This window comes from Holophagales bacterium (assembly GCA_016719485.1).
In the GTDB taxonomy this organism is placed as follows: domain Bacteria; phylum Acidobacteriota; class Thermoanaerobaculia; order UBA5066; family UBA5066; genus UBA5066.
Genome location: JADJZB010000030.1, coordinates 1 through 57,671, shown reverse-complemented (window position 1 = coordinate 57,671; position 57,671 = coordinate 1). Strand labels below are relative to the sequence as shown.

At 71.6% G+C, this 57,671-nt stretch carries 42 protein-coding genes and 4 pseudogenes (1 of these 46 running past the window's edge); 27 read left to right on the top strand and 19 right to left on the bottom strand.

Annotation, left to right across the window (positions count from 1 at the left end; genetic code table 11):
• The 4 genes in view from IPN03_21910 to IPN03_21895 are tightly spaced (at most 54 nt apart) and all read left to right on the top strand, a layout consistent with a single transcriptional unit that may run on beyond the window.
• A protein-coding gene (locus IPN03_21910; GenBank protein ID MBK9376303.1) for a TIGR03663 family protein crosses the window boundary here: on the top strand, window positions 1-1,295 show its 3' portion. It extends 301 nt beyond the left edge of the window; 1,295 of the gene's 1,596 nt are visible here — the last part of the coding sequence; its start codon lies beyond the left edge, outside the window; the stop codon is at window positions 1,293-1,295.
• A complete protein-coding gene (locus IPN03_21905; protein ID MBK9376302.1) occupies window positions 1,292-2,248 on the top strand; it encodes a glycosyltransferase family 2 protein in 957 nt (318 codons plus the stop codon). Before IPN03_21910 ends, IPN03_21905 begins: the two co-directional genes overlap by 4 nt.
• A 54-nt stretch (window positions 2,249-2,302) precedes the next feature.
• Window positions 2,303-3,229 carry a hypothetical protein gene (locus tag IPN03_21900; GenBank protein ID MBK9376301.1) on the top strand — a complete coding sequence of 309 codons (927 nt, stop codon included), beginning with the start codon at window positions 2,303-2,305 and terminating at the stop codon, window positions 3,227-3,229.
• Window positions 3,230-3,251: 22 nt separating this feature from the next.
• Complete coding sequence (locus IPN03_21895) at window positions 3,252-4,613, top strand: sigma-54-dependent Fis family transcriptional regulator (protein MBK9376300.1); 1,362 nt, start codon at window positions 3,252-3,254, stop codon at window positions 4,611-4,613.
• Between the two features lie 7 nt (window positions 4,614-4,620).
• Here the strand turns inward: IPN03_21895 and selA are convergent, their stop codons facing one another.
• Window positions 4,621-6,000 carry an L-seryl-tRNA(Sec) selenium transferase gene (selA, locus tag IPN03_21890; GenBank protein MBK9376299.1) on the bottom strand — a complete coding sequence of 460 codons (1,380 nt, stop codon included), beginning with the start codon at window positions 5,998-6,000 and terminating at the stop codon, window positions 4,621-4,623.
• A 23-nt stretch (window positions 6,001-6,023) separates the two neighbouring features.
• On the opposite strand from selA, the gene IPN03_21885 reads away from it, so the two are divergent.
• Together IPN03_21885 and IPN03_21880 are read left to right on the top strand one after the other, a co-directional pair.
• Entirely contained in the window at window positions 6,024-6,743 is a 720-nt protein-coding gene (locus IPN03_21885) for a hypothetical protein (protein MBK9376298.1), read from the top strand.
• A gap of 2 nt (window positions 6,744-6,745) precedes the next feature.
• Window positions 6,746-7,747, top strand: a complete 1,002-nt coding sequence (locus tag IPN03_21880; GenBank protein MBK9376297.1) for a tetratricopeptide repeat protein — start codon at window positions 6,746-6,748, stop codon at window positions 7,745-7,747.
• Between the two features lie 12 nt (window positions 7,748-7,759).
• Here the strand turns inward: IPN03_21880 and IPN03_21875 are convergent, their stop codons facing one another.
• Both IPN03_21875 and IPN03_21870 read right to left on the bottom strand, forming a co-directional pair.
• The gene (locus tag IPN03_21875; protein ID MBK9376296.1) at window positions 7,760-9,100 is read right to left on the bottom strand and encodes a TldD/PmbA family protein; all 1,341 of its coding nucleotides are present in this window, start codon (window positions 9,098-9,100) and stop codon (window positions 7,760-7,762) included.
• Window positions 9,097-10,455, bottom strand: a complete 1,359-nt coding sequence (locus IPN03_21870) for a TldD/PmbA family protein (GenBank protein MBK9376295.1) — start codon at window positions 10,453-10,455, stop codon at window positions 9,097-9,099. The genes IPN03_21875 and IPN03_21870 overlap by 4 nt, the downstream gene beginning before the upstream one ends.
• A 65-nt stretch (window positions 10,456-10,520) precedes the next feature.
• Between IPN03_21870 and IPN03_21865 the strand changes: the two genes are divergently transcribed.
• The 5 genes from IPN03_21865 to IPN03_21845 all read left to right on the top strand — a co-directional run bounded on the left by IPN03_21865 (window position 10,521) and on the right by IPN03_21845 (window position 15,804).
• On the top strand, window positions 10,521-10,799 hold the full coding sequence (locus tag IPN03_21865) for a DUF507 family protein (GenBank protein ID MBK9376294.1): 279 nt from the start codon (window positions 10,521-10,523) through the stop codon (window positions 10,797-10,799).
• A gap of 16 nt (window positions 10,800-10,815) precedes the next feature.
• Complete coding sequence (locus tag IPN03_21860) at window positions 10,816-12,375, top strand: acyl-CoA carboxylase subunit beta (protein ID MBK9376293.1); 1,560 nt, start codon at window positions 10,816-10,818, stop codon at window positions 12,373-12,375.
• A 43-nt stretch (window positions 12,376-12,418) separates the two neighbouring features.
• Window positions 12,419-13,912, top strand: coding sequence for an acetyl-CoA carboxylase biotin carboxylase subunit (locus tag IPN03_21855; GenBank protein MBK9376292.1), 1,494 nt, complete (start codon window positions 12,419-12,421; stop codon window positions 13,910-13,912).
• Window positions 13,909-14,436 (top strand): hypothetical protein, encoded by a 528-nt coding sequence (locus IPN03_21850; GenBank protein MBK9376291.1) that lies wholly within the window; start codon window positions 13,909-13,911, stop codon window positions 14,434-14,436. Before IPN03_21855 ends, IPN03_21850 begins: the two co-directional genes overlap by 4 nt.
• 108 nt (window positions 14,437-14,544) lie before the next feature.
• Window positions 14,545-15,804 (top strand): DsbA family protein, encoded by a 1,260-nt coding sequence (locus IPN03_21845; protein ID MBK9376290.1) that lies wholly within the window; start codon window positions 14,545-14,547, stop codon window positions 15,802-15,804.
• Between the two features lie 96 nt (window positions 15,805-15,900).
• Here the strand turns inward: IPN03_21845 and IPN03_21840 are convergent, their stop codons facing one another.
• Genes IPN03_21840 through ruvX form a run of 3 tightly spaced genes read right to left on the bottom strand, consistent with a single transcriptional unit; the run spans window position 15,901 to window position 19,294 of the window.
• A complete protein-coding gene (locus IPN03_21840; GenBank protein MBK9376289.1) occupies window positions 15,901-17,778 on the bottom strand; it encodes a TonB family protein in 1,878 nt (625 codons plus the stop codon).
• Between the two features lie 44 nt (window positions 17,779-17,822).
• The gene (mltG, locus tag IPN03_21835) at window positions 17,823-18,878 is read right to left on the bottom strand and encodes an endolytic transglycosylase MltG (GenBank protein ID MBK9376288.1); all 1,056 of its coding nucleotides are present in this window, start codon (window positions 18,876-18,878) and stop codon (window positions 17,823-17,825) included.
• Window positions 18,875-19,294, bottom strand: a complete 420-nt coding sequence (gene ruvX / locus IPN03_21830) for a Holliday junction resolvase RuvX (protein MBK9376287.1) — start codon at window positions 19,292-19,294, stop codon at window positions 18,875-18,877. The genes mltG and ruvX overlap by 4 nt, the downstream gene beginning before the upstream one ends.
• 150 nt (window positions 19,295-19,444) lie before the next feature.
• On the opposite strand from ruvX, the gene IPN03_21825 reads away from it, so the two are divergent.
• Genes IPN03_21825 through IPN03_21800 form a run of 6 tightly spaced genes read left to right on the top strand, consistent with a single transcriptional unit; the run spans window position 19,445 to window position 26,473 of the window.
• On the top strand, window positions 19,445-20,629 hold the full coding sequence (locus tag IPN03_21825) for a thiolase family protein (protein MBK9376286.1): 1,185 nt from the start codon (window positions 19,445-19,447) through the stop codon (window positions 20,627-20,629).
• Window positions 20,630-20,640: 11 nt separating this feature from the next.
• Complete coding sequence (locus tag IPN03_21820) at window positions 20,641-21,339, top strand: CoA transferase subunit A (protein MBK9376285.1); 699 nt, start codon at window positions 20,641-20,643, stop codon at window positions 21,337-21,339.
• 10 nt (window positions 21,340-21,349) lie between these two features.
• Complete coding sequence (locus IPN03_21815; protein MBK9376284.1) at window positions 21,350-22,015, top strand: CoA transferase subunit B; 666 nt, start codon at window positions 21,350-21,352, stop codon at window positions 22,013-22,015.
• 59 nt (window positions 22,016-22,074) lie between these two features.
• Entirely contained in the window at window positions 22,075-24,231 is a 2,157-nt protein-coding gene (locus tag IPN03_21810; protein MBK9376283.1) for an LPS-assembly protein LptD, read from the top strand.
• Between the two features lie 53 nt (window positions 24,232-24,284).
• The gene (rfbD, locus tag IPN03_21805) at window positions 24,285-25,151 is read left to right on the top strand and encodes a dTDP-4-dehydrorhamnose reductase (protein MBK9376282.1); all 867 of its coding nucleotides are present in this window, start codon (window positions 24,285-24,287) and stop codon (window positions 25,149-25,151) included.
• Window positions 25,148-26,473: a DUF92 domain-containing protein gene (locus IPN03_21800; GenBank protein MBK9376281.1), complete on the top strand. Its 1,326-nt coding sequence runs from the start codon at window positions 25,148-25,150 to the stop codon at window positions 26,471-26,473. The genes rfbD and IPN03_21800 overlap by 4 nt, the downstream gene beginning before the upstream one ends.
• Window positions 26,474-27,348: 875 nt before the next feature.
• On the opposite strand, the gene IPN03_21795 is transcribed toward IPN03_21800, so the two are convergent.
• From IPN03_21795 to IPN03_21765, 7 genes are all read right to left on the bottom strand, one after another.
• Window positions 27,349-28,083, bottom strand: coding sequence for a cobalamin-dependent protein (locus IPN03_21795; GenBank protein MBK9376280.1), 735 nt, complete (start codon window positions 28,081-28,083; stop codon window positions 27,349-27,351).
• A 7-nt stretch (window positions 28,084-28,090) separates the two neighbouring features.
• On the bottom strand, window positions 28,091-29,644 hold the full coding sequence (locus IPN03_21790; protein MBK9376279.1) for a lysine 5,6-aminomutase subunit alpha: 1,554 nt from the start codon (window positions 29,642-29,644) through the stop codon (window positions 28,091-28,093).
• A 14-nt stretch (window positions 29,645-29,658) separates the two neighbouring features.
• Window positions 29,659-31,269, bottom strand: a complete 1,611-nt coding sequence (locus IPN03_21785; protein MBK9376278.1) for a hypothetical protein — start codon at window positions 31,267-31,269, stop codon at window positions 29,659-29,661.
• On the bottom strand, window positions 31,266-32,120 hold the full coding sequence (locus IPN03_21780; protein ID MBK9376277.1) for a hypothetical protein: 855 nt from the start codon (window positions 32,118-32,120) through the stop codon (window positions 31,266-31,268). Before IPN03_21780 ends, IPN03_21785 begins: the two co-directional genes overlap by 4 nt.
• Before the next feature lie 7 nt (window positions 32,121-32,127).
• Window positions 32,128-33,396, bottom strand: a complete 1,269-nt coding sequence (ablA, locus tag IPN03_21775; protein ID MBK9376276.1) for a lysine 2,3-aminomutase — start codon at window positions 33,394-33,396, stop codon at window positions 32,128-32,130.
• A gap of 7 nt (window positions 33,397-33,403) precedes the next feature.
• On the bottom strand, window positions 33,404-34,228 hold the full coding sequence (locus tag IPN03_21770; protein ID MBK9376275.1) for a 3-keto-5-aminohexanoate cleavage protein: 825 nt from the start codon (window positions 34,226-34,228) through the stop codon (window positions 33,404-33,406).
• 81 nt (window positions 34,229-34,309) lie between these two features.
• A complete protein-coding gene (locus IPN03_21765; GenBank protein ID MBK9376274.1) occupies window positions 34,310-35,341 on the bottom strand; it encodes an L-erythro-3,5-diaminohexanoate dehydrogenase in 1,032 nt (343 codons plus the stop codon).
• A gap of 142 nt (window positions 35,342-35,483) precedes the next feature.
• On the opposite strand from IPN03_21765, the gene IPN03_21760 reads away from it, so the two are divergent.
• Together IPN03_21760 and IPN03_21755 are read left to right on the top strand one after the other, a co-directional pair.
• Window positions 35,484-36,467, top strand: a complete 984-nt coding sequence (locus IPN03_21760; GenBank protein ID MBK9376273.1) for a UbiA family prenyltransferase — start codon at window positions 35,484-35,486, stop codon at window positions 36,465-36,467.
• Window positions 36,468-36,505: 38 nt separating this feature from the next.
• Window positions 36,506-37,045 carry a hypothetical protein gene (locus IPN03_21755; protein MBK9376272.1) on the top strand — a complete coding sequence of 180 codons (540 nt, stop codon included), beginning with the start codon at window positions 36,506-36,508 and terminating at the stop codon, window positions 37,043-37,045.
• Window positions 37,046-37,160: 115 nt separating this feature from the next.
• Here IPN03_21755 and IPN03_21750 read toward each other — a convergent pair whose 3' ends face one another.
• Genes IPN03_21750 through IPN03_21740 form a run of 3 tightly spaced genes read right to left on the bottom strand, consistent with a single transcriptional unit; the run spans window position 37,161 to window position 39,323 of the window.
• Entirely contained in the window at window positions 37,161-37,757 is a 597-nt protein-coding gene (locus tag IPN03_21750; protein MBK9376271.1) for a hypothetical protein, read from the bottom strand.
• 58 nt (window positions 37,758-37,815) lie between these two features.
• Entirely contained in the window at window positions 37,816-38,409 is a 594-nt protein-coding gene (locus IPN03_21745; GenBank protein ID MBK9376270.1) for a TlpA family protein disulfide reductase, read from the bottom strand.
• The gene (locus tag IPN03_21740) at window positions 38,406-39,323 is read right to left on the bottom strand and encodes a TIGR02757 family protein (protein MBK9376269.1); all 918 of its coding nucleotides are present in this window, start codon (window positions 39,321-39,323) and stop codon (window positions 38,406-38,408) included. The genes IPN03_21745 and IPN03_21740 overlap by 4 nt, the downstream gene beginning before the upstream one ends.
• A gap of 73 nt (window positions 39,324-39,396) precedes the next feature.
• Between IPN03_21740 and hflX the strand changes: the two genes are divergently transcribed.
• Window positions 39,397-40,545: a GTPase HflX gene (gene hflX, locus IPN03_21735; protein MBK9376268.1), complete on the top strand. Its 1,149-nt coding sequence runs from the start codon at window positions 39,397-39,399 to the stop codon at window positions 40,543-40,545.
• A complete protein-coding gene (locus IPN03_21730) occupies window positions 40,542-45,845 on the top strand; it encodes a sigma 54-interacting transcriptional regulator (GenBank protein MBK9376267.1) in 5,304 nt (1,767 codons plus the stop codon). The genes hflX and IPN03_21730 overlap by 4 nt, the downstream gene beginning before the upstream one ends.
• Window positions 45,846-45,930: 85 nt before the next feature.
• On the opposite strand, the gene IPN03_21725 is transcribed toward IPN03_21730, so the two are convergent.
• From IPN03_21725 to IPN03_21715, 3 genes are all read right to left on the bottom strand, one after another.
• Entirely contained in the window at window positions 45,931-48,987 is a 3,057-nt protein-coding gene (locus IPN03_21725; protein MBK9376266.1) for an efflux RND transporter permease subunit, read from the bottom strand.
• Between the two features lie 103 nt (window positions 48,988-49,090).
• A complete protein-coding gene (locus IPN03_21720) occupies window positions 49,091-50,356 on the bottom strand; it encodes an efflux RND transporter periplasmic adaptor subunit (GenBank protein ID MBK9376265.1) in 1,266 nt (421 codons plus the stop codon).
• Window positions 50,353-51,513, bottom strand: a complete 1,161-nt coding sequence (locus IPN03_21715) for a TolC family protein (protein ID MBK9376264.1) — start codon at window positions 51,511-51,513, stop codon at window positions 50,353-50,355. Before IPN03_21715 ends, IPN03_21720 begins: the two co-directional genes overlap by 4 nt.
• A gap of 250 nt (window positions 51,514-51,763) precedes the next feature.
• On the opposite strand from IPN03_21715, the pseudogene tal reads away from it, so the two are divergent.
• The 6 genes and pseudogenes from tal to IPN03_21685 all read left to right on the top strand — a co-directional run bounded on the left by tal (window position 51,764) and on the right by IPN03_21685 (window position 57,639).
• Window positions 51,764-52,876, top strand: a pseudogene (tal, locus tag IPN03_21710) (transaldolase).
• A gap of 70 nt (window positions 52,877-52,946) precedes the next feature.
• Window positions 52,947-54,284 (top strand): annotated as a pseudogene (locus tag IPN03_21705) (glucose-6-phosphate dehydrogenase (NADP(+))).
• A gap of 108 nt (window positions 54,285-54,392) precedes the next feature.
• Window positions 54,393-55,631 (top strand): glucokinase, encoded by a 1,239-nt coding sequence (locus IPN03_21700; protein ID MBK9376263.1) that lies wholly within the window; start codon window positions 54,393-54,395, stop codon window positions 55,629-55,631.
• Between the two features lie 27 nt (window positions 55,632-55,658).
• A pseudogene (locus IPN03_21695) lies at window positions 55,659-55,970 on the top strand (glucokinase).
• Window positions 55,971-56,030: 60 nt separating this feature from the next.
• Complete coding sequence (locus IPN03_21690) at window positions 56,031-57,131, top strand: fructose-1,6-bisphosphatase (protein MBK9376262.1); 1,101 nt, start codon at window positions 56,031-56,033, stop codon at window positions 57,129-57,131.
• Window positions 57,132-57,370: 239 nt separating this feature from the next.
• Window positions 57,371-57,639: pseudogene (locus IPN03_21685) on the top strand (FKBP-type peptidyl-prolyl cis-trans isomerase).
• Window positions 57,640-57,671 lie beyond the last annotated feature (32 nt).

The window sequence follows — 57,671 nt, the reverse complement described above, 5'->3', positions numbered from 1 at the left end:
TGCTCCTCAGGGCGCGGTTCGGGCGGGGGGCCGCCTTCGCGTCCGGCGTCCTCCTCGCGATCTCGCCGAACCTCCTCTACTTCACGCGCTTCTGTCGCGAGGACGTCTGGAGCCTCCTCGGAACGTTCGGGCTCTTCCTCTGGCTGGATCGCTGGTGGCGGACCCGGCGCGTCGCCGACCTCGGTCTGGCCGCGATCTGGGCTGCCGTCGCGTTCGCCTCGAAGGAGAACTTCTACGTTCTCGCGGCGCTGATGGCGCCGTCGGTCCTGGCGGCGGTCTGGGAGCCGGGAAAGGGCTTTCCGGCCTTCGCGAAGATCCGTTCGCTCCTCGACGTCCTCGAGCGTCACGGGGTGGCGATCCTGGGCGCCGCCTTCCTCTTCTTCACGCTCTCCGAGGTGGCGTACACGTTCTTTCTCGTTCACCCCGACTCCGGGAACCCGGCCTTCATCGCGATCTCGTACTGGTGGGGCCAGCACAAGGTCGAGAGGGTCGGCGGGCCGAAGACGTACTACCTGCCGCGGATCCTCCAGTACGAGTTCGCGATCGTTCTCCCCGCGCTCGTCTGGATCGGCATGAGGTGGAGGCGCTTCTCTCCCGCCGAGCGGTTCGTCGCGGCGCTCGCCCTCTCCTCGGTCCTCATGTACGCGTACCTCGGGGAGAAGACGCCCTGGCTCATCGTCCACCAGATCCTGCCGTTCGTCCCGCTCGCGGGCTCCGCCTGGGCGGCGCTCTGCGCCTCGCGCGTCCGGACGGCCTCGATCGCCCTCCCGGTGGGCGTCGCGACCGTCCTGGCGACGCTTTCGCTCTCCTTCTGGAACCCGCTGCTCTCGCCGTCCCACCCGCGGGCCGAAACGGTCGTCTTCACCCAGACGAGCCCGGAGCTGATGCCGGTCGTGGCCGACGTCGTGAAGGTCGCCGCCACCGGTGCGGATCCCGTGGCGGCGGTCTTCGGAGAGGCCGTGTGGCCGCTCTCCTGGTACTTCCGCAACCTTCCGGTCTACTGGGCCATGCCGAACGCGGGCAGCCGGCCGCCCTTCGTCATCGTCGACGACACGAAGGCCGAAGAAGCGCAGAAGCTCCTGGGCGGCGACTACGTGGCCCGGCAGATCCCGCTGCGCGCCTGGTGGATTCCCGAGGTCTCCCGCTCTCCGCTGCGCCCGACGCCGCGCGAGCTTCTGACCTACCTCTTCACGCGCCGGCCCTGGAGCAACGACGGCTCGGCGACGAATCCGGTCGGCTCGCAGAACGTCGTCGTCCTGACGCGGCCCGACCTCGAGAGGAGCCCGGAAAGATGAGCGTGCCCGAGGTTTCCGTCGTCCTTCCGTGCTTCAACGAGCTTCCGAACCTGCCGGAGCTGCGCCGCCGGCTCGTCGCGGTCCTCGAGGCGACGGGGCGGACGTTCGAGATCCTCTTCGTCGACGACGGAAGCCGTGACGGCTCGTTCGAGGCGATGGCCGCGCTCGCAGCGGAGGACCCGCGCCTCAGGGCCCTGCGTCTCTCGCGGAACTTCGGCCACCAGATGGCGCTCACCGCCGGCGTCGACCGGGCCCGCGGACGTCTCGTGGCGGTGATGGACGCCGACCTGCAGGACCCGCCCGAGCTCCTCGCCGAGATGCTCGCGAAGTCCGACGAAGGGTACGAGGTCATTTACGCGCAGCGGACGGCACGGGAAGGGGAGAGCGCCTTCAAGAGGGCGACGGCGCACCTCTTCTACCGCCTCATGCGCCGCTGGACGAACGTCGACATCCCGGTCGACACGGGCGACTTCCGCCTCCTCGGGCCGAAAGCGGTCGCCGCCTTCCGCTCCCTGCGCGAGCGCCACCGTTTCATCCGGGGGATGACCGCCTGGGTCGGCTTCCGGGCGACGGCGGTGCACTACGTCCGCCCCGCGCGGCTGCACGGCGAGACGAAGTACCCGCTGCGCAAGATGGTCCGGTTCGCCCTCGACGCCCTCACGTCGTTCAGCCACGTTCCGCTCCAGCTCGGCACCTGGCTCGGGTTCCTGGTCTCGTCCTTCGCGTTCCTCTACATCGCCGTCGTCGTCGTCCTGAAGGTCCTCGGGATCAACGAGCGGGGCTGGACGACGCTGATGGGGTGGATCCTCCTCCTCGGCGGCGTCCAGCTGATGCTCATCGGCGTCCTGGGGGAGTACCTCGGGCGGATCTACGACGAGGTGAAGGGGCGACCCCTCTACCTCGTCTCGGACGAGGTCGGCGGCGAACCGGGTGCCGCGGGAGAGCCGCGCTGACCGCCGAGTCACCCCGACTCCGCGGTGCTATGCTTTCCTGACCGGAGGTGTCCCATGCGCCGCGCTTCATCGCTGCTCGTGCTCGGGCTCATCAGCCTCACAGCTGGGCCGCTCGCGGCCGACAGGGTCGTCCTCAAGGACGGCCGGACCCTCGAAACGAAGAAACCGCTGGTGATTCGCGGGAGTCAGGCGGTTCTCGTGCTCACGGACGGCAAGCTCGTCTCGATTCCTGCTTCCGAGATCGACACCGCAAAGACGGCGGCCGCCGCCGCGCGGGCGGCGGAGATGGCGAAAGTCCCTGCCGCCGCTCCCACGGCCGTGCGGGCCCCGAGCCTCGTCGACGCGGCCAACGCCACGCGCGATGGAAGAAAGGCCTCGGTCGTCCTGACGGATCAGGACGTCGCGGGCGGATACCTCGAGCCGGGCGAGGAGAAGAAGGCGGCCGGTGCGGGACGCGTCATCGTCAGCAACGTGTCGGCGAGGAAGGCCGCGAACGGAACGGTCGTGACGGGCTCGGTCCAGAACGCCGGCGAAAGCCCCGTCGAAGGCGTCGCGATCACGGTCGAGGCCGTGGGGGACCAGGGCCAGACCGTCTCGAGCGCCTTCGGGCAGCTCTCTGCGGACGCCCTCGCCCCTGGCGAGAAGGCCACGTTCACCGCCCAGCTCGACAGCGAGGTGGCGGTCCGCAACGTGAGGGCCTCGCCGCGTTGGCGCGCTTCGAAGCGGGAAGTGACCGTGGCGGGTGGATCCTCCTCCGCCGGAGCGTCCGCCACGTCATCGGGCGGGGCCGCTCCCGTCGAGCCGACTCCGGCACCGACCGCGGCTCCGACCCCGGCGCCGACTCCAGCGCCCGTGCTCCGCTCGCCCGACATGCCGGCCCCCGCGCCGAACGCCCCGGTGGGCGCGCCGGAGAAGCCGGGCGGTAGCTACGTTCCCCAGCCTTCGTCCAACCAGCCGAAGCCTCCGGGCGGCGGCGTCTGAGCCGGGGGCGCCTCGGGCCGGGATGGCCGCCGAGATCCTCCTCGTAGAGGACCGGGAATCGCTCCGGTCGATGCTGGCCGAGACGCTGGCCCGCGAGGGGTACGGCGTCGAAGCGGTCGCGACCGGCGACGAGGCGGTTCGGCGGCTCTCCGAGGGGCGGCGCTACGCCCTCGTCCTCACCGACCTCAAGCTTCCCGGGGCCGACGGCCTCGCCGTCCTGGACGCGGCGCTCGCGAGCGACGCATCGCTACCGGTCATCCTGCTCACGGGTTTCGGCACGGTCGAGACCGCCGTCGTCGCGATGAAGAAGGGGGCGGCCGATTTCCTCGGCAAGCCGGTCGACGTCGATCTCCTCCTCCTGCTCGTCCGCAGGCACGTCGACGCCCGGCGCAGCGCCGTGGCCCGGACGCTCCTCGCCGAGGAGGCCGGGCTCGCCGGGATGCCGCGCATCCTCGGCCACGCTCCGGCGCTGGCGGACGCCCTCGACCGGCTCCGCCGGGCCGCCGCGAGCGACGTGACGGTCCTTTTGACCGGCGAATCGGGGACGGGGAAAGAGCTCTTCGCGCGGGCCGTCCACGCCCTCTCTCCCCGCCGGGCGGGACCGTTCGTCGCCGTGAACGTCGCGGCCCTTCCCGAGGGGCTCGTCGAGAACGAGCTCTTCGGCCACGAGCGGGGCGCCTACACGGGCGCTTCCGAGCGGCGGGCCGGCCGCTTCGAGCTGGCCGACGGCGGGACGCTCTTTCTCGACGAGATCGGCGAGCTGCCGCTCGGGGCGCAGACGAAGCTCCTGCGCGTCGTCGAGGAGAGGACCTTCCTGCGTGTCGGCGGAACGATCCCCCTCACGGTGGACGTTCGCCTGGTGGCCGCCACGAACTGCGACCTTGGGGCCCGGGTGAAGTCGGGAGCCTTCCGCGAGGATCTCTTCTACCGGCTCGACGTCTTTCCGGTCCGCCTCCCGCCGCTGCGCGCCCGCAAGGAGGACGTCCCCGTGCTGGCCAGGGAGTTCGCGAGGACCTGCGGCGAGAGCGCGCGGGGCCGGGCGTTCGAGCTCAGCCCGGCAGCGGTCGAGAAGCTCGTGGCGTGGGACTGGCCGGGAAACGTGCGGGAGCTCAGGAACGTGATCGAACGGGCCGTACTCCTCTCGTCCGGCCCGCAGATCCGGACGGCCGACGTCGTCCTCGGCGCTCCGGGTGAGGAAGCGGTGGGGACGCCCTCGCTGGCGGGGACGCTCGAGGAGACGGTGGAGCGGTGGAAGCTGGCCGGCGAGTCGGCGCGGATCCGCCGTGCGCTCGAGGAGGCCGCCGGGGAGCGGTCGACGGCCGCCGAGGCCCTCGGCATCCCGCTCAAGAGGCTCGTCCAGAGGATCCGCGAGCTGAAGATGTAACGGCCCGTCAGGGCCGCGTGCAGGCGTCCCCGAGCGCTCTCAGGATCTCGTCGTCCTCCTCCGGGGTGACCGAGCGGAGATCGACGACGAGCCTTCCCTCCGAGATGCGGACGAGGACGGGCAGCTCTCGCGAGCGGAGCCGGGCCGCCGCCTCGGTCTCGCCGAGGGACGGGTGGCGCAGGAGAAGACCGAACGAGGGGAGCGTCGATTCCGTTCCCGTTCCGCCGCCGGCGATGGCGACCAGGGGGGCCGCCTCGGCCTCCCATCCGAACGCCGCTGCCGCCGCCGCGAGCCGGCGCGCCCGCTCCGCCAGGCGCGCCACGGGTACCGCCAGCATCGCGTAGAAGGGGATCTCGGAGGCCCTCCCCGAAAGGTGCAGGTCGAGAGTCGCCGCGAGCGCGGCCAGGACGAGCTTGTCGGGGCGCAGGGCGCGCGCGAGCGGGTTCCTCGCACAGGCGCCGACGAGAGCGGAGGCTCCGAGCAGGATCCCCGCCTGCGGCCCGCCGAGCGTCTTGTCCCCCGAGAAGCAGACGAGGTCGGCTCCCTGGGCGAGCGCCTCGGCGGGGACCGGCTCGTCGAAGAGGCCGGACTCTTCGAAGCGCTCGGGAGCGCCCGCGCCGGCGTCGTAGAGAAGCGGGATGCGCGCCTCCCTGCAGAGGGGTGCGAGCGCGCGGAGAGAGACTTCCTCGGTGAAGCCGACGATCCGGTAGTTCGAAGGTCTCACCTTCAGGATCGCCACGGCCCCGGCGCGGACAGCCTCGGCGTAGTCGTCGGGCGTCGTCTTGTTCGTCGTCCCGACCTCGAGGAGCGAGGCTCCGCTGCGGGCCATGATCGAGGGGACGCGGAAGTCGCCTCCGATCGCGACGAGCTCGCCCCTCGAGACGGCGACGGGCCGGCCGTTGGCGAGCGTGTCGAGGGCGAGGAGAAGCGCGGCAGCGGTGTTCGTGACGGCCAGGGCGTCGAGGTCGTCGCGGCCCGGGGCCATCAGCTCGAGGAGGAGGGGCCGCACGTGCTCGCCCCTCTTCCCGCGCCCGCCGGTCGTCAGGTCCAGCTCCAGCGTCGCGTAGCCGCAGGACCTGAGGACGGCCTCCCGTGCGGCGGCGGCGAGCGGGGCCCGCCCGAGATTCGTGTGGAGGAGGACCCCCGTGGCGTTGACGACGGGCCTCGGTCCCGCCGGCGGGCGAAGTGCGAGGGCCGTGTCGGCCGCGTCGAGGACCGCGCCGGCGGCGTCCTCTCCGGCCGCGAGGCCGCCTCGCCGAAGCCGGTCCGCGGCCTCGCGGAGAGCTTCCCTCGTCCGAAGGCGTCCGTGACGGGTCGCGAGCTCCAGACCCCGCTCGTCCGACAGAAGCGTCTCGATCGAAGGGGGGATGGTTACGGGTGTTGCCAAGACCCGTAGAATCTATCGCAGCGATGGCTGTCTCGTTTGAACGGGAGCTGGTCGACCTGGACCGGGGCATAACGACCCTCAGGATCGAATACGAGCGTTTCTTCGGCGGCGAGGTGAAGCGCCCGCCCCTGCCGAGCCGGCGGACGATCGAGGAGACCCTTCGCAAGCTCGCGAACGCGGAGATGGAGAAGGCCGCCGAACGCTTCCGGCTCCAGGCGCTCCAGGGCCGCTTCTACTCGTTCGTCGAGCTCTGGGACAAGCGGATGCAGGCCCGGGAAGAGGGCCGGACCGGGCCGGTACGCCGCCTCGCCCCTCTCTCGTCGGTCATGGCGCCGGGCTCCGGGTCGGGATCGGCGACGACAGGCAAGGGCAGAGAGAAGAAGGCGGCGGCAGCTGCGGCCCCCGACGTCGAAGCTCTCCTCGCCGCTGCAGAACGGGCGGTGAACCGCGACACCCCCGTGTCGGCCGAGCCCCCCCGGCCCGACGCAGCGGCCGGTCCTTCCGTAAAACCGAGGAACCGGGTCGACTTCACGCCCCTCTTCGAGAGGTACGTGGCGGCCCGGCAGGCCCTGGGAGAGGACGTGTCGAGGCTGAAGTACGAGAAGTTCGAGGAGTCGGTGAGACGGCAGGCGGACGAGATCCGCCGCAAGACCGGCTCGTCGCGGCTCGTCTTCGAAGTCCAGACGACGGACGGACGGGTCCGCCTCGTCGGCCGTCCCGTAGCTCCCGGGCCGAAGGGGTGACGATGTTCGTTCCGTTCCATAAGGCGTTCCTCGCGGGCGCGGTCCTCGCGGCGTCCCTCGGCGCATCTCCCGCGGCCGGCAAGGATGTCTACAGGGCGTCGCTCGACCCGGCGATTCCTCACCACGCCGCCATCCTGGAGACGATCTCGAAGATCGAGCAGAGCCCGTCGGACGCCACCCTCCACAACGACCTCGGCTGCCTCGTGGCGTGGGACGGCTTCTGGCGCGACGCCCTCCGGTCTTTCGACACGGCCGCCGAGCTCGCTCCAGCGGACTCCCGGCCTTCCTTCAACGCCGGCCTCGTCGAGGCCCTTCGCGGCGAGTGGGGGTCCGCCCGGTCCCGCTTCCGCCGGGCGGTGAAGACCGATCCGGGCAACTGGCCGGCCTGGTGGATGCTCGGCTTCGCGGAGGAGACGCTCGGAAACGAGAGCGCCGCGATCAACGCCTACTCGAAGTCGCTCCGGGTCGACACGTCGCTTTTCGATGCCAGGGTCAACCCGTTCGCCGTGGCGACCCGTCTGCGGGCGCGGGTCCTCCTCGAAACGTACCAACGGAGACGGGTCGACGCCGCGATACCGTTCTCGAACCAGCTGTCGGATCCGTCCCGGGTCGCCGCGTTCTTCCAGAATCGTGCGAAGGCGCCGCAGGCCATCGTCGAGATCGAGGAGCCTCCCCGGACCGGGCCCGTCGTGACGAGCGTGCCGCCCCCGACCTCCGCACGTCCGATGGTGGTGCCGTCGACGACGGAACCGCTGACGCGCCGCCGCAGGGCCTATTCCCAGCGCACGGGGAGCGAGGGTGACGGGCCGATCGAGGTTTCGCCCGCGCCGGCCCGCGAGGTACCGGACTCTGCGGCACCCGCCGCGGCGCCGGTTCCCGGGCTCGAAGAGGGAAGCGCGGCGCCCGGCACGGGTGTCGTGCCCGTGCCGGCCCCCACGGGAGCGCCGCGTCGGGTGCCGGCTCCAGGACCGGGAGGGCCGCCCGAGCCGCCGAAGGGCGACTGAGGGCCGACCGGTTCAGCCGGTTTTCCAGCGCGGCACGAGGAGCGTCGGCGAGCCGGCGCTCCCGGTGCCTCCGAGCGCGAACTTCAGGTCGTCCCCGATGCCGGCGATCCCCCGGAGGAAATCGGAGAGACGGCCGGAGACCGTGGCCTCAGACACCCTTTCCGTGGCCCGTCCCTTCTCCACGACGTACCCGGCGACGACGAGCCGGAACGTGTCTGCGGAAAGGTCCACCTCGGGTCTCTCGAGGAGGACCGCGGCGTAGAGGCCTCTCCCCACGCTTCCCAGCAGGTCGAGAGGGGAGACTCCGGGCAGGGGATCGACGAAGAAGTTCGTCAGGCCGATCCGCGGCGGCGCGCTCCACGCGACCCGGACGGCGCTTCCGGAGGGGGAGCGGGAGAGGCGGCCCGCCGCGGCGATGTCGGTGAGGCGGCCGAACGGCATCCCGCGGTCGACGAGGCGGGTCCGCCCCTGGAGCGTCCCCTCGCCGTCCCGCACCCCCCGGACGAGCCCGCCCGGGGCGGCGGCGTCGTCCACGAGGGAAACGAGGGGTGCGGCGAGCGCGTCCCGCCCTTCGCGGGTCCGAGCCGCCAGGAGGGCTTCTTCCTCGTCGCCGAAGAACAGGGGTGCGAGCCGGCCCACGAGGTGAGCGGCGACGAGGGGATCGAGGAGGATGTCGGCCCTCGTCGCCTCGAATGGCCGGCCGTTGAGCGGCAGGAGGACCCGGTCGGCGGCGTGCCGTGCGAGGCGCGCCACAGGCAGCTCCTCGGGGCGCGAAGCGGCGCCCACCACGCGGGCCGAGAAGCGTCCGGCAGAGGAGCGGCCGACGACCGTGGCCACGAGTGTCGCGAGACGGCTTCCCCACGTCGCATCGCGCCCCGCCGTCGTGGCGAGCCGTTCCGCCCTCTCTCCGAGCGAGACCGAGGCGTCGCGCACCGTCACCGCCCCGCGACCGGAGGCGGTGAGCGCCTGGCGGAAGCTGGTCAGGAGCGTCCGGGCGAGGTCGGCGTCGGGGGGAGGCGGGTCGGAGAGCGGGCGGTGCTCGGCGATCTCGCCGGCCGCCGGGCCCGGAAGCCGCACGCCGCGCCGCGCGCGGGCCCTGGGCAGGCGCCGGCGCGCTTCGGCGGGAAGGTACTCGGAGCGGTCGGGCCCCGCGGCCGCGAACGCGGAGCGTCCCGCCTTGAAGAGCCGGAGGGCGAGCCCTCGCTCGTGAGACTCGAGGAGTGTCGATCCCTCCTCGTCCTCGGTCAGCTCCAGGAGGGCGCCGCGCCGCTCGTAGAGCTCGGCCCCCGCGCCGTCGCCCGCCGAGGCGTCGAGCACCCGTTCGAAGAGGCGGTCGTCGGCGCCGTGCGTCACCGGCGCGCCGCCCGTGCCGTCAGGCCGCGGACCAGGAGCGCCGCGGCCGCGCCCCCCACGGGGACCGCGTCGCCCCCTTTCACGCAGACGGAGAGGCCCGTTGCGGGAAGGACGTCGCTGCCCCACGTCTCCTCGACGGAGGCGAGAGCGGAGAGGATCTCTCCGGACAGGGCGAAGGGGGCCAGCGGCGAGCTCCTCCGGCCGCGTCTGATCCCGTCGGCGGCCGAGACGAGGAGGACGAACCGCCCCGACTCGGGATCGGCCGAGCCGCTCGCCACCTCCCGGACGTAGAGGCCGTCGCCGCACCGGTCGAGCAGCTCCTCGAGGCTCGCCTCCCCCGCGCAGGCGACGAGGTTCGACATCCGGACCCGAGGCGGGCGCCGGAAGCTCGAGGTCCGGCCGTGGCCGTTCGAGTCGACGGCGCCGGAGCGCCGGTCGGACAGGAGCCCCGTGACGACGCCGCCCGCCAGGAGCGGCACGGCGCGCGCGAGCGTTCCCTCGTCGTCGACCCCGTAGGCACCCGGGAGGTCGCCCCGGCCCGGGTCGTCGACGATGTCGAGGCCGGCAGGAGCGACCGCGGCCCCTTTCACGCGGGAGAGGACCGAACCGCGTTCGCCCGCGTCCGCCTCGAGGGCGTGGCCGACCACCTCGTGCCAGAAGACCGAGGCGGCCGACGGGGAAAAGACGACGTCGACAGGGCCCGGTGCGGGGGGAAGGCCCGACGAGGGACGGGCCGCATCGCGGAGCGCGGCGGCGAGTGCGTCCGCCGCCTCGCCGAAGGGGCGTGCCGACTGGAACGAGAACGGCCGTTCCGAGCCCGCCCGGCGGATCGTCCCCGAGGCGACGAGCCGCGTTCGCACGCCGCACGGCAGGAACGCCCGGGGCGTGACGACCGTCCGCTCGGTCACGACGCGCGAGACCTCGACGGACAGCACCAGGCCGCGCGGATCGGGGAGGGCGCGCGCGAACGCCGCGGCGAGCGCCGCCGTCCGCCCTTCCTCCTCTTCCGGCCTCTCCGCGCCGGCCGGCGGCGGGGCGGGCGCGGCGCCACGGTGCGCCTTGAAGAAAGGGGCGTTTCCCGCGCGCCGCCCCGCTTCCCGGACCGCGTCCCGCAGCGCCTCGGGGCCGGCTCCGGAGCGCGCCACGAGGAGGAGGCTCCCCTCGCGCCGGATCCTCACCGCCGTCCCGCTCTCCTCGGCGAGCGCGGGGGCGAGGAGCCCGGACTCGGAGGCGGTCCACGTCTCGGTGCGGGTCCGCTCGCGAAAGGCTTCGCCCGACTCGCCCCGGCGCAGGAGCCCCGAGACGAGCTTCACCGCGTCGTCCGCGTCGCGCATCAGATCCGCCGGGCTGCCCATCGCTGCCCCGATTCTAGGCAGACCGGGGGCGAAGCGCTCGATTGCCTGCTGTATCCTCCGCGGCCATGGCCGCCCCGGACGCCCGAATCGCCGCGTGCGCCGCCTTCGTGGCGCGGCGCCTCATCGAATCCGGCCTCGTGAGGGCGAAGTCGCCCGCCGAGGTTCGCAGGGTCGTCGAGGCCACGCTCGCCTTCGACCGCGACCGCGAGCGCCAGCTGGAAGTCGAGGTCGACAAGCTCCTCCGCGCCAACACCGGCGCGCTCGGCGGGGCCGGGTTCGACTACTCCGAGGTCTTTCGGAAAGCCAAGCGCCTGCTCGCGGAGAAGAAGAAAATTCCGCTCTGAGCGGGGGAGCGAACGGATGAGGACGACCGAAGAGCGGATCAAGTACCTCGACGGCCTCCGGCAGGCGGCGCGGCTCGGTGGCGGCGAGGCGCGGCTGAAGAAGCAGCACGAAGCCGGAAAGCTCTCGGCGCGCGAGCGCGTCGAGCTCCTGGGCGACCCGGGCTCTTTCGAAGAAACGGACCCCTTCGTCGTCCACCGGTGCCGCGACTTCGGCATGGACGGGGCGGGGAACTCGATCCCGGGTGACGGGGTCGTCTCCGGCGCCGTCCGCGTGGAGGGGCGTCCCGTCTTCGTCTTCGCCCAGGACTTCACCGTCTTCGGAGGCTCCCTCTCCGAGACGAACGCGGCGAAGGTCTGCAAGGTGATGGACCTCGCGATGAAGGCGGGGGCGCCGGTCGTCGGCCTCAACGACTCGGGGGGCGCACGCATCCAGGAAGGGGTCGCCTCCCTCGCCGGCTACGCCGACATCTTCCTGCGCAACACGCTCGCCTCCGGCGTCGTCCCGCAGGTCTCGGCCATCATGGGCGCCTGCGCGGGCGGAGCCGTCTACTCGCCCGCCATCACCGACTTCGTCCTCATGGTGCGCGGGACCTCCTCGATGTTCGTCACCGGTCCCGACGTCATCAAGTCGGTGACCCACGAGGAGGTGACGAAGGAAGCGCTCGGGGGAGCGGATACCCACGCCTCCGTCTCCGGGGTCGCCCACATCGTGGCCGACTCCGACGCCGACTGCATCCTGAAGATCCGGACCCTCCTCGGCTACCTCCCGTCCAACAACCGGCAGGACCCGCCGCGGCGCGAATGCTCGGACCCGTGCGACCGGGAGGACGTCGCCCTCGACACCCTCGTTCCCGCGAGCGCGAACCAGCCCTACGACATGAAGGCGCTGATCAAGCGCGTCGTGGACGACGGCGAGCTGTTCGAGATCCACGCCGACTTCGCGAAGAACCTCGTCGTCGGCTTCGCGCGGCTCGGCGGACGCCCGGTCGGCATCGTCGCGAACCAGCCCGACTTCCTCGCGGGAGTCCTCGACATCGACTCGGCGACGAAGGGGGCGCGCTTCGTCCGCTTCTGCGACGCCTTCAACGTCCCGCTCGTCACCTTCGAGGACGTCCCGGGCTTCCTCCCCGGCACGCAGCAGGAGTTCGGCGGGATCATCCGGCACGGCGCCAAGCTCCTGTTCGCCTTCGCCGAGGCGACCGTCCCCAAGGTCACGGTCATCACGCGCAAGGCCTACGGCGGCGCCTACTGCGTCATGTCGTCAAAGCACATCCGCACCGACTTCAACTACGCCTGGCCGACGGCCGAGATCGCCGTCATGGGCCCGGAGGGCGCGGTCAACATCCTCTACGGCCGCGAGCTGGCGCAGAGCGCCGACCCCGTTGCGGCGCGCAAGGCGAAGGTCGAGGAGTACCAGGAGCTCTTCGCCAACCCCTACGTCGCCGCCCAGAAGGGCTACGTCGACGACGTCATCCTTCCCCGGACGACCCGCCGCCGCCTCATCCGCGCCCTCGACCTCGTCGAGAACAAGCGCGACGTCCTCCCCCCCAAGAAGCACGGAAATATCCCCCTATGAGAACGCGGGGTCAGGTCTACCTTCTACACTCTGCGGGGATCGCGTGACCGAGCGGCTCCTCATCGCGAACCGCGGTGAGATCGCCGTCCGGATCGCACGAGCCTGCCGGGACCTCGGGATCTCACCCGTCGCCGTCTTTTCCGATGCCGACCGGGCCTCGCTCCACGTACGGCTCGCCGACCACGCCGTCGGCATCGGCCCGGCTCCCGCGCGCGAGTCGTACCTCGTGCCGGAGAAGCTCATCGAGGCGGCGAAGAGGACCGGGGCCCGCCTCGTTCATCCCGGCTTCGGCTTCCTGGCCGAGAACGCCGCTTTCGCGAAGGCCGTGCGCGACGCCGGGCTCGTCTGGGTCGGTCCCGACCCGGAATCGATCGCCGCGATGGGCAGCAAGACCGAGTCCCGCGCGCGGATGAAGGCCGCGGGCGTCCCGATCGTCCCGGGCATGACGACCCCCGCGAAAGGCCCGGCCGAGATCGCCGCCTTCGGGCGCGAGCACGGCTTTCCCCTCCTCCTCAAGGCGGCCGCCGGTGGAGGCGGGAAGGGAATGCGGATCGTGAGGGCCGAGGACGAGGTCCCTGCCGCCTTCGAGCGCGCCAGGAGCGAGGCCGTCTCGTTCTTCGCCGACGATGCGGTCTACTGCGAGCTCTACGTCGAGAAGCCGCGGCACGTGGAGGTCCAGGTCCTGGGCGACCGGACCGGCCGCGTCGTCTCCCTCGGCGAGCGCGAGTGCTCCCTGCAGCGGCGGCACCAGAAGGTCCTCGAGGAGTGTCCGTCCCCCGTCGTGTCGCCCGAGCTGCGGGCCCGCATGGAGGAGGCCGCCGTCGCGGCCGCCCGGTCGGTCTCCTACGTCTCTGCAGGGACGGTCGAGTTCCTCCTCGCCCGCGACGGACGCTTCTACTTCCTCGAGATGAACACGCGGATCCAGGTCGAGCACCCGGTGACCGAGATGGTCTACGGCGTCGACCTCGTCGCCGAGATGATCCGGATCGCCCTCGGCGAGCCGATCAGCTTCGAACACCGTCCCGAGCCCCGCGGGCACGCCATCGAGTGCCGGATCTATGCGGAGGACCCCTCGAGCGGCTTCTCCCCGTCGCCGGGAACGATCCACCGTCTGAGGTGGCCGCAGGGGCCGGGAATCCGCGTCGACTCGGGTGTCGAGGAGGGGGACACGATTCCCCTCGACTACGATCCGATGGTCGCCAAGCTCGTCGCCTTCGGCTCTGACCGGAACGAGGCGCTCCGCAGGATGCGTCGCGCACTCTGCGAGACGCGGGTGGAGGGGATCGAAACCTCCATTCCCTTCTTCCTCGCCCTGCTCGAAGACCCCGACGTCCTTTCCGCGAACGTTTCGACCCAGTTCCTCGAAAGCTGGGCCTACCCCGGAGACCCCGCCCCGTCCGACGACGCGGCGGAGCTGGCTCTCGTCGCGGCGGCCGTCGCCGCGGCGCGGGAGAGTGTCGCCGTCCGCGGATCGTCGCAGCCCCGGCCTCCGTCGGCCTGGCGAACCGCCCGGCCGACATTCGGACACAGGGAATGAAGTACCGCGCGAAGATCGCCGGCCCTTCGGGGGAGCGCAGCGTCGAGGTGGAGGTCCAGCTCGACCCGACCGGCGTCGTGGTTTCCCTCGACGGCCGTCCTTCCCGCTGGGACGTCGTCCCGACACCTGGCGGCGGCTTCTCGGTCCTGCGTGCCGACGGCCGGCAGGCCGAGGCCGTCCCTCGCCCTTCCGCAGACGGAACCGTCCGTGTCCGGGTCGGTGCCGAGCGCGTGAGCCTCGAGCTCCTCGACGAGCTGACTGCCCGGGCTCAGGCCGTCGCCGGAAAGGGGAGCTTCCGGGGCTCTGGAGAGGTGAAAGCGGCCATTCCGGGCCGGGTCCTCAGGATACTGGCGGGCCCGGGAGATACCGTCGTCCAGGGGCAGCCTCTCGTGGTTCTCGAGGCCATGAAGATGGAGAACGACGTCCGCGCGCACAGGGATGGCGTCGTTCGCTCCGTGGAAGTCGCCGCCGGGCAGGCGGTGGGGGCCGGGCAGCTGCTCCTTTCCCTCGATCCCGCCGATTGACCGACCCGCGGCACGCGCTTCGCTATCATCCCGGCCGGACGTCTCGAAAGGCACTGCGGCCGTCCGCGAAGCGTCCGTCCAGCTCGAAAGAGGAGGCTCGTCCGTCCGATGACCCACCACCGTTCTCTCGTACTCCTTGCCGCGGCCACGCTTCTGGCGTGCCGCGCCGGCGGCGCGCCGCAGGCCCCGGCCGCCGAGAAGCCGGCCCCGGTCGCGGCGACGGCCCCGGCCGCGCCACAGCCGTCCGATCCGATCGCCGCGGCTCCAAAGAGTGCCGACCCGAGGACCGAAGCGCTTCTCGGCTGGCTGGAGGGCTTCTTCCCGTACGGCCCCGGCGAGCTGACGCTCGACGCCCTCGACGCCGTGAGAATCCCCGGCTGGAGGCTCTACCGCGCCGCGAAGAAGTTCACCGTCGACGAGCGCGCCAACGACCAGGCCTTCGTCCTCGCCGACGACTCCGGGAAGACCGCCCTCGTCGGGGACGTCTTCGTCGACGAAGCCCGGCTGAAGGCACCCAAGCCGGTCCTGGGTGAGTCCGACATCGACACCCTCCGCGAGCTCCTCGGCCGCTTCCTGAGGGGCCGGTTCAAGGTCACGTTCGACCCCTCGATCGACCGGCCCTCGATGAAGGGCATGAAGATCCAGCACGAGTCCGGCTACGGCGCCTACGACATCTCGGCCTTCGTCTCTTCCGGGGACGGGGCCCTTCTCCTCGTCGGAAGGGCGTGGGATCGCGGGAAGAGCTTTGCCGAGCAGCGACGCGCCCTCATCCGGCTCCAGGGGGCGCCCGCCCAGGGCCCGGCCGACGCCGCGGTGACGATCGTCGAGTACTCCGACATGCAGTGCCCCTTCTGCAAGAAGAGGGCTGCAGACCTCGACGCGCTCGTCCACAAGCTGGGGAAGGATCTGAAGATCCGCAGGGTCGCCAAGACATTCCCGATCTCCGAGCACACCTGGGCGTTCCGGGCGGCCTCCGCCGGACGGTGCTTTTACGAAAAGGACGCGGACGCCTTCTTCCGCTGGAAGTCGAGCGTCTTCGGCCGGCAGGAAACGCTTTCCGTCGGCGAGCTCGACACGTTCGCCCTCGACTTCGCGGTGGCCAACGACATCTCCGAGGAGGCGTTCCGCTCCTGCTACCTGCAGGGCAGCGCCGTCACGAAGGTCCTCGACGATCTGTCCGAGGGTTTCGCGGTCCGGGTCCGTTCCACGCCGACCTACTTCGTCGACGGCGTGCCGCTCTCGTGGTTCTCCGACAATCTCATGGAGGAGTACCTCCGCAAGACTTACCTGAAGGGAGCGGGGCTCCCGCTCGCCGCGACCGCCGCACCGAAGGCGGCTCCCGCGGCGCGGCCTGCCGGCCTGAAGTAGGGCCGGGGAAACGCGCCGCTCTGCGGCGGCACGGAAAAAGGGCGGGATGCCTCGCGGCGCCCCGCCCTTCTTCTTTGGCCCCTCTTCGGGCCCGTTCTACTTGATGACGAACGGCAACGGGACGACGATCCAGGTCTTCACCTTCACGCCGTCCTTGGTCGCGGGCGTCCACTGCCACTGCTTCACGGCCGAGACGCTCGCCTCGCCGAGGCCGACCCTCGGGGTCGTGTCGCGGTAGACCTCGGTCTGGGCGGCGCGGCCGTTCTCGTCCACCAGGACCCGGACGAGGACGGTGCCCGAGACCTTCCGGGAGCGGGCGAGGCTGGTCGCCTCGGGCTTGACGACCTTCGTCGCCTGCGGCGGTCGCGAGACCTGCCCGATGTCGACGAGGTCGCCGGGATTCACCCTCGGGGCCGCGGCTTCCGCCACCCTGCGGGCCGCCTCCTCGCGGGAGCGGGCGTCGGCGGCTTCCTTCGCGAGACGCTCGGCTTCTTCCTTGTCGGCAAGGGCGCTGGCGGCTCGCGCGGCCTCTTCGGCCTCGCGCGTCTTCTGGGCGGCGGCCTCGAGCGCCGCCTGCTCCTCGGTCCGCTTCCTCGCGGCCGCGGCCTGCTCCTTCCCGATCTGGGCCTCGACCTTCTTCATCTCTTCCTGGAGCCTGGCCTGGAGCTGGGCCTGGAACTCGGGATCCTCCTTGCCGACCATCATCGGGGTCGGAGCCGGCATCGGGGTCGGCGTCGCCGCGGCTACGGGCACCGGTGTGGGGGCGGCTGCCGGCTTCGCGCCGCCCCTTCCGAAGAGGAACCAGCCGGCGACGCCGAGGACGACGACGACCCCCGCGGCCACGAGGGGCACCGGGAGGCCGCCGAGAGCCGGCTTCTTCGCGACCGGCGTCCCGCCCATCGTCGTCGTGCCCGGTGAGGTCCCGCCGCCGAAGGAGGGCACGGCGACCGCCGCCGCCGCGCGGGCCGCGCGGGCGCGGTCGCGGACCTCCTTGTCCTTCTTCTCCTCGGCCGCGGCGAGAGGCTTCGGGTCGATCGTCTCCTCCTGCCCCATCTCCTTCCGTTCCTTCTCGATCGCCTTCTCGAACCGCTGGTGCATGAAGAAGGCGAGGTTGAACGTGGAGGGGGCGTAGGGGCCTCCGTAGAGGAGCTTGCCGAGGGTCTTCCTGTAGGCGACGACGTCCGTCTCGCGCTGCGCCGGGTCCTTCGCGAGGCCCCGGGCGAGGAGCTTGCCGAGGTCCTCCGGCATGGGGCTCCCGTCGACGGCGAGGACCGCGCCGGAGAGGGCGTCGGTGCCGGCCCCGGGGCTCGGCACCTTTCCGGTGAGGGCCTGCAGGAGGATCGTGGCGGCCGAGTAGATGTCGCCCGCGCCGCTCGGCTTGCCCGAGGCGAGGACCTCCGGCGCGATGTAGGGGCCGAAGGCGGCGAGAACGGCGGGCTTCTTGAGGGAGGGCAGGAGCCCGGCGCCGAGGCCCGCGCCGTAGACGCGGACGTCGCCGTCGTTGGAGATCGACACGAATCCCGGCGTCAGGAAGCCGTGCGGCGCGCCCATCTTCTTCTCGAAGGGCTTGCCCGCCTCGAGGGCGACGAGGAGCTTCTCGGCGATCAGGAGGGCGTGCTCCACCGGGAGCGGGATCGAGCCCTGGCCCTCGCCCGAGAAGAGGCGGTCGAGCGTCCGGCCGGGGACGTACTCGATGCCGGCGAACGGGACGTCCTCCACGATGCCGAGGACCGCTCCCTTCGCGACCGCGGGGCCACGGACCACCTCGAGATACTCCGAGGCATCCTCCATGGCGGGCACGAGAGCGGCCTCGTCGACGCCGGCGCCCTCGAAGACACGGACCAGCAGGAACGGCGCCAGGTGCGGTCCGGAGGCCGTTCCGGCGCGGTAGACGCCGCCGAGAGGGTCCGCTCCGAGGTGGCGGGTCAGGACGTAGGGACCGAATAGCCTGGGAATGGGGCCGCTGCTGCTCATCTCTGCTCCGCCTTCGGTGGACTTCCGGGGCGGAAAAGTCTACCTCAGCGGGGCGCGAGGGAAGCGGTTTCCTGAGCGGCCCGGGCCCGCCGGAAGAGAGCCACGTTCGCGAGGTGCTCCTCGTAGGAGACGGCGAAGCGGTGCTCGCCCGATCCGTCGCCGACGGCGACGAAGTAGAGGAAAGGGACGTCCGCCGGCGCCACGGCCGCCTCGAGGGCGGCGGCGCCGGGGCTGGCGATCGGGCCGGGAGGCAGTCCCGGGTGCACGTAGGTGTTGTAAGGGTCGTCCAGCGCCAGGCCGTCACGGGTCAGGGTGCCCGTCCAGAGGCCCCTGCGGCGGAGAGCGTAGACGGTCGTCGGGTCGCACTGCAGCGGCATCCCCACCCTCAGCCGGTTGTGGTAGACGGCCGAGACGAGCGCGCGCTCCGCCGCGACGGCCGTCTCCTTCTCGACGAGGGAGGCGAGGGTGGCCGCCTCGAGGGGCGTCCGTCCGAGCGCGCGGGCGCGCTCCTCGAAGCGGTCGGGGAGCAGGCGCCGGAACGTGGCGACGAGCGTCGAGACGACCCCGCGCGCCCCCTGCGACCGGGTGAAGTGGTGCGTGTCGGGGCCGAGGAACCCCTCGAGGCTCGGCGCCCCGGCTGGGACCCCTTCGAAGAGCCCGGGCTGGGCGAAAAGGGCATCGAGCTCGGCCTTCGCTGCGAGCCCTTCACCCGCTACGAGGCCGAAGATCTCGTCGGCCGTCAGCCCCTCGGGAACCGTCACGCGGTGGGAGACGACCTTTCCCTCGACCAGGGCACGGAGGACCTCCTCCGTCGTCCTCGGCCCTTCGAAACGGTACTCGCCGGCCTTCAGGCTCTCTCCGCGGAAGAGGAGCCTCATCACGCCGTACGCCAGGTGCCGGCTCCTCACGACCCGCTCTCGCTCGAGCGTCTCGAAGATCGCGCGGGTCGAGGTCCCGAAAGGTATCTCGACCACGACCGACGCACCCGGGTAGCCCTTGAACGGGCTCCGCACGAGGAGGAGACCCGCGGCGCCCGCCACGACCGCGAGGGCCGCCAGGGCGGCGATCCGGCCGGGCCACCGCCTCGGGCCCCCGCTCACCCGACGCTCCCGCCGGGGCGCGAAGAGAGCCAGTCGCGAAGGATCGTGGCGGCCGCCTCGGCGTCGAGCGCCGCCCGGCGGCGATCCGGTCGGCCGCCCGCTTCGCGCAGCGTCGCTTCCGCCGAGAACGAGGTCAGGGCCTCGCCGTGCAGCTCGACCGGCAGCCCGGAGGATTCGGCCAGCCTGCGGGCGAAGTTCCGGGCCCTGGTGGCGAATGCGCTGTCCCGGCCGTCTTCGGGCGACACCGGGAGGCCGACGACGAGCAGCTCCACCTCCCGTTCGCGGGCGGCAGCCGCCACCTCGGAGGCCGCCTGGGCGTCGCTGCGCCGGGAGACGACGCCGACCGGGACGACGATCTCCCCGGATTCGTCGGACACGGCGAGGCCGATTCTCTTCTCACCGAAATCCACCGCCAGGATGCGCATGGCGCGAGGATAGGGGGGCCTCTCCGGTGGTGTCCACCGGCATGCGGACCGGCGGAACGGTGAGCGGAGGGACGGGTAGGTAGAATCCGCCTGTTCCCCGTGGGCCCCTTCTGGCCCGGGGGCCTACGGAGCAAGCGAACGATGAAGAACGTCCTCGTCCTCTCGGCGGCCCGAACGCCGATCGGCACTTTCCTGGGGTCCCTTTCCTCCCTCAGCGCTTCCGAGATCGGCGCGCAGGCACTCAAGGCGTGCCTCGACCGGACGGAGTTCCCCGGGTACCGGGTCGACCAGGTCCTCATGGGGAACGTGCTGCAGGCCGGCCAGGGGCAGGCCCCGGCACGGCAGGCCATGATTGCGGCCGGCCTTCCGAAGTCGACCGGGGCCGTCACGATCCACAAGGTCTGCGGTTCGGGGATGAGGGCCGTCATGGACGGGACCAACGCGATCCTGTCGGGCGAGTACGACGTCGTCCTGGCCGGGGGGATGGAGTCGATGTCGAACGCCCCCTACCTCCTCCCGAAGGGGCGGCTGGGGATGCGGATGGGGCACGGCCAGCTCCTCGACTCGATGGTCCACGACGGACTCTGGGACCCGTACAAGAACGTCCACATGGGCAACTGCGCCGAGCTCTGCGCGGGGAAGTACGTGTTCACCCGCGAGGCCCAGGACGCCTACGCCCTCGAGAGCTACCAGCGGGCCCGCCGGGCCAACGACTCGGGCGACTTCCGGGCCGAGATGGTCCCGGTCTCGATCGAGGGCAAGAAGGGGACGACGGTCGTCGACCGCGACGAGGAGCCGTTCGCCACGCCCCTCGAGAAGCTCGAGAAGATGGGGTCCCTGAAGCCCGCCTTCCAGAAGGACGGCACCGTCACGGCGGCGAACTCATCGAAGCTCAACGACGGGGCCGCGGCGCTCCTCCTCGCGAGCGAGGGTGCGGCCCAGGAGACCGGGGCGAAGCCGATCGGCCGCATCGTCGCCTACGCCTCGCACGCCCAGGAGCCGGAGTGGTTCACGACGGCCCCCTCCTTCGCGGCGAAGAAGGCGATCGAGAAGGCGGGGATTCCCCTCTCGCAGATCGACCTCTTCGAGGTGAACGAGGCGTTTGCGGTCGTCGCCATGGCCTTCATCAAGGACCTCGAGATCGACCCGAACAAGGTCAACGTGAACGGCGGCGCGGTCGCGATGGGCCACCCCATCGGGGCCTCCGGCGCCCGCATCCTCGTCACGCTCCTCCACGCCCTGAAGGCCCGCAAGAAGAAGTACGGCCTCGCGGCGATCTGCATCGGGGGCGGCGAGGCGACCGCCATGGTGGTGGAGGCCCTGTGATCGACAAGGTCATCCTCTCCTCCTCGCACCACGAGGCGGCGGCCCGGGCGGTGGCCGACATCCCGTCCGGGGCGACGCTCGCCGTCGGGGGCTTCGGCCTCTGCGGCATCCCGGAGAACCTCATCCAGGCGCTCGCCGACCGCGACGTGAGGGACCTCACCTGCGTCTCGAACAACTGCGGCGTCGACGACTGGGGCCTCGGGGTGCTCCTCGGGAAGAAGATGATCCGCAAGATGCTCTCCTCCTACGTCGGCGAGAACGCCGAGTTCGAGAGGCAGTACCTGACGGGGGAGCTGGAGCTCGAGTTCTGCCCGCAGGGGACGCTCGCCGAGCGGCTCCGGGCCGGCGGGGCCGGCATCGCCGGCTTCTACACGCCGACCGGCGTCGGGACGGTCGTCGCCGAGGGGAAGGAGACGAAGCTCTTCGACGGGCGTGAGCACGTCCTCGAGCGCGGCATCGTGACCGATTTCGCCCTCGTCGCTGCCTGGAAGGGCGACCGGCTGGGGAACCTCGTCTACCGGAAGACCGCGAAGAACTTCAACCCGATGGTCGCCACGGCGGGGCGGATCACGATCGCCGAGGTGGAGCAGCTCGTCGACGTCGGCGAGATCGACCCCGACGACATCGACACTCCCGGGGTCTACGTGAACCGGCTCGTCGTCGCCCCCCGCGCCAAGCGGATCGAGCGGCGCACCGTGCGGAAGGGCTGAGGGGGAGTCGATGGGCAAGCTCGACAGGGACGGAATCGTGGCCCGCGCTGCGCAGGAGCTGCGCGACGGGATGTACGTCAACCTCGGCATCGGGATGCCGACCCTCGTGGCGAACCGGGTCCCCTCCGGGATGGAGGTCATCTTCCAGTCGGAGAACGGCATCCTCGGCATGGGCGCCTACCCGACGGAAGCCGAGGTCGACGCCGACCTCATCAACGCCGGCAAGGAGACGGTCACCGTCATTCCCGGCGCCGCGTTCTTCTCCTCCGCCGACTCCTTCGCGATGATCCGCGGCGGCCACATCGACCTCTGCATCCTCGGAGCGATGCAGGTCGACGCCGAGGGGTCGCTGGCGAACTGGATGATCCCCGGGCGCCTCGTGAAGGGGATGGGAGGCGCGATGGACCTCGTCGGCGGGGCCCGCCGCGTCATCGTCATCATGGATCACGTCGCGAAGAACGGCGACCGCAAGGTCCTGAACCGCTGCACGCTCCCCTTCACGGGGAAGCGTTGCGTTCACCGGATCGTCACCGACCTCGCCGTCCTCGACGTGAAGCCCGATGGGGCGGGCCTCGTCCTCGTCGAACGGGCGCCGGGAGTGACCGTCGAGGAGATCGTGGCGGCGACCGAGCCGCCCCTCGAGGTCCGCGGGGACGTTCCCGAGATGAAGCTCTGAAGCCAGGGCGGCGCCAGGTGGACCCTCCGGCGCGGCGGCTGTCCCTCGCGGGGGTCGCCGTGGCCGCGCTGCTCCTGGCGGCGCCCGCCGCGAGCCAGTCGTCGTTCGAGACCGACCCGTTCGCCTCCCGCTTTCGCGAACGCCCGAACCTCGACATCAAGTTCCGGATGCCCGAGGAGGGCGGCGTCATCAAGGTGACGGTGTCCGATGGGAAAGGGGGCCGGCAGAGCCTCCTTTCCGAGGACGTCTACGAGACCCAGGCCCCGAAGGGGGGCGTCGTCACGCTCGAGTACCAGGACATCAAGCTCACGGCCGACTACGTCCGGGCCGACCGCAGGACCCGGCAGGTCGTCGCCGAGGGAGACGTCGTCCTCGAGCAGGGGCCCTCGCGAATGACGGGCGTGCGCCTCGACCTCGACCTGACGGACAAGACGGGAATCCTGACGGACGGGACGGCCGAGCTCGCGGGCATCCTCGTCCGGGGAGCCGTCCTCGCCAAGACGGGCGCGCGGACGTTCGAGATCCGCGACGGCGCCGTCACCGCCTGCGAGGGGGACGACCCCGCGTGGGAGTTCGAGGTGAAGGACGGGCGGGTCACGCTCGACGACTACGCGAAGCTGAAGACGGTCGTCTTCCGCCTCGGCGGCATCCCGCTCCTCTACACGCCCTACCTGCTCTGGCCGGCCCTGCGCGACCGGGCCTCGGGCTTCCTCATCCCGGGCATCGGGTACAGCAGCAGCCGCGGCGGATTCCTGGGCCTCTCGTACTACCAGGTCCTCGGCCGCTCCGCCGACGCGACCGTCACGACCGACCTCTACACGAAGGAGTTCTTCGGCCTCGGCACGGAGCTGCGCTGGCGTCCGACCGCCGGGACGAGCTTCGCCGGCATGTACTACACCGTCATCGACCCCAACCAGCGATGGCAGTGGAAGACGGCGGGCTCGCTCGCGGCGGACGACCTCGCCCCGAGGACGCGGGCCGTGCTGAACTGGGTCGACTACTCGAGCATCGCGTTCTTCCAGACCTACGACCGCGATTTCTCCCTCACCTCGACCCGGACGGTCGGGCAGAAGGCGTTCATCACCCGGTCCGAGGGGCCCTTCGCGTTCAACCTCCGGCTCGAGAGGGAGACGGCCCTCTACGGCACGAGCGAGGTCGTCCTGGAGCGGAAACCGGTCCTCGAGGCGCGCCTGAGGCCCACCGGCCTCTTCGGCAACGCGGTCTTCGTCGAGGCGCAGGCCTCGGGCGGTTTCCTCCGTTCGATCCGTCCCACGGGCCAGCCCTCGGGGGACTACGAGCGCTTCGATCTCTTCCCGAAGGTCTCGGCGCCCATCTCTCCCGTCCCGTGGCTCTCGCTCAACGTCGAGGCGGGCTACCGGCTCACCCGGTACGGGGCATCGGTCTCGACCGACGGCCGTCTGCTCACCGACGAGCCCTACACGAGGGGCACGGCGCAGGCCGGCCTCGAGCTGACCGGGCCCTCCTTCGCGCGCATCTTCGACGTGAAGCTCGGGAAGTTCACGAGGCTCAAGCACGTCATCGAGCCGCGAGCCGACTACCAGTACCAGACCGACCCCGGCGACCTCTCGCGGACGCCCGTCTTCGACGAGGTCGACACGATCCTGCCCTCTCACGCGGTCCGCTACGCTCTCGTCCAGAGGCTCCTCGCCAAGGAGAAGTCGGGCGCCTCGCGCGAGATCGCCTCCTTCGAGGTCTCGCGCCTCCACTACTTCCAGCTCCCGGTGGGCGCCCCCGCGACGACCGCTCGCGACTCCCCGCTCGACGCCGTGCTGCGCGTCAATGCAGGGTCGTCGCTCAACTTCGACGCCCGGGCCGCGTGGGACCTGGCGGCGGGGGTCGTCACGTCCACGAGCGTGTCGGCGAACCTCGGGTCGAGCTCCCGCTCTCTGCGCTTCTCCTACTACGACAGCCGTCCCGTCGGCTCGGTGCGTCCTTCGACGCAGCTGAGGATCGGGGGCGGGTCCGCGATCCTGCCGAAGAACCTGCGGCTCGACCTCGAGGCGAACTACGACGTCGGGCAGGGGCGGATGCTCGAGTGGCGGAGCCTCCTGACCTGGGAGGCGTCCTGCTTCAAGATCCTCGGTGAGTACAGGGACCTGCGCCTCGGCGCGATTCCCACGAAGGACTTCCGGATCGGGCTCAACCTGAAGAACATCGGCAGCTTCCTCGATTTCACCGGGCGCGTCTCGAACTGAGCCGTGGCCTGCGAAGCGAGCCAGCCGGCGCGGGCCCGGCGGGGATGGAACAGATGGAAGACGGCAGGACGGAGCTGATCCTCGGCGCGGGCGGGATGCTCGCGCGGGGCCTCGCGGCGGAGCGGCCGCACGCCCTCTCTCTCGGCATCGGCGACCTCGACATCACCGACCCCTCGGCCCTCGCGCGCGCCGTCGCTGCGGGCGTGAGCATCGTCTGGAACGCCGCCGCCGACACCCGCGTCGACCTTGCCGAGACCGACCCGGCGCACCTGGCCGTCAACGACCTGGCGGTCGGCGTCCTCGCGGGTCTCTGCCGCGACGCCGGCGCGCTCCTCGTCCACGTCTCGACCGACTACGTCTTCGACGGCCGCGCGGGCCGGGCGTGGCGCGAGGACGACCCGGTCGCTCCCGTCAACGCCTACGGCCGGGGAAAGCTCGGCGGCGAGCGCCGCGCCCTCGAGAGCGGCGCCGAGGTGCTCGTCGTCCGGACCTCCTGGGTCTTCGCGCCGGGAGGGGTCAACTTCGTCGACACGATGCTCGATCTCGCCGGCTCGGGCAGGACCGAGCTGAAGGTCGTCGACGACCAGCGCGGCCGGCCGACGTTCGCGCCCGACCTCGCCCGCGCGCTCGTCACGCTCGTCGCCGCGGGGGCACGCGGCGTCGTCCACTTCGCCAACGCCGGCGAGACCACCTGGTTCGGCCTCGCGAAGGAAACGCTCGCGCGCGGAGGGTTCCCTCACGTGAAGCTCGTCCCCTGCACGACGGCCGAGTTCCCCCGCCCGGCGGCCCGGCCGGCGAACTCGGTTCTCGATACGACGCGCTACGAGCGGCTCACCGGCGAGGCGCCGAGGCCCTTCACGGCCGCACTCGACGAGCATCTCCGGCTTCGAGCGGGGGCGGCGGGGAAAGCGGAGGGTTGAGGCTCGACGGCACCGAAGCGAAACGCAAGGCCGTCCACGTCGGGATGGCCTCGTTCGCGCTTCTCCTCCGTTGGCTCGACTGGAGGGGCGCTGCCCTCTGTGCCCTGGGGGCACTGGCGTTCAATCTCCTCGTACTCCCGCGTCTCGGCGGAAAGGCCCTCTTCCGCGTGGACGACCGCGCCCGCGGCTACCCGGTCGGCATCCTGCTCTACCCGCTCGTCGTCCTCGTCCTCGTCCTCCTCTTTCCGGCCCGGCTTTCCCTCGTGGCGGCGGGGTGGGGCTTCCTCGCCTTCGGCGACGGCTTCGCGACCCTCTGCGGCATCACCCTCGGCGGGCCCCGCCTTCCGTGGAACAGCGGCAAGCGCTGGAGCGGGCTCGCCGGCTACGTCCTCTTCGGCAGCCTCGGCGCCCTGGCCCTCTCCTCGTTCGTCGCGGGGCGGGGACCGTCGCCCGCCGAGGGCGTGGCATTCCTCCTCGCCGGCCTCGCCGGAGCTGCCGTCGAGAGTCTCCCCTCCGAGCTGGACGACAACCTCGTCCCGCCGCTCGTGGCGACGGGAGTCCTGGCGGCCCTCCTCGCGGCGCTCCCGAACGTGGGTCTTCTCCTGGATCCCACCGCGCTTCGCCAGCTCTCCCTCGGCCTCGCGGTCAACGTCTTCGTCTCGAGTGCCGCGGCGCTCCTGCGCGTCGTACGCCCTTCCGGCGCGCTTGCCGGCGGCCTCGTCGGGACTCTCGTCCTCGGCCTCGGAGGCTGGGGGGCCTACGCGCTCCTCTGGGTCTTCTTCGCCGGTGGGACGCTCACGACCCGCTTCGGCCGCAGGCGGAAAGAGGCGATGGGCAAGGCGGAAGAGGCGGGCGGGCGTCGCGGGGCCGCGAACGTGCTCGCGAACTGCTCCGTCGCCGCGTTCCTCGTCTGCTGTGCCGCCATGACGCCGGCCGCCTCCGCCGCGCTCCTCCTCGCCGCGGCCGCGGCCCTCGCCACGGCCCTCATGGACACGGTCGGCACGGAGGTGGGGCAGGCGCTCCGAACGCCCACCGTCCTCCTCCCCGACTTTCGCCGCGTCCCACCCGGCACCGACGGAGCGGTCTCCGTAGCCGGCACCCTCGCGGGCCTCCTCGCGGCGCTCCTCCTGGCGGCCCTCGGCTGGAAGCTCGGCCTCTACCCGCCCTCCGGCATCCCGGTCGTCGTCGCCGCCGCCTTCGCCGGCACCGTCGTCGAGAGCCTCCTCGGCCGCGACGGAGCCCCCTGGCGCGTCACGAACGGCCACGTCCTCAACTTCTTCAACACCCTCGCCGGCGCCGCCCTCGCTCTCCTCCTCGCCTGAAGATTGAATATGGGGTCAGTTCCGTTTTCCGTTGCTCGGATCGAATGAGGGGGGCGGGGCCAGTTCCTCGTGAAACACGGAAAACGGAACTGACCCCAAGTCTTGACAGCCGAACCATCCCGTCGATTCCGCGGGGGGCCGCGGGCGGAGTGGGGCGTCTCGCGGCCGCCTGTTCCGCGCGGCCGACCCGCTTCCGAGCTCGCTGCGGCCGGGCGGGGGGCCCGCGCGGACTCCTCGCTTCGCTCGTCAGACACGCGCGCGAGCCTGATCCCCGCCCGGTCCTCGCGAACTCGAGCGGGTCCCCGGCCGTGCTCAGGGGCGGCTCGCGAGACGTCCCACCCCACCCGCGGCCGGCGGGCTTCGAGGTCTGCAGAGTCTGAATATGGGGTCAATTCCGTCCGGGTGTGGGGTCAGTTCCGTTTTCCGTTGTTCGACTCGGATGTGGGTCGATTCCATATCTTCGGAAAACACGAAAAACGGAACTGACCCCATGCTGACTTTAGGCCTCAGTTCCGGGCTCGCTCTCTGGCCTGACTCATCGGAGGGCTGAGCGGGCGGGAGGGGTGTCCCGCGAGCGCCGTTCGAGCACCCGCGGGGACCCGCACGGTTCCGCGAGCAGGACGCCGGACAAGGCGAGCGCACGTGTCTGACGAGCGAAGTGAGGAGTTTGCGATCGCCCCGGCGGCCCGCGCAGCGGGACCGATGCGGGTCGCGGGAGCGCAGAAGGCGCCGTGGGATACCCCTCCCGTACGCGACTCGTGCGGCACGATGAGATGGCATGGAAGACGTCCCGTCCCCCTTCGTCCCCCTCGTGCCCTCGGCCCCTCGTTCCCTCGTCTTTCTCTACGCTCCCCGTCCCACCGTAGAATAGAAAATCAAGACCTGACCCCCAGCTTCTCGATGAGGAAGGTGGCGACGTGCTCGGCGTAGGTGCCCTGGCCGAAGCCGGCGTCGTAGCCGAGCTCGACGGCGAGCTTGTTGCTGATGCGGGAGCCGCCGGCGCAGACGACGAAGCGCTCGCGCAGGCCGCGTGCCTCGAGGAGCTCGATCAGCTCGGTGAGGTTGCGGATGTGGACGTCCTTCTGGGTGACGATCTGGCTGACGAGGATCGCGTCCGCATTCACCTTCACGGCAAAGTCGATGAGCTTCTCGTTCGGCACCTGCGCGCCGAGGTTGTGGGCCTCCACCTCCGGGTAGCGCTCCAGGCCGTAGTGGTGGTTGTAGCCCTTCATGTTCATGATCGCGTCGATCCCGACCGTGTGCGCGTCGAAGCCCGTGCAGGCGCCGACCACGACGAGCTTGCGGCCCAGGCGGGCGCGGATCACCTCACAGGCCTCGTTCATCGAGTAGAGCCTCTCGCCGGTCGCCTCCTCGACGTGGATCGTGTCGACGTCGATCGACGTCTCCGTCCGCCCGTAGGCGACGTAGAAGCTGAAGCCCTCCGAGAGGGGCGCGGCGTGGACGATCTCGGCGTGGCGGAAGCCGAGCTTCTCGACGAAGAGGCGTGCCGCCTCGCGGCCGCGGGGGCCGAAGGGGACGGGGAGCGTGAAGGAGAGCTGGACCGCGCCGTCGTCCAGGGTGTCGCCGTAAGGTCGAATGATGGTCGTCATCGCGGCCTCAGAGTCCCAGTTCCCGCTGGAGGTGCGTCTCGAAGGGGTTCCAGTAGCTCTCGGCCTTCCTTCGCAGGCCCTCGAGCCCCTTGCCCATGTCGCGGGGGCGCTTGATGTCGGCGAAGAGCCCCTGCTCGATCGCGGGCATGAGTCCTGTCGCGTCGATCTTCTCGAGGAAAGCGATCGACTCTTCGAGGACGGCCTGCGCCCGTCTCACGATGGCCCCGTCCTTCCGGAACTCGATCTCGTCCCCGAGGTCGGCCATGTTGTTCATGACGTACTTCGCGTTCTCGAGGGCGAGGAAGCGGTCCTGCATGAAGGGCGTGTGGATCGCCTCGGTGAGCATCCCGAGGAGGTGGATCCCCTGTCCCGTCATCTGCGAGACGAAGTTGAAGAGGGCGTTCTGGACGACGCCGCGGAAGATGTCGCCCGTCATGAACTTCGTCGGCGGCATGTACTTCAGGGGCGCCTCGGGGAAGATCTCGCGCGCCATGAGGGCCTGGGAGAGCTCCATCAGGAAGCCGTTGCGGATCGCAGGGTCCATCTCGAACGCGTGCCCGAGCCCCATCTGCCAGGGCTGAAGGCCCGCGGCGAAGGCGAAGCGCTCGTTCAGGAACTGGCTCGCGAGAACGGTGTAGGCCTTCTCCACCGCGTCGGACGTCGTCAGGTAGTTGTCCTCGCCCGTGTTGATGATGACGCCCGCCCAGGCGTTGATCATCCGGCTGAACTTCTGGTCGACGAACGTCCGGTACATGTTGATGTCGCGGAAGAGGATCCCGTACATCGAGTCGTTCAGCATCATGTCGAGGCGCTCGAGCGCCCCCATGGCCGCGATCTCGGGCATGCAGAGGCCGGAGGCGTAGTTCGTCAGGTAGACGTAGCGCCCCTCCTTCTCGACGACCTCGTCGAGCGCGGCCCGCATGATCCGGAAGTTCTCCTGCGTGGCGTAGGTCCCGCCGAAGCCCTCGGTCGTCTCGCCGTAGGGGACGTAGTCGAGGAGAGACTGCGCGGTCGTCCGGATGACGGCGACGACGTCGGCCCCCTGCTCGGCCGCGGCGCGGGCCTGCTTGACGTCCTCGTGGATGTTCCCGGTCGCCACGATGACGTAGAGGAGCGGCGCGTGGTTCCTCCCCGCGTACTTCGCGAGGCGTTCCTCGCGGCGGGCCCGATTGCCGCGAACACGCATCGTGCAGGCGGAGACCAGCTCGGCGGCCTTCCCCTCGAGCGCGACGGGGTCGGCGAGCGGGAGGTCGGCGACGCAGAGCCCTTCGGCGACGCGCCGGTTGAGCCCCGCGACGCCCTCGCCCGTGCGGAGGAGGGCGTTCACCCAGTACTTCAGCGCCCCTTCCTCGAGGCGGTCCCGGAGCTGGTCGACGACGAGGTTCGGCACGGGCACGCCGTCGGCGTCGGCGCCGTCGGCGCCGGCGAGGCGCAGCGTCGCCCTCTCGACCGTGACGGTCGTGTGCGCCTCGATGAACTCCTGTACCGGCGCGACGATCCGCTCCGCGAGCTCGCGGGCGTGCGCGATACGTTCCGGCGGCAGGTGGAGCCTCTTCTCCATGGGTCCTCCTCGGGTCAGTCTTCTTGCTTCAGGAAGTCCCCGGCCCGCCGCGCGAGAGCCGGGGAGAGGCCCAGAAGCGCCGCGACGGCGATGGCGTCGGAGCGCCGCTCGCCCGGGGCGTCGGGCTCGAGGCAGAAGCGCATCTGCCGGTCGATGTGCCGGATACGGGCGGCGAGGTCCGCGTCGCCCGTACCGTCGGGCGCCGCGAGGTCGAGGCGCGTCCGGTCGAGCCCGCCCATCCGGAGGTAGCGGACACCGGGCAGCCGGCGGACGCCGCGGAAGTGGGTCGAGAAGAGCGCGACGACACGGGGTTTCCCGGCGAGCTCTTCGAGGATCGCCGACAGAAGCGCCTCGGCCTCTCCCGAGCTCGTCGTCCGGGCGAACTCGTCGAAGAGGGCGAGCGTCTCGCCGCCGAAATCGGCGTGCGCCTCGTTGAACTGGCGGATCTCGAAGCCGAACCCGGAGAGGCCCCGCCCCTCCTCGCGCTCCCGTCCTTCTCCCACGTAGTGCAGGTGACGGAAGACGCGCGTCGCGAAGCGGGCGGCGGGGACGAAGAGCCCCGCCTGCGCGACGAGCTGGAGGAAGGCGAGCGTCTTCAGGACGACCGTCTTCCCGCCCATGTTCGAGCCGAAGATCACCGTCGGACCGCCGCCGAACGTGGCGTCGAGCGGCGCGTACGGCGTCCCGAGGCTCTCGCAGAGCGCTTCCGTCGGCAGGTGCCGGCCGCTCTCGACGACGATCCCGCCCTCGTGGAGGATCGGGCGCGTGAGCCCCACCTCCCGCGCGAGGTGTGCCCCCGCGAGCGCGAGGTCGAAGACTTCGACGGCCTTGGCCTGCTCGAGGAAGAACGGGAGCGCCTCGCGAAGCGGTACGGAGAGCGACGCGAGGACGCGCGCCTCGAGCGAGCGCTCGCGCGAGAGGAGCGCGACCGTCTCCTCGGCGAGGCGGAGCGCCTCGGCAATCGGGCGCGGGCGAGCGCAGAGCCGGTCCGCGTCCCACGGCTCGAGGTCGAGGAGCGCCGCGGCGGCCGAGGCGTCGCCGATCCGTTCCCGGGGCACGAGGAGAAACGCGCGCCCCTCGAAGGCGAAGCCCCAGCGCTCGAGGACCGCGCTCTCGTACTCCTCGCGCAGGCGCCGCGACGCGGCGTCGGCCTCCCGGAGCGCGCGGCGGATCTCGGCGAGCTCCGGGTCGTACGCGTCCGCGACGTAGAACGATTCGTCCCCCTGGCGCCCAGTCCCGAGCAGGTCGGCGAGGCCGCCGGGAATTTCCCTCAACCCGAACCGCTGCCCGAGCGTCTCCGGCAGGAGCGAGAGGAGGCTCCGGTGGTTGAAGAGGAACTTCTTGAGCTGGAAGACCTCGACGTCGTCGAAGACCTCCTGCGGCGTCTCCGGGAATCGGGGCAGGCGGCGCAGGTGATGGTGGATCCGGTCGAGCGTCACGCGGTCGGCGTCGAGCCCCCCGAGGAGGGCGAGAGCCGCGTCGGTGAGGTCGTAGCGCTCCTCGAGCGCGGCCCGCTCGGTCATCGGGACCATCCGTGCCTTCGCGTCCCGGCCGAACGGGGTCATGGGCAGGAAGCGGCGCCAGAGCGCGTCCGCGCCCGCGTACGTCCAGATCCCCTGGCTCACGCCGCCACCTCGTACGGATTCGGGAGGAGCCGGGCGGCGACCGCCGGACCCACCGCGTGACGCAGATCCTCCGGCCCGACGCCCCGGAGCGCGGGGACGACGCCGAGAAGCCGGAAGCCCCGCCTCACGCTGCACGTCACCCGCGAAAGGAAGCGGAGCAGATCCGCCGGGGAAAGGAACACCTTCGTGAAGTCCTCGACGGAAAGCGCGACGAGGCCCTCGGGCAGTCCCTGCCTCACCTCGTCGGTGAGGGGCCCTTCGAGGCGCAACGCGCCCGCCGGCGGGTCGGGCACGACGGACAGCTGGGAGAGCGCGACGAGCGCGCGCAGGCGCCCGGCGACGCGCGGCAGGTTTCCCGGGTCGACACGGACGGTGTAGACGAACCCGACGTCCCCGAGCGCACCCAGCTGCGTCACGCGGTCGGCGGCGCCGTCGACGATCGCCGAGACGGCCCATCTCTCCTCGCGGACGAGGCGCACCGCACCCGAGAGGGCGGCGAGGCTGTCGGCGCCCACGAGCGTCACGCCGCCGCGCCGGACCGCCCGGCCGAGAAGGAGCCGGCCCAGGACGGACCGGCCCGGCAGCGTCTCGAGAACCTCGAGCCGGGCCGACGAGGCGCGCGCGAAGAGGTCGGTCGTCAGGACGACGTCTCCCTCCTCGACGAGGACCTCCGGCGCGGCCGCGCCGCTCCGGGCCTTCAGCCCGCCGTCGACCCCGACGCTGAAGACGGCCACGGGGCCGGCCCTGCGGGCGACCGGCAGGAGGGCGTTCAGGAAGGTGGTCTTCCCCGACCCCTTCTCGAATCCGGTCACCGCCGTGACCCCTCCCGCGACGCCCTCGAGGCCGGTCAACGCGCCCTCAGTCCTCGTTGCGCTTGTGGCGGATCAGGTCGCTCGGCTCGATGCGGCGCTTGTCGCCCGAGAGAAGCATCGCGACGCCGTCCTTTGCCCGGTACTTCGCGTCGTCCCCTTCTTCCTTCCGCGCCGCGTTCGCGGGTCCGCGCCCCTGCGGCCAGGAGTAGGTCGTGATGACCCCCTCGTAGTTGCGCAGGACGGCCTTCCCCTCGGCCATCGAGATGAGGTAGTTCGGCATGACCGGGATCTTCCCGCCGCCTCCCGGCGCGTCGACGACGAACGTCGGGACGGCGAGGCCGGTCGTGTGCCCGCGGAGCGACTCGATGATCTCGATCCCCTTGGCGACCGACGTCCGGAAGTGGCTGATGCCGAGCGAGAGGTCGCACTGGTAGATGTAGTAGGGCCGCACCCGGACCGTCATCAGCTTGTGGACGAGCTTCTTCATGACGACCGGGTCGTCGTTGATCCCGCGCAGGAGGACGCTCTGGTTCCCGAGCGGGATGCCGGCGTCGGCGAGCCTCTCGCAGGCGGCCTTCGCCTCGGCGGTGATCTCCTTGGGGTGGTTGAAGTGGACGTTCACCCAGACGGGGTGGAACTGCTTGAGCATGTTCACGAGCCCGTCGGTGATCCGCTGCGGCAGGACGACCGGCATCCGCGTCCCGATCCGGATGATCTCGACGTGCGGGATCTCCCGGAGGCGCCGGAGGATCGACCGGAGCTTGTCGTCCGGGAGGACGAGCGGGTCGCCGCCGCTGAGGAGGACGTCGCGGACCGTCGGCGTGTTCCGGATGTACTCGATCGCCGCGGAGACGTAGTCCTCCGGCATGTCGACGTCCTCGTCGCCGACGAGCCGCCGGCGCGTGCAGTGCCGGCAGTTCATGCTGCAGATGTTCGTCACGAGGAGGAGGACCCGGTCGGGGTAGCGGTGGGTCAGCCCCGGGACGGGGCTGTCGACGTCCTCGTGCAGAGGGTCCGCCATGTCCGAGGGGTCGTCGTGCATCTCGGCGATCCGCGGCACCGACTGCATCCTCACGGGGCACTCCGGATCGTCGCGGTCCATCAGCGCCGCGTAGTAGGGGGTGATCTCCATCGTGAACTTGCCGAGGCACTGCTGGATCTGGTCCCGCTCGAGGTCCGTGAGCTTGACGACCTTCTCGAGCGTCTCGATGTCCCGGATCCCGTTCTTCATGTGCCAGGTCCAGTCGTTCCACTCGGCGTCGGTCACGCCGGCGAAGAGCGGGATGGAGCGGAAGTCGACGGTCGGGTACTTCATCGCAGCCTCAGGCCTTCCGGAGCTTCAGCATCGCGCGGACGTCGTCGGGCCGCGCGAGCTCCCGGCCGCAGTCCTTCGCGATGCGGGCGGCGCGCTCCACGAGCTCGGCGTTGCTCTTCGCGAGGCGCCCCTTCGTGTAGTAGATGTTGTCCTCGAAGCCGACGCGGATGTTCCCGCCGAGGGCGAGGGCTCCATAGATCGCGTCGAGGTTCGCCTTGCCGCCGATCCCCATGACGGTCCAGTGCGCCCCCTTCGGGAGCTTTCTCACGAAGAAGTCGAGGACGTCGACCTCGTACTTCGCCGAGCCGGGGACGTTCAGGACGAGGCCGTAGTGGTACGGCTCGTCGAGGAGCCCTTCCTTGATCAGGATGTGGCTCGCGTAGACGTGCCCGAGGTCGAAGCACTCGAGCGTCGGGCGGACGCCGTGCTCGCGCATCGCCTTCGCGAACTGCCGCATGACGGGGAGCGTGTTGACGATGTACTCGTCGCCGAAGTTGACGGTCCCGCAGTCGAGGCTCGCCATCTCGGGCTTGAGCGTCACGGGCTGGAGGCGCTCCTCGGGCGTCATCCCGACGGCGCCGCCCGTCGTGCACTCCACGACGATGTCGCACCGCGACCGGACGAGCTCGATCGCCTTCCGGAAGACGGCGACGTCCTGCGTCGGCGAGCCGTCGTCGTGCCGCACGTGGAGGTGGAGGACCGCGGCGCCGGCCTCCCAGGCCTCGAAGGCGCTCTGCGCGATCTCCTCGGGGGTGACCGGGAGGGCGGGCTGCGACTCCCGGGTCGTCTCGGCGCCGGTGACGGCGCAGGTGATGATGACCTTCTCGCTCATGTGAGCCTCCGTGGGGACGTTCGACGTCCGGCCGCGCCGCACGCGGCGGCCGCGGGAAAGGCGCCCGGCGGGCGCGGACCCTCAGACGTAGCGGGTTTCGAAGAGCCGGCGGAGCTTCGCGTTCTCGCGCAGCTCGGCCAGCGTGATCTCGGCGTGCCCCTTCGTGTAGCCGTTGCCGACGATCATGGTGACGTCCTTGCCGACGCCCTCGGCGCCGAGCGCGGCCTTGCCGAAGTGCGTCGCCATGCTGAAGAAGTAGACGGTCCCTTCCTGCCGGCAGGGCAGGATGCTGCTCATCTCGGTGTTCTGCACGTTCACGCAGTTGAAGACGACGTCGTACTCGGCACCGCCGTTCGCGGCGAGGACGGCCTCCATCAGCGCGACCGGCTTCGTCGCGTCGGCCACGACGACCTCGTGGCAGAGGTCGAGGCTCGCGAGCGTCTCGGCGTCCTCTTTCAGGTAGACGTTCCCGACGACGCGGCCCGTGGGGCCGACGCGCTTCATCGCCTCCCAGGCGACGAGCATCCCGCTCTTGCCCCCCGCGCCGAGGATGAGAACGCTCTGCCCCGGCTTCACGAGCTTGGCGGCCTGTGCGGGCGCGCCGGCGACGTCGAGGGCGGCGAGCGCGAGCCCCTCGTCCATGTCGGCGGGGAGCTTCGCGTAGATGCCGCTCTCGAAGAGGACGGCCTGCGCCTCCACTTCGACGCGGTCGATCTCGGGGTGGATCTTCACGATCCGCGCGATCTTCAGCGGCGTCAGGCTGAGGGAGACGAGGCTCGCGATCCGGTCGCCCGGCTTCAGGTCCCGCCCCGCGAGCGCCGCGCCGACCTTCGCGACCGTACCGATGAACATCCCGCCCGAGCCGGTGACGGGGTTCTGCATCTTTCCGCGCTCGGCGACGATCGAGAGGATCTTCGACGCGATCTTCGCCAGGTCGCCTCCGGCCTCCTCTTCGATCTGCGTGAAGCTCGCCGAGTCGATGTTCAGCGCGCTCACGTCGACGAGGATCTCGTTCTCCCCGATCTTCGAGAAGTCGTTGTCGAGGCGGAGCGCGGGCTGGGGAAGAACGCCCTTCGGCTCGAGGACGCGGTGGGAGCCGTATTTGCAGGCCATGGTCCCTCTTTGCGATCGCGTTTCAGGATCCGCCCCGTCGGGCCGGTCCGACACGAAGGCGCCCCGCCAGGCCGTTTCCGGGCCGGGGGGCCGACCGGCGAGGATATCAGAGGACTTCGGTGTAGCCTCGACGGACGTCCTCATGACGCCCCGCACCGCCATCCGCCTCACCCGCCCCTTCACGCTCCTGCCGCCGCTCCTCGGCATCGTCTCGGGGGCCGTCTGCGCCTTCGGGAGCATCCACAACCCCGACCCTGGGCACCGGCTCACCTGGGCCGTCGTGGGTGCCATCGCCCTCGGCTCGCTCTGCGCGTCGTTCCTGAATGCCGCCTCGAACGCCCTGAACCAGATCACCGACCTCGAGGTCGACCGGGTCAACAAGCCCGACCGGCCGCTCGTCACGGGCGAGGCCGGGATCCGGGAGACCTGGGTCCTCACCTGGGTCCTCTACGTCCTGGCGATGGTTCCCGTCTGGTTCGTCGTCGTACCGCCCCGCGAAGGGATCGCCGCGCGCCTCCTCGCGCCCCTCCCGACGCACCAGACGTTCTTCCTCTTCCTCGGCGGCCTCGTCTTCACGCTCGTCTACTCGCTGCCGTCGTGGGGGCGGACGAAGCGCCTCGGCATCTGGGCCAACCTCACGATCGCCATTCCCCGCGGCGCGCTCCTGAAGGTCGCCGGCTGGACGATGGTCGCCCCGGCCCTCGCCCTCGAGCCGTGGGTCATCGGGTTTCTCTTCTTCCTCTTCCTCGTCGGGGCCGCCTCCACGAAAGACTTCTCCGACGTTCCGGGGGACCGGGCCGGGGGCTGCCAGACGCTCCCGATCCTCCACGGGAACCGCAAGGCCGTGGCGATCATGTCGCCCTTCTTCGTCCTGCCGTGGCTCCTCCTGATCCCGCTCGGATTCCTGCCCGACCCGCTCGCGCCCGAGCACCGTCTCCTGACCGGGAACCCCTGGCTCCTCGCGGCGCTCGGCGTCCTCCTCTCGGCCTGGGGCCTCTACACGGTGAGTCTCCTCCGCCGGAACCCCGACGAGCTGTCGACCACCGAGAACCACCCCTCCTGGACCCACATGTACCTGATGATGATGGCCGCGCAGGTCGGGTTCGCCCTGGCCTACGTTCTCTGACCGGTCGCGTGCCTGCGATCGGGTACGATCGTCCCGGCATGAGCGTTCCGAGCACCCAGCCGCCGACGGTCGACGTCCCGTCCCTCTCCGTCCGATGGGAGGGGCTCGTCATCGTCATCGACGAGCAGACGATCAACACCTTTCTCCACCGGGCGACGCAGCGGGTCCCGGAGATCTCCGGCATCCAGGTCGAGGCCGACGGCGGCGTCCTGGGCCTGACGATCAAGGTGAAGAAGGGGTTCCGCTTTCCGCTGAAGAGCAAGGTCACGTCGATCCGCTTCCGCGACGGCTGGCTCGGTTTCGCGCTGGAGGAGCTGAAGGTCTTCGGCTTCATCCCGATCCCGCCCTGGGTCATCAAGCGGATCGTCGCCCACCAGCCGCCGGGCTTCGCGTTCTTCTACCCCGACGACCGCGTCGTCGTCCTCAACCTCTCCACGGTCCTCCCGCCCGAGCTCTCGCTCGAGGTGCGGGAAGTCCGCTGCGAGAACGGCGAGATCCGCATCGCCTTCGGTCCGAGCCGCCTCCGCCTCGACCGCCTCGTCGCGGCCATGGACAGGGACCCGTTCGACATGGACTGAAGTGGATCGGGGAGGCTCGCCACGAGCCTCCCCGTTAACTTCGTCGCGAAGCCTTCCCTGCCGCGCGGAGGGGGCTGCGGGGGAAACCGGCGGTCCGGGTTCCCCCGCGACACTGTCAGTCGATGACGACCCTCACGTGGGCGTCGTCGCTCGTCACCTCGATGACGTCGCCGCGGGCGGCGTCCCGCATCTCCTCGAAGAGGGCGCGGATGTCGAGGTCCTCGTCACCCGAGACGGCAGCTTCCATGTAGCGGGCGGGGAAGCGGATGGTGACGATCTGGCGGGGCGGCCCGTCCTCTTCGCCGACCCCTTCCTTCACCGTCAGGTGAATCTCGCCCTTCTCCCGGCGAAACGTCATCTCGCTGCCTTCGTGGAGCTTCACGACGTCGGTCCCGTCGGGCTTTCCGGCCAGCTCCGTCCAGATCTCCCGGACGATCTCCGAGGCGACGGTGTCGTCGAAGTGGAGGTTCGCTTCGCGCTGCAGCTTCCGGGCCGAGACGGCGTGGAGACCGCCGCGGAAGAGGAACCAGGGAACGGTGATGCTCACCCTTTCCCCGTGCCCCGGCGTCCCGGTCTCCTCGATCACCATCCTCAGGAACCGCGGCCGGCTGCCGTGGCCGGTTCCCTCAGGCGGGGGGACGACGAGCGTGTAGCCGAGAACGAACAGCGCGAACCAGAAGAGGGCGTTTGCAGTGGACCTGATCTCCCTCATGTCGGTCTCCCCGCCCTGAGTAACGGAGCCGGGGCGAAAAGGTTCCGGCCGCCGCCGGTCAGCCGGCCGCGGGGCTGGCCAGGGCCTTTGCCGCCAGCGCGTCGAGAGCCGATCGGGCGGCTGGCGAGGTCCAGTCCTGCGCGCCCACCTGGTGCAGGAGGACCTCCCCGTCCGGGGAGAGGAACCAGGTCTCCGGAAACTTCTCCGTTCCGAAGGCCGAGGCGGCGCTCTTCTTCGGGTCGAGGGCGATAGGGAGGTCGCCCGCGTTCCGTTTCGCCAGGAAGCCGTCGACCACCGTCCACTCCTCGTCGACCGAGACGGCCACGAGCTCGATCCGCGGGTTGGACTTCACCCCTCTCCACCAGGCGAGGAGGCCGGGCAGCTCTTCCTCGCACGGGGCGCACCAGGTCGCCCAGAAGTGGACGACGAGGAGCTTCCCGGACGGGGCGGACAGGTCGCGCGTCGTGCCGTCCTTCAGGGTGACGGGGCTCGGGCCGGGTCTGGCGGCTGCTTCGGCTGCGGCTGCGGCGGGCGGCGGCTCGATGACCTTCGTCGAGCCCTTCCGGAGGGCTCCGCGGTAGGTGATGCCGAGGGCGAGAGTGACGATCGCCCCGAGGGCGATGAGGAAGATCCGGCTCTTCGAGAGGTTCATGCGGGGATAGCTCCTGTCGCGTGGGATCGTACAGGCGGCCGTCCCGAAGGGCTGGCCGCGCGGCAGACGGGGCGGACGGCGCAGTCGCCGCACCGGGAACGGCGCGGGTCGCGCACGCACTCGGCGAGGATGCCGAGGCGGGAGAGCGACCAGTCGAACCGCACGGGGTCCTCAGGGTCGACCTTCGCGAGCCACCCGGTCGCCTCCCGCGAGGCCCGCAGGTCGGCCGTCGGGCGGGCCGTCAGGCCGAGGTAGCGGGAGATCCTGTGGACGTGGGTGTCCATCGGGAGGAGGAGGCGCGCGGTGGAGAAGCCCGGCCCGCGCCAGAGACCGAGGTCCACGTCGCCCCTGCGCACCGTCCAGCGCAGGAAGAGGTGTGCCCGTTTGCACGCCCCGCCCTCCGCGGGGGAAGGGAGGAGGAAGCGCAGCCCCCTCGGCAGCGCGCCCGCCGGAACACCCGTTCTTTCCCGGAGCACAGAGAAGAAGCGGGCGAGGGCCGGAACGTAGTCGGCGCCTCCGTCGTCCCCGGAGGCGAAGAGGGCCGCGAGCGAGCCTTCGGTCCGGAGCGTCTCGCCGATGGCCCGCAGGAACGGCAGGAGGGATCCGGCATCGACCCACCTGTGGACGAAGCCGTCGAGCTCTGTCCAGGTCTTGCCTTGCCCGCGAAGGGCCACCGCCGGCTCCGGCCCGAGGGCGCGGAAGAGCCTCTCGAGAGAAGCATTGATCGAAGCGACGCGTCCGAAGGCGAGCGACGACGCCAGGAACGCCGCCACCTCGCGGTCTTCCGGCCGCCCATAACGGTGTGGAAAGAGAAGGGGATCCGAATCGAGGCGCTGCCCACGCCAGGCGACCTCGAGGTTATGGAGGTGCGAGGCCAGCGTCGGAACGTCCGGGAGCCGGGGACGCCGTCTCATCCACCCGGGAGCATAACCGCGCGAGGGTCTCTTTCGGACCCGCCTGCCGGCTTTGTTGGTAGCATGCGAGATCGTGACTGAGAAGGAACCGGACGGTCGGTCTGCAGCTCCCGCTGCCCGACCGAAGACGAACAAGGCCATCATCGTCGGGGTCTACGGCAAGGGGCTCGGCCGCGCCGAGGCCGAGGACCACCTCGACGAGCTCGAGCGTCTCGTCGACACGGCGGGTGGCGTCGTCGTCGCCCGCGCCCTCCAGGAGCGTTCGTCGCCCGACCCGGCGACCTACGTCGGCAAGGGGAAGCTGAAGGAGATCGCGGAAGCGGCCGAGGCGATGGAAGCGGGCTGGGTCGTCTTCGACGACGATCTGTCCCCCTCGCAGAACCGCAACCTCGAGAAGGAGCTGCCGGCGCAGGTCCTCGACCGGCCGAACGTCATCCTCTCCATCTTCGCCTCCCGGGCCCGCAGCCGCGAGGCGATGACGCAGGTCGAGCTCGCCCGCCTGCAGTACCTCCTGCCGCGTCTCACCGGCGCGACGACCGGCATGGCCCAGCAGAGGGGCGGCGGCGCCTTCCGCGCGGGCGGCGGCGAGAAGAAGCTGGAGCTCGACAAGCGGAAGATCCGCCGGCGGATCGCGACCCTGAAGGAAGACCTCGAGAAGATCGAGACGAGCCGCAACGTCCGCCGCCGCCACCTGCGCAACGTCGCGACCGTCTCCCTCGTCGGCTACACGAACGCCGGCAAGACGACCCTCTTCAACCGCCTCACCTCCTCGAAGGAGTTCGCCGAGGACCGCCTCTTCGCGACGCTCGACGCGCGCCACGCGCGCCTCCACGGCGTCGGCGGCCGGGCGATCGTCGTCTCCGACACGGTCGGCTTCCTGCGCAAGCTCCCCCACACGCTCGTCGCCTCCTTCCGCTCGACGCTGAAGGAGGTCGAGGAGGCCGACCTCCTCGTCCACGTCGTCGACGCCTCCTCGCCGCACGCCGAGGACCAGCGCCGCGTCGCCGAGGAGGTCCTCACCGACCTGGGCGTTCCGGCCGACCGGATCCTCCTCGCCTACAACAAGACCGACCGCCCGGGGGCCGTGACGCCCCCGGGGCAGATCGCGATCTCGGCCGTCACCGGCGAAGGTCTGCCCGACCTGCGCCAGTCCATCGTGGCCCGTCTCCTCGCGCTCGGCGTGGCGGTCCCAATCCTCGGAGCGCCCCCCACGCCCGCATGAACCGCCCGGGCGCCGCGCTTCCGCCGCGCTTCGAGGCGCGTGCGGCCCTGTCGGAAGGGACGTCGCCCCGCGTCGTCGCCGCGTTCGACCGGGAGACGGGCCGGCGCGTCGTCCTGAAGATCGGCGGCGGCGCGGCCAGCGAGGACACCCTGGCGCTGCGCAAGGAGTTCCGGCTCCTCGCCTCGCTCGACCACCCCTCCATCGTCAAGGCGCGCGACTTCGGCTTCACCGCCGAAGGGCTCGCCTGGTTCTCCACCGACGAGGTCGACGGGCCCGACCTGGCCACCTTCGCCCGCTCGCACGCCCTCCTCGAGAACCTCTCGGCTCTCGCCGACGTCGCCCACGCCCTCGACTACGTCCACTCGCGCGGCCTCGTCCACGGCGACGTGAAGCCGACGAACGTGAGGGTCCTCGGCGAGCGCGCCTTTCTCCTCGACTTCGGCCTCGCCTTCGCGCGCGGCGAGGAGGTCGCGGGCATCCGCGGCACGCCCGCCTACCTCGCCCCGGAGGTCCTGCGCGGCGGCAAGCCCGACCGGCGGGCCGACCTCTACGCCCTCGGCGTCACGTTCTACGAGGCGCTCACGGGCGTCCTTCCCACCGCCGGGCGCGACCTCGGCGGCGTCCTGCGCTTCCACCTCGAGGAGGACGTCCCGGTCGCCTCGCGGGTCACGCCCGGCATTCCGAGCCGCCTCGACCGGATCCTGGCGCAGCTCATGGAGCGCGACCCGGCGGCGCGGACCCCCTCCGCCAGGACGCTCCTCGACGATCTCGGGCGCGACTTCGGCCTCGTGCGCGGATCGACGTGGGACGCGCGGCCCGAGCTCCTCACGCCTCCCTTCTGCGGGCGCGTCGAGCTCCTGGGGCGCTTCACGCAGGCGCTCCGCCACGCCGCGGAAGGGTCCGGCAAGGCGATCGTCGTCCTCGGCCCCGAGGGCGCGGGCAAGTCGCGCCTCCTCGCCGAGTGGCGCGCCCTCGCGCAGTCGGAAGGGGCCCTCGTCGTCGAGGGGCGGGCCGTCGCCGAGGACCGCACTCCCTACCGGCCCGTCCTCGACGTCCTCTCGGCCCTCACGCGCCGCGGCGGCTCGGCCGGCGCCCCCGCGCGCGCGGCCCTCGCGCGGGTCGCGCGCCTCGCCGCCACCGGGGCCGACGCGCCCCCCATCTCGCGGATCACCGAGGAGTCGAGCCGGCTCGCGCTCTTCGACGAGGTCCTCGCCGCGCTCGAGGCCACGCGCCGCGCCGAGGCGGGAGAGCGCCCGCTCGTCGTCCTCGTCGACGACCTCCACCTCGCCGACCGCGCCACCGCGGCGCTCCTCTCGTTCCTCTTCAAGGCGGCCGAGTCGCGGCCCCTGATCGTCGCTGCCGCAGCCGAGCCGGCAGCGCCTCCCGAGCCGGGGACCGACCCGAACGAGGCGCTCGCGCCGCTCGAGGACCTCGCCCTTCCCCCCTGGACCCTCGCCCCGCTCTCCGACGGAGAGACCGTCAACGCCGCGGCGGGGGCGCTCGGGAGGAAGGACCTTCCCGAGGAGCTGGCCAGGCTCGTCCAGCACGAGAGCCAGGGGTGGCCCGGGCCGCTCGTCGCGCTCCTCGAGCAGCTCGTCGAGAAGCGGGTCGTCTCGCTGCGCGACGGGCAGCTCGTCGTCGACGCGGAGCTGCGCCGGCGCTTCTCGCGCCCCGGCGCGGCGGCCGAGTGGGCCGACTCCCGCCTCGCGGCGCTCCCGCCGGCCCGGCGCGAGCTCCTCGCGGCGCTCGCCGTCGTCCCGGCCGACCTCACGTTCGAGCTGGCCCTGCGTCTCTCGGCCGTCGCCCTCGGCGAGCGTTCGGGAGGCGCGGTGCGCGAGGCCGACGCCCTCGCCGACGCCCTGGGCGCGCTCGCCTTCGCCGGGCTCCTCGGGAAGAGGGAGCTGTCGGGCGAGCCCGTCTGGGAGTTCGCCCTGGCCCGGACCCGCGAGCACCTGGCGGCCTCTCTCCCCGACGAGAAGCGCCGCCTCCTGCACGACGCGGCCGCCGGGTACTTCGAGGAACGCCTCGCCGCGCGTCCCGACCTCCTCCCCTCCGCGGCGCTCCACGCGCTCCGGGGGAGCGACGCGGAGAGGGCCGTCCGCCTGGGCCTCGCCTCGGCGGCGCGGGCCGAGAGGCTCTTCGCCTACGACCAGGCGGCGCAGTCCTACAGCGGCGTCCTCGAGTTCCTCGACCTCGCGGGGCGCGCGGCCGAGAAGGCGGCCGTCCGCGAGAGGCTCGGCGACGTCCACTTCCGCGCCGGCAACTGGCGGCGCGCGCTCTCGGCCTACCACTTCCTCCTCAAGGAGCTCGGCGTCCGTCCCGACGCCGACGACCCCGGCGTCCGCCGTCACGCGGCCCTCCTGACGTTCAAGATCGGGATGATCCGGCTGCGCCGCGGAGACGTGGAAGCCGCGCGCGCCCTCTTCGACCGCGCGGAGGGGGAGCTCGGCACCGTCGGGACGACCGAGGAGCGGGCGCGCCTGCTCGACGCCTCCGCCCGTGCGCGCCTCGAGCGGGGCGATCCCGACGGCGCCGAGGCGAAGGCCGAGGCGGCCCTCGCGCTCGCGGGCCCCGACCTGCCCGACGACCTCCGGTCGCTCCTGCTCGGCACGCTCGGGACGGTCGCCTTCCAGCGGGGCGACCACACCACGGCGCACGACCGGCTCACGGCGGCCGTCGAGGCGGCCCGCCGCAGCGAACGGGGCGACCTCGTCCGCCGCGCGCTCTCGGCCCTCGCGGCCGTCCTCGCCCGGACCGGGCGCTGGCAGGAGAGCGAGGCGATGGAGCGGGAGTGCCTCGACGAGGCCGAGCGCTCGCGCGACCTCTGGGGCATCACGGCCTCGCTCGCGAACCTCGCGACCCTCCAGTGCGGCCGGGGCGACTACGGCGCGGCGCGCAGCGGGCTGGAACGGGCGTTCGAGATCCACCGCCGGCTCGGCTCGCCCCTCGGGCAGGCCCAGACGGCCGTCGGCCTCGGGGCCTGCGACGAGGTCCTCGGGCGCTGGGACGAAGCGGAGGCGAGCTACCGCCTCGCTCTCGACCTGCTCGGCGACGCCCATGGGCACGCCGCCATCGACGCCCGCGCGGCGCTCGGGAACCTGCTCCGGAAGCGGGGCGACCTCGACCGGGCGGAGCGCTCCCTCTTCGACACGCTCGACGCGGCCCGCGGTACCGGCGAGGCGCCGCTCGTCGCGTCGGTCCTCCTCTCGCTCGCGCTCCTGGAACGCGACCGCGAGCGTCTCGACGAGGCGCGGCGGCACCTCGACCAGGTCGTCCAGACCCTTTCCGAAGGGGGCGCCACCGACGGCCTCGGCCGCGCCCTGGCCGACTCCGCCGAGCTGGCCTTCCGGATGGGCGAGATCGAGCGCTGCGAGCGGGAGACGGCCGAGGCGGGGCACCTCGCGCGCGGGCTCGGCGACCGCCACACCCTCGCCCGCATCCAGAGCCTCCAGGCCCGGCTCTCGCACCACGCGCGGCAGACGGGCGAGGCCGACCGTCTCTTCGAGGACGCCGTGCGCGGCCTGTCCGACATCGGCGCCGTCTACGACCTCGGCCGCTGCTACTACGAGTGGGGCGTGCGGACGCTCGAGAAGGCGCGCGCGGCCGCCCGGCTCGGGACGGCGGCGCGCCTCTTCGAACGGATCGGCGCGCTCCGGGAGCTGGAGAGGACGCGGGGCGTCCTCGAGCGGATCGCGACGAAGGCCGCGGCGGAGGCGGCCGGCGCCACCCCGCTCGGCCTCGGCGTCATCGGCCTCTACGAGGTCTCGCGCATCGTCAACTCCACGCGCGACCTCTCGGCCGTGCTGGCGGACATCGTCGACCTCGCGCTCAAGCGGCTCAACGCCGAGCGCGGGATGATCCTCCTCGCCGACCCGGTCACCGGGCGCCTCTCCGTGCGCGTCGCGCGGAACCTGAAGACCGGGCGCGAGGACGAAGCCGAGGCGATCTCGCGCTCCGTCGTCGAGCGGGTCGTCGCCGACGGCCGTTCCGTCAGCTCGGCCGACGCGCGGGTCGACCCGCGCTTCCAGGGGCGCGAGTCGATCCACGTCCACGCCATCGTCTCCTTCCTCTGTGTCCCGCTCCTCGTCAAGGAGAGGGCCTCGGGGGCGATCTACGTCGACCACCGCAACGCCCCGCGCCTCTTCTCGGAAAGCGACGGCGCGTTCCTCGAGGCCTTCGCCGACCTCGCGGCCGTCGCCATCGAGAACGCCCGCCTCGTGGAGGAGCTCCTCGAGGCGCGCCTCCGGCTCTCCGTCGAGAACGAGAGCCTGAAGGCGAACCTCGGGCGCGGCTGGAACCTCGACGCCCTCGTCGGCCGGTCCGAGGCGGCGAAGAGGGTGAAGGCGACTCTCCCGCGCGCGGCCGCGGGGCCGGTGACGGTCCTGATCCGCGGCGAGTCCGGGACCGGCAAGAACCTCGTCGCGCGGATCCTCCACGCCCTCTCGCCGCGGGCGCAGGGGCCGTTCATCCAGTTCAACTGCGCGGCGCTCCCCGAGACGCTCGCCGAGTCCGAGCTCTTCGGGCACGAGAAGGGCTCCTTCACCGGGGCCGACCGCAAGAAGCCGGGCCGCTTCGAGCTCGCGCAGGGGGGGACCATCTTCCTCGACGAGATCGGCAAGACCTCGCTCGGCATCCAGGGCAAGCTCCTGCGGGTCGTCGAGGACAAGGAGTTCGAGCGCGTCGGCGGGACGCAGACGCTGAAGGCCGACACCAAGATCATCTCGGCCACGAACCTCGACCTCGAGGCCGCCATCAAGCGGAACGAGTTCCGCGAGGACCTCTTCTACCGCCTCAACGTCGTCCCCATCGAGCTCCCGCCGCTCCGGAGCCGACTCGAGGACCTCCCCGCCCTCGTCGAGCACTTCGTCGTCAAGCTCTCCCGCGACCTCGGCGCCGACCCGCGCCGGCTCGATTCCGAGGTCCTCGACCTCTTCGCCCGCTACCCCTGGCCCGGCAACATCCGCGAGCTGGAGGCCACGCTCCACCGGGCCCTCGTCCTCACCCCGGGCGAGAAGCTCGGCGTCGACGACTTCCCCTGGATTCTCGAGTCGCCCCTCCTCTCGGCCGGGCGCCTCCCCGCGGCCCGCCTGGCCGGCCCGGTCGACCCCGAGCACGCCGTCGACCCCGAGTACTTCGACGCGCGGATGTCGGGCCTCGAGCGCGACCTCATCGAGCGCGCCCTCGGCGAATCGGGCGGGAAGATCCGCGAGGCCGCCCGGAGGCTGGGGCTGGCGCGGAACACCCTCAAGGCGAAGATGGCGAAGTACGGCCTACGGGGCCACGACTCGGGCCCGGACTGAAATGAGTTGGGGGAACCCGGACCGCCGGTTTCCCCCAAACCCCCTCCGCGCGGAGCGGACGGGAACCCGGACCGCCGGTTTCCCCCTACTTCCGCCGCCGCGCCACCCGCGCCTCGATCATCTCGTAGAGCGTCGGCAGGACGATCAGCGTCAGGAGCGTCGACGTCGTGATCCCGCCGATGACCACCGTCGCGAGCGGGCGGCCGACCTCGGCGCCCGCGCCGTGCGAGAGGGCCATCGGGAGGAAGCCGAGCGCCGCGACGAGGGCCGTCATCATCACGGGCTTCAGCCGCGTCGAAGCGCCCGTGAGCACCGCGAGGCGCAGCCCCATCCCCTCCTCGCGCAGGCGGTTCACCGACGTGATCATCACGACGCCGTTCAGGACCGCGACGCCGAACAGGGCGATGAACCCGACCGACGCCGAGAGGTTCAGGTTCAGGTCGCGCAGCCAGAGTGCCGCGACGCCGCCGACGAGGGCGAAGGGGACGTTCAGGATGACGAGCGCTGCCTGCCGCGCGAGGCGGAACGTGAGGTAGAGGAGCGAGAAGATGATCGCGAGCGAGAGCGGCACGACGATCATCAGCCGCTTCGTGGCGCGCTGCTGGTTCTCGAACTGCCCGCCCCACTCGAGGTGGTACCCCGACGGCACCGTCACCTTCTCGCGGACCCGCTTCTGACCCTCGGCCACGAAGCTGCCGATGTCGCGGCCGCGGACGTTCGTCTGGACGACGAGCCGCCGCTGCCCCGACTCGTGGCTGATCGCCTCGGGGCCCGGGGCGGTCGCGACGCGCGCCACGTTGCCGAGAGGCACCTTCTCGCCGCCGGGGGCCGTCAGAAGGATCGACGCGATCGCCTCCGGGCTCCGGCGCAGCTCGTCGGGGAGGCGCACGACGACGGCGAAGCGCCGCGGGCCGTCGAGGACCTCGGTCGCCGTCTTTCCGCCGACGGCCGTCTCGACGACGTCCCTCACGTCGGCCACGTTCAGGCCGGTGCGGGCCATCCGCGCGCGGTCGAGGTCGATCTCCACCTGCGCGGCCCCGGAGAGGACCTCCACCTGCAGGTCCGCGGCGCCGCGGACCGTCTCGAGGACGCGCCGGACCTCCTCGCCGAGCTTCTCGAGCGTCGCGTTGTCCGGCCCGAAGACCTTCACGGCCACGTCGGCCTTCACGCCCGAGACGACCTCGTCGAGGCGCATCGCCATCGGCTGCGTGAAGTTGATCTCGACGCCGGGCAGGTCCGCGAGCGCGACGGCCATCGCGTCGATCAGCTGTTCCTTCGTCCACCCGCTCTTCCACTCCTCGCGCGGGTGGAGGTTGACGTAGACGTCCCCCTGGTAGATCCCCATCGCCTCGGTGGCGACGTCGGGCCGGCCGATCTTCGTGACGACCTGCTTCACCTCGGGGAAGGTCGCGACGATCCGCTCCAGCTTCGTGGAGATCTCCACCGACTCCGGCAGCGAGACCGACGGGAGCTTGCGCGACTCGATCAGGATCGCCCCCTCGTCGAGGCGCGGCATGAACTCGCTCCCGAGGAACGGGATCGAGGCGAGCGCGACGACGACGACCGCGAGCGCGACGCCGAGCGTCCGCGCCCGGTGGTCCATCGCGTCGGCGAGGTGGACGCCGTAATAGCGGCGCAGGCGCCTGAACCACCCCTCGTCGTGCTCGTGCATCGTCTCCTTCAGGACGAGCGCCGAGGCGATCGGGACGGCCGTGAACGAGAGGAGGAGCGAGCCGAGGATCGCCGAGCAGACGGTGATCGCCATCGGCTTGAACATCTTCCCCTCGAGCCCCTGGAGCGTGAAGATCGGCAGGTAGACCGCGATGATGATCAGGACGCCGAAGAGGATCGGCCGGGCCACCTCGACGGCGGCGGCCCCGATGATCGTCTCGTGCTTCTTTCGCGGGTCCTCGCCCGGCGCCGGCTCGGCCCCCTTCTCGGTCTTGCGCCGGATGAAGTTCTCCATCATCACGACCGCGCCGTCGACGATGAGGCCGAAGTCGATCGCGCCGAGCGACATCAGGTTCGCCGAGACGCCGAAGATCTTCATCCCGAGGAAGCCGACGAGCATCGAGAGCGGGATCACGGCCGCCACGACGAGCGCGGCGCGGATGTCCTTCAGGAAGATGAAGAGGACGAGGACGACGAGGAGCGACCCCTCGAGGAGGTTCTTGCGCACCGTGTGGGACGTCCGGTCGATGACCTCGCTCTGGTCGTAGAACGGGACGATCGAGAGCCCCTTCGGCAGGCTCTCGGCGATCTCCTTCACCTTCGCCTTCACCCGCTCCGCGATCCTTTTTCCGTTCTCCCCCTGGAGCATGATGACCATTCCCGCGACGCTCTCGCCCTTGCCGTCGCGGGTCACGGCGCCGCTCCTCGGCATCTCGCCGATCGTCACGTCGGCGACGTCGGAGACGAAGACCGGGACGCTGTCGACCGTGGCCACGACGATCCGCTTCAGGTCCTCGATCCCGGTGGCGAGGCCCAGCCCGCGGACGGTGAAGCGCTCGGAGCGGTGCTCGATGAAGCCTCCGGAGAACGTCGCGTTGTTCTCCGAGAGGGCCGTCACCACCTGCCGGAGCGGGAGGCCGAAGCGGTCCAGCTTGCGCGGGTCGACGAGGACGTGGAATTCCTTCGTCTGGCCGCCCCAGGAATTGATCTCCGAGACGCCGCGCACGGCGCGCAGGCGCGTGCGGACGTCCCAGTCCTGCAGCGCCTTCTTCGTCATCGGGTCCGCGACGTCTCCCTCGATGAGGTACTGGTAGATCTCGCCGAAGGCGGTCGCCACCGGGCCCAGCGCCGGCTCGGTCCCCTCGGGGAGGCGCGCGCGGGCGTCGTTCACCCGCTCGGCCACGAGCTGCCGCGCGAAGTAGACCGGCACGTCGTCGTCGAAGACGATCGTCACGATGGAGAGGCCGAACTTCGAGAGCGAGCGGACCTCCTGGGAGCGCGGCACGCCCATCAGCGCCGTCTCGATCGGGTAGGTCACCTGCTGCTCGACCTCGGTCGCCGAGAGGCCGGGCGCCTCGGTCACGACGACGGCCTGGTTGTTCGTCAGGTCGGGGAACGCCTCGACCGGGAGCTCGTTCCAGGCCCAGAGGCCCGAGAGGACGAGGAACCCGACCATCGCGTGGACGGCCATCCGCCGGCGGTACGCGCCGGCCACGAACCGTTCGATCCCCTTCGGGTGCGGGCCGGTCTCGGCCTCGCCGCGGTGCCGGTGTCCGCGCTCGCCGCCGCTCACCTCACTCCTCCGCCGGCGCGGACGCCGAGAGGAGCTGCGACTTCAGGAGGAAGCTCCCCTGGGTCGCGACCTTCTCCCCGGCCGCGACGCCGGAGCGGATCTCGACGAGGCCCTCGCTCGACGCGCCGAGGGCGACCTCGCGCTTCTCGAAGCGCCCTTTCGCTCCCGCCACGAAGACGTACGGCTTGCCGTCCATCTCCTGGATCGCCGCCTCGGGAACGACGACCATCGGCCGCGGCGCCGACTCGCCGAGGGCGACGCGGGCGTACATCTCGGGCTTGAGGAGCCCGCCCGGGTTCGGCACCTGGCAGCGCACCGTCACGCGGCGCGTCTTCGGGTTCACCGCGTCGCCGACGAACGTCACCTGCGCGTCGAACGCCCGGTCGGGCCACGCGGCCACGTGGACCTTCGCCGGCCGTCCGGCGGCCACGAGCGGAATCCGCGTTTCGTCCACCTCGGCCATGGCCCAGAGCGCGGTCAGGTCGCTCACGACGAAGAGGAGCGTCCCGGGCGTGACGGTGGTCCCGGCCGTCACGTGCTTCTCGAGGACGACGCCGGCGAGCGGCGCGCGGACAGGGACCGATTCCCCGGTCTCGCCCGTCGGGTCCTCCTTGTTCGTCACGCCGAGATGCTCGAGCGCCTCCTCGGCGCGCCGCACCTCCGTCCTCGTCTGGTCCAGCTCCTCCCGGGCGGCCACCTGGTCGGTCTCGGCGCGCTGCCGCTCCTGCAGAGAGAGCGCCTTCTGCTCGTGCAGGCGCCCGGCCCGCTCCGCCGCCTGCGTCGCCCACGCCAGCTCCGTCTCGCGGCGGCGCCGATCGGCGACAGCCTTGCGGTAGTCGGCCCAGGCGTCGTGGACGACCCGGCTGTTGAGCTCCGCCAGGACGGCGCCCCGCCCGACGCGGGAGCCCACCTCGGACAGAATCCGTACGACGTCGCCCTCCACGAGCGACCCGATCCGCGCCGTCCGCGTCTCGTCGAGCGAGAGGACGGCAGGCGCGTCGAACGTCGCCGCCCGGGTCACGCCCTTCGCCTCGAGCACCTCGATCCCCGCCAGCGAGACCGACTTCTCGCCGAGCGTCACGGCGTCGGTCGGCGCCGTCGCGGGGACGGACTCGTCCACCGGCTTCGCCGTGAAGATCCTCACCACGACGACGGCGGGCACGAGCAGGAGGCCCACGGCCAGGAGGACCCGGGGGAGCCGGCGCGGCATGTGCCGCTGGTGGCGCTTCCAGAAGCTCTCGGGGGCGGGCGATTCGGGGCTGCTCAAGGGAGAACCTCCTGTCCGAGGGCGAAGCGGGCGGCGAGAGTTGCGAGGCGGGCGTCGACGGCCAGGTCGAGCGTCTCCCGCACGGCCTCGGCGGTCACGCGCTCGGCGTCGACGAGGGGAAGGACCTCCGAGACCCCTTCGCGGAACGAGGCGCGGGCGGCGCCGCGGGCGCCGAGGGCGGAGCCGAGGAGGCCCGAGGTCGCGGCCTCGGCGCGGGTGGAGAGCGTGCGCGCGGCGCGGACGAGCCCGGCGGTGCCGGCGGCGGTCTCGAGCTCGACCGACCGAAGGACGGCCTCGGCGGCCCGGACCTGGGCCTCACCGCGGGCCACGCCCGACGCGTTCGTGTCGAAGAGCGGGAGCGGGAAGGAGATCCCTGCGAGCGCGGTGTCGAGCCCGCCCGTCCGCTTGTAGCCGGCCGTCAGCGAGGGCTCGGGGGCGCGCAGCGCCTTCTCGAGACGCAGCGTCGCGCGGGCCGCCTCGAGCCGCTCGCGCGCCTCGACCACGGCGGGGCGCGTGGCGGCCGCCTCCCGGCCGAGCGCTTCGGCCTCCCCATCGGGCAGGGGAGGAACCGGGGGCATCGCGAGCCGCGCCGGGTCGACGGGGGCCTCCTCGCCGAGGAGGGCGGCGAGCCGCGCCGCGGCGTCGCCGAGCTCGAGCGTCGCGCGGGCCAGGAGCGCCTCGGAGCGGGCGTGCTCGGCCCTCAGCTTCAGGAGGTCGCCCTCGGCCGACCACCCCTCGGCGACCCGTTTCTCCACGGTCGCGATCATCGTTCCGAGGACGTCGCGGCTCTCGGTCAGGGCGGCGACGAGGTCCTGGCCGCGCACCGCTCCCAGGTAGAGGCGCGCCGCCTCGAGGACGACCATCTCGACCTCGCCGCGCGACGTGGCCCGCGCGGCCCGCGACAGCGCGGCGGCCTCGTCCCGGCGCGACGACCACGTCCCGAAGACGGGCAGCGGCTGCGACAGCTCGGCGACGACGTCGAGGTCGGCCTGCGCGTCGAACGGGTGGGCGTCGGTGCCTCGGCGCCAGTTCTCCACGCGCACCGTCGCCTCCGGATTCGGCAGCCGGCGGGCCTTCGTGGCGCTCGCGTCCGAGGCGTCCCGCCGCGCGGCGGCTGCGGCGGCGAGCGGGGCGCTCGCGGCGGCGGCCCGGAGCACGTCCTCGAAGGGAAGGGGGGCGGGAGGGACGGCGGCGGGCTCTGCACCCCTGACGGGGAGGAGACAGCCGCCGCGAGGAGGAGGGAGAGAGCGAGCCGGCTCATCGATCGGCGAGCGTAGCGCGAAATCTCGAATGAATATCGAACGAGCGCTTTCCCCGGCGGGCGGCGCGGACACGGGGCGCGGGAGAAGATAGGATCACCTCAAAACCGGGGACGGTCCTTCCGTTCCGAACCCCAGGAGGTTCCTCATGAACCGCTCCGTCGACTACCGGAAGCGTGGCCAGGCCGTCTGGCTCGACAGCATCTCGGCCCGCATGATCGCCACGGGAGAGCTCGCCGGACGGATCGAGGCGGGTGCCATCTACGGCGTCACGTCGAACCCGACGATCTTCGCCCAGGCCATCGGCAAGGGCGACGGCGACTACGAGAGCCGGATCGAGCACCTCGCCGACGAGGGCAAGGATGCCTTCGAGGTCTACGACGACCTCACGCGCGGCGACATCGCCGCGGGGGCCGACCTCTTCGCCGCCCAGCACGCCGCCAACGCCGAGGACGGCTGGATCTCCCTCGAGGTCCTCCCGAGCCTCGCCCTGGACATCGAAGGGACGATCGCCGAGGCCCGGCGGCTCCACGGCCTCCTCGGAAAGCCGAACGTCTTCATCAAGGTCCCCGCGACGCCGGCCGGCTGCCTCGCCATCCGCGAGCTCATCGGAACGGGCGTCTCGGTCAACGTGACGCTCATGTTCAACCGCAAGCACTATCGCGACGTGGCGCACGCGTACCAGGACGGCGTCGCCGCCTTCGTCGCCGCCGGCGGCGACCCTTCGAAGGTCGCCTCCGTCGCGTCGTTCTTCATCTCGCGGGTCGACACGCTCGTCGACAGGCTCCTGGCCGAGAAGGCGGGCACGGCTCCCGCGCCGCTTCGCGCACGGCTCGAGGCCCTGCGCGGCAAGGCCGCCCTCGCGAACGCCAAGGTCGTCTACCAGGACTACCTCGCCGCCTTCGGAACCGGCGCGTGGAAGGCGCTCGCGGCGAAGGGGGCCCGCGTGCAGCGCCCGCTCTGGGCCTCCACCGGGACGAAGAACCCCGCCTACTCCGATCTCCTCTACGTCGAGAACCTCGTCGGCCCCGACACCGTGAACACCCTCCCGGAGAAGACCCTCGAGGCCCTCCTCGACCACGGCCGCGACCTGGGAGACACCGTCCTCGAAGGGGTCGACGAGGCGCACCGGACGCTCGACGAGCTCAAGGAGCTCGGCTTCGACGTCGAGCAGCTCGGCGAGAAGCTCCAGGGCGAGGGGATCGTCTCCTTCGAGAAGTCGTACGACGAGCTCCTCGGCGTCGTCGAGGAGCGGCGCCGCGCCGCCCTCCTCGAGTCGGCGCGGACGGTGAAGATCCGGACGTGGTGCGCCGGCCCGTCCGACCGAGCGCATGAGCTCCACCTCTCCTCCCGCGGCGACGATCGTCATCTTCGGGGCTCGGGCGACCTCGCGCGCCGCAAGCTCGTCCCGGCCTCTTCGAGCTCCACTGCCAGGGGCAGCTCGCCCCGGAGACGGCGATCGTCGGCTTTGCCCGCTCGGTCGACTCCGACGACGCCTGGCGGGACGACCTGCGTGCCGCCCTCGCCGAGTTCGGCCGGACGGCCCACGGGGACGAGGAGTGGGGGAGCTTCGCCGCGCGCCTCTTCCACTTCAAGGGCGACCTGAAGCAGACGCAGAGCTTCGTCGACCTGAAGGCCCGCCTCGAGGCGCTCGAGGGGAGCGGGTCTCCCGGGAAACCGGCTCTACTACCTCGCCATCCCGCCCTCGGGCATCGGCGACGCCGCCGCGCGACTCGGCGAGGCGGGGCTCGTCCACGCGGTGGAGCCCTCCGGCCCCTGGTCGCGTCTCGTCGTCGAGAAGCCGTTCGGGCACGACCTCGCCTCGGCCCGCGCCCTCAACGAGAAGGTCCGCCACTCGTTCCGCGAGAGCCAGATCTTCCGCATCGACCACTACCTCGGCAAGGAGACGACCCAGAACCTCCTCGTCTTCCGCCTCGGCAACGGCATCTTCGAGCCGCTCTGGAACCGGCGCTACGTCGACCACGTCCAGATCACCGTCGCCGAGACGCTCGGCGTCGAGGGGCGCGGGAAGTTCTACGAGGAGTCGGGGATCTTCCGCGACATCGTCGAGAACCACATGCTCCAGCTCCTCTACCCGGCTACCGGCAGGAGCCGAACGTCGCCCCCGCCTCCGGCCGCGAGACGTACGCCGCGTGGAAGCTCCAGATCGAGAACTGGCGCTGGGCCGGCGTGCCGTTCTACCTCCGCGCGGGCAAGCGCCTGCCCAAGCGTGTCACCGAGATCGCCATCACCTTCAAGACGCCCCCCATCGCCCTCTTCCGCAGGGCGGGCTTCCTCGTCCAGGAGCCGAACGTCCTCGTCCTGAGGATCCAGCCCGACGAGGGAATCGCCCTGCGGATCGGAGCCAAGCAGCCCGGGCCGACGATGCGCGTCGAGACGGTGAAGATGGACTTCAAGTACTCGAGCACTTCGGCGAGAAGACCCCGACGCCTACGAGCGGCTCCTCCTCGACGCCCTGAACGGCGACCCCACGCTCTTCGCCAGGCGCGACGAGGTGGAGGCGGCCTGGGAGCTCGTCACCTCCGTCCTCGACGTCTGGAGCGAGAGCCCGCGCCCGGGACCTCCCGAACTACGAAGCCGGTACCTGGGGCCCCGAGGGGGCGATGGAGCTCCTCGCCCGCGACGGCCGCCGCTGGCGGCGGCCGTAGTCTCCGATCCGGAGCCATGTCGAAGACGCAGGTCACGGTGTTCCCGTCGTCCGGGCCGCCCCTCGCGGAGGGGGTCGCCGAGCTCTTCGCCTGCGCGCCGCCGAGGCGGTGGAGGAACGCGGGCGCTTCCGCGCCCTCGCCGGCGGCACCACGCCCCTCGCCGCCTACCGCCGGCTCGCGGCCTCCCCGTGGGCCGACCTCGTCCCGTGGGGCTCGGTCGAGGTCTTGTTCGGCGACGAGCGCTGCGTCGGCGAGTGCGACCGCGACCGCAACGACGCCGCCGCCCCGCGAGGCGCTCCTCCTCCACGTCCGGCCCGCCTGAGAACGTCCACCCCGTTGCGTCGCTCGCGCCGGACGGGGCCGAGCGGTACGAGGCGCTCCTGCGCGAGAGCCTCTCGGCCCGGCTCCGGCTGTCCTGGTCCTCGACCTCGTGCTCCTCGGCCTCGGCGAAGACGGCCACACCGCTTCCCTCTTCCCCGGCCTCGGCGGCCTGCGGAGACGGTACGGCTCGTCGTGAGGTGGACGGCGCGCCGAAGCCGCCCCCTCGCGCGTCACCTTCACGCTGCCGCTCCTCAACGCGGCGCGCTGCGCCGGCTTCGTCGTCTCGGGCCGGGAGAAGCGCGGCGCTCGCCCGGGTCCTCTCGGGAGACCGGGCCCTTCCCGCCGCTTGCGTCGACCCGCCGTTTGGAGAGGGCTTCTTCTTCCTGGACCGCGCGGCCGCGGGGGAGGACTGACCATGCTGCTCGCCGGAGACGTCGGCGGTACGAACATGCGGCCTCGCCCTCGAGGAAGTGGAGGACGGCGCCTCGTCGAGAAGCGCCGCGCGCGCTTTGCGACGCGCGACTTCTGACCCTTCGACGCCGCGACGGCTTCCTCGCGGGCGAGAAGCGGCTCGAAGCGGCGGCCTTCGGCGTCGCCGGTCCTGTGAGGCACGGCCGGGCCGAGGGGACGAACGTCGCCTTCTCGATCGACGCGGAGGAGATCCGCGCCGACCTCGGCGTCCCCGCGGTCGTCCTGAACGATCTCGAGGCGAACGCCTGGGGCCTCGCCGAGCTCGGCCCCGCCGACTTCGCCGTCCTGAACCGGGGCGAGGAAGACCCCACCGGCAACGGCGCCCTCATCTCGGCCGGGACCGGCCTCGGCGAGGCGCTCCTCTTCCGTTCCGGCCGCGGCTTCGTCCCGATGCCCTCCGAAGGGGGCCACGCCTCCTTCGCTCGCGCAACGACGAGGAGATCGACCTCCTCAGAGACCCCTTCGCCACCGGCACGGGGCACGTCCCCTGGGAACGCGTCGTCTCGGGGCCGGGCTCGCCACGCTCTACCGCTTCGAGCGCGAGCGTCGGCATAGCCGGAGCCTGGATGGCTCACCGAGGCGATCGCCGCGTCCGGCGACCCCGCCCCCCGTGTCAGCCGGGGCCGCGCTCGACGAGACCGACCCCGTCTGCCAGAGGACGCTGCACCGCTTCGTGTCCGGCTCTACGGGGCCGAGGCGGGGAACCTCGCGCTGAAGACCCTCGCCACCGGCGGCGTCTACGTCGGCGGAGGGATCGCGCCGAAGATCCTCCCGCTCCTTCGCGACGGCTTCTTCACCGCCTTTGCGGCCAAGGGACGCTTCGGTCCGCTCCTGGCGCGCATTCCCATCCGGGTGGTTCTCAACGACTCCTGCGCGATCCTCGGCGCCGGGCGCAGATCCCGGGTTTCTCGCCCGCGGACCCCGGGAACGGAGGGACGGCACCGTGACGAGCTGATGACCTCCACGGAGACGATCGGGACCCGGCTCCACCGCCACCTCTTCGAGACCGAACGGCGCTACCCGCAGGCCACCGGCGAGCTTTCGGCGCTCCTCTCGCAGCTCGCCCTCGCGGGCAAGCGGATCGCCGCGTCCTCTCCCGCGCCGGCCTCGCGGAGGTCCTCGGCGCCCTCGGGGAAGACGAACGTCCAGGGCGAGACGCAGCAGAAGCTCGACGCCCTCGCCAACGACATCTTCCTCGAGGCGTTCGCCTACGGGCAGCTCGTCCCGACCGTCGTCACCGAGGAGATGGACCTTCCCCGCGCCTCCCCCGAGAACGAGGCCGTCGCCGCCTCGGCGGGAAAGTACGTCGTCTTCGTCGACCCGCTCGACGGCTCCTCGAACCTCGACATCAACGGCGCCGTCGGGTCGGTCTTCTCCGTGAGGCGGATCGGCGGCTCGGGCCCCATCCACTCCGAGGCCGAGCTCCTCGCGCGCATCTCCCAGCAGCAGGTCGTCGCGGGCTACTTCGTCTACGGCCCCGCCACGATGCTCGTCTACACGGCGGGACCGAAGGCGGGCGTCCAGGGCTTCACGCTCGACCCGGGGATCGGCGAGTTCCTCCTCTCGCACCCCGACATCCGGATCCCCGCGCAGCGCACCTACTACGCCGGCAACGAAGGCTTCATCGGCACGAGTGGGAGGCCGGGCCGCGGCGTTCGTCGAAGCGGCTCCGGACGCCCGACCCCGGGCGCGGCCGCCCTCGCCCCGCGCTACTCAGGGGCCCTCGTCGTCGACGTCCACCGGATCCTCCTGAGGGGCGGCGTCTTCTTACCCGGCGACCGACAAATCGCCGGAGGGCAAGCTGAGGCTGCTGGTACGAGGCCGCGCCGGTCGCCATGGTGCTCGAGGAGGCGGGCGGAGTGGCGTCGAGCGGCACGCAGAGGATCCTCGACGTCCGATCCCGCGCAGCCACCAGCGGACCCCGCTCTACATCGGCGGCCGCGAATACGCCGAGGATCTGTACCGAGAGCTTCGTGCGCGCCCAGGAGGCGTGATCGCCTGCCCGTTATTCCCCACGGGTTACGCAGACCTCGCCCGGGACGCCCGGGGAGATGAGGAGGAATAACATGTTGTGATCGCCGGCCCTCCTCGTTGCTCTTCCTCCAGCCGCTTCTCGTCGCGCCAGTGACGGAAGGCCCGAAAGGTGACGAAGGCGGAGAAGCCCCGATGCCCTCGTCGAGGAAGAGCGCCAAGAAGGAGAAAAAGATGGAGAAGACCGAGAGCGGCCTCCAGTACGAGGATCTCCGTGGTGGGCACCGGGAGCGTCGCCCCCGAAGAAGGGCAACACCTGGGTCATGCACTACACGGGGTGGCTTTTGGAGAACGGGGAGAAGGGCGAGAAGTTCGACAGCTCGGTCGACCCGGGGGCTAGCCGTTCGAGTTCGAGCTCGGTGTCGGGCGCGTCATCGCGGGCTGGGACGAGGGCGTCGGCACGATGAAGGTCGGCGGCAAGCGGACCCTCCTCATCCCGCCGCAGATCGGCTACGGCGACCGCGGGGCCGGCAACGTCATCCCGCCGGGAGCGACTCTCCTGTTCGAGGTCGAGCTCCTGGGCGTCAAGTAGGACCGGGAGACCTTCTCCAGAGGACGAGCGGC

Bases quoted from the DNA above. Each gene is read 5' to 3' on its own strand.
- IPN03_21870 (MBK9376295.1), bottom strand. From the start codon at position 10,455: ATGGGCAGCCCGGCGGATCTGATGCGCGACGCGGACGACGCGGTGAAG.
- IPN03_21740 (MBK9376269.1), bottom strand. From the start codon at position 39,323: ATGAGACGGCGTCCCCGGCTCCCGGACGTTCCGACGCTGGCCTCGCAC.
- IPN03_21885 (MBK9376298.1), top strand. From the start codon at position 6,024: ATGGCTGTCTCGTTTGAACGGGAGCTGGTCGACCTGGACCGGGGCATA.
- IPN03_21865 (MBK9376294.1), top strand. From the start codon at position 10,521: ATGGCCGCCCCGGACGCCCGAATCGCCGCGTGCGCCGCCTTCGTGGCG.
- IPN03_21750 (MBK9376271.1), bottom strand. From the start codon at position 37,757: ATGAGGGAGATCAGGTCCACTGCAAACGCCCTCTTCTGGTTCGCGCTG.
- IPN03_21895 (MBK9376300.1), top strand. From the start codon at position 3,252: ATGGCCGCCGAGATCCTCCTCGTAGAGGACCGGGAATCGCTCCGGTCG.
- IPN03_21840 (MBK9376289.1), bottom strand. From the start codon at position 17,778: ATGAGCAGCAGCGGCCCCATTCCCAGGCTATTCGGTCCCTACGTCCTG.
- IPN03_21850 (MBK9376291.1), top strand. From the start codon at position 13,909: ATGAAGTACCGCGCGAAGATCGCCGGCCCTTCGGGGGAGCGCAGCGTC.
- IPN03_21760 (MBK9376273.1), top strand. From the start codon at position 35,484: ATGACGCCCCGCACCGCCATCCGCCTCACCCGCCCCTTCACGCTCCTG.
- rfbD (MBK9376282.1), top strand. From the start codon at position 24,285: ATGGAAGACGGCAGGACGGAGCTGATCCTCGGCGCGGGCGGGATGCTC.
- IPN03_21880 (MBK9376297.1), top strand. From the start codon at position 6,746: ATGTTCGTTCCGTTCCATAAGGCGTTCCTCGCGGGCGCGGTCCTCGCG.
- IPN03_21745 (MBK9376270.1), bottom strand. From the start codon at position 38,409: ATGAACCTCTCGAAGAGCCGGATCTTCCTCATCGCCCTCGGGGCGATC.
- IPN03_21690 (MBK9376262.1), top strand. From the start codon at position 56,031: ATGACCTCCACGGAGACGATCGGGACCCGGCTCCACCGCCACCTCTTC.
- IPN03_21725 (MBK9376266.1), bottom strand. From the start codon at position 48,987: ATGGCCGTCCACGCGATGGTCGGGTTCCTCGTCCTCTCGGGCCTCTGG.
- ablA (MBK9376276.1), bottom strand. From the start codon at position 33,396: ATGAAGTACCCGACCGTCGACTTCCGCTCCATCCCGCTCTTCGCCGGC.
- IPN03_21755 (MBK9376272.1), top strand. From the start codon at position 36,506: ATGAGCGTTCCGAGCACCCAGCCGCCGACGGTCGACGTCCCGTCCCTC.
- IPN03_21900 (MBK9376301.1), top strand. From the start codon at position 2,303: ATGCGCCGCGCTTCATCGCTGCTCGTGCTCGGGCTCATCAGCCTCACA.
- IPN03_21825 (MBK9376286.1), top strand. From the start codon at position 19,445: ATGAAGAACGTCCTCGTCCTCTCGGCGGCCCGAACGCCGATCGGCACT.
- IPN03_21765 (MBK9376274.1), bottom strand. From the start codon at position 35,341: ATGGCCTGCAAATACGGCTCCCACCGCGTCCTCGAGCCGAAGGGCGTT.
- IPN03_21790 (MBK9376279.1), bottom strand. From the start codon at position 29,644: ATGGAGAAGAGGCTCCACCTGCCGCCGGAACGTATCGCGCACGCCCGC.
- IPN03_21905 (MBK9376302.1), top strand. From the start codon at position 1,292: ATGAGCGTGCCCGAGGTTTCCGTCGTCCTTCCGTGCTTCAACGAGCTT.
- IPN03_21795 (MBK9376280.1), bottom strand. From the start codon at position 28,083: ATGACGACCATCATTCGACCTTACGGCGACACCCTGGACGACGGCGCG.
- IPN03_21770 (MBK9376275.1), bottom strand. From the start codon at position 34,228: ATGAGCGAGAAGGTCATCATCACCTGCGCCGTCACCGGCGCCGAGACG.
- IPN03_21730 (MBK9376267.1), top strand. From the start codon at position 40,542: ATGAACCGCCCGGGCGCCGCGCTTCCGCCGCGCTTCGAGGCGCGTGCG.
- IPN03_21815 (MBK9376284.1), top strand. From the start codon at position 21,350: ATGGGCAAGCTCGACAGGGACGGAATCGTGGCCCGCGCTGCGCAGGAG.
- IPN03_21860 (MBK9376293.1), top strand. From the start codon at position 10,816: ATGAGGACGACCGAAGAGCGGATCAAGTACCTCGACGGCCTCCGGCAG.
- IPN03_21845 (MBK9376290.1), top strand. From the start codon at position 14,545: ATGACCCACCACCGTTCTCTCGTACTCCTTGCCGCGGCCACGCTTCTG.